The 57,671-nt window shown below is 39.2% G+C and carries 47 protein-coding genes and 3 pseudogenes (1 of these 50 only partly in view); 25 read left to right on the top strand and 25 right to left on the bottom strand.

The window, feature by feature from the left end; all coding sequences use genetic code 11:
* Nucleotides 1-542: 542 nt before the first annotated feature.
* From BM084_RS04885 to BM084_RS04875, 3 genes are read left to right on the top strand one after another with little or no spacing between them, the layout of a single operon-like run.
* Nucleotides 543-3,545 carry a SusC/RagA family TonB-linked outer membrane protein gene (locus BM084_RS04885; protein WP_093303270.1) on the top strand — a complete coding sequence of 1,001 codons (3,003 nt, stop codon included), beginning with the start codon at nucleotides 543-545 and terminating at the stop codon, nucleotides 3,543-3,545.
* Between the two features lie 11 nt (nucleotides 3,546-3,556).
* Nucleotides 3,557-4,948, top strand: coding sequence for a RagB/SusD family nutrient uptake outer membrane protein (locus BM084_RS04880; protein WP_093303267.1), 1,392 nt, complete (start codon nucleotides 3,557-3,559; stop codon nucleotides 4,946-4,948).
* On the top strand, nucleotides 4,935-7,808 hold the full coding sequence (locus BM084_RS04875; protein ID WP_093303265.1) for a M16 family metallopeptidase: 2,874 nt from the start codon (nucleotides 4,935-4,937) through the stop codon (nucleotides 7,806-7,808). The genes BM084_RS04880 and BM084_RS04875 overlap by 14 nt, the downstream gene beginning before the upstream one ends.
* A gap of 76 nt (nucleotides 7,809-7,884) precedes the next feature.
* Here BM084_RS04875 and BM084_RS04870 read toward each other — a convergent pair whose 3' ends face one another.
* The 4 genes from BM084_RS04870 to BM084_RS04860 form a co-directional block, all read right to left on the bottom strand.
* A complete protein-coding gene (locus tag BM084_RS04870; RefSeq protein ID WP_093303262.1) occupies nucleotides 7,885-8,160 on the bottom strand; it encodes a DUF6520 family protein in 276 nt (91 codons plus the stop codon).
* Between the two features lie 87 nt (nucleotides 8,161-8,247).
* On the bottom strand, nucleotides 8,248-8,712 hold the full coding sequence (locus BM084_RS19010) for a MauE/DoxX family redox-associated membrane protein (protein WP_143083621.1): 465 nt from the start codon (nucleotides 8,710-8,712) through the stop codon (nucleotides 8,248-8,250).
* Between the two features lie 76 nt (nucleotides 8,713-8,788).
* The gene (locus BM084_RS04865) at nucleotides 8,789-9,658 is read right to left on the bottom strand and encodes a helix-turn-helix domain-containing protein (protein WP_093303260.1); all 870 of its coding nucleotides are present in this window, start codon (nucleotides 9,656-9,658) and stop codon (nucleotides 8,789-8,791) included.
* Nucleotides 9,659-9,660: 2 nt separating this feature from the next.
* Nucleotides 9,661-10,044, bottom strand: coding sequence for a DUF7793 family protein (locus BM084_RS04860; RefSeq protein ID WP_093303257.1), 384 nt, complete (start codon nucleotides 10,042-10,044; stop codon nucleotides 9,661-9,663).
* A gap of 237 nt (nucleotides 10,045-10,281) precedes the next feature.
* On the opposite strand from BM084_RS04860, the gene BM084_RS04855 reads away from it, so the two are divergent.
* From BM084_RS04855 to BM084_RS04785, 14 genes are all read left to right on the top strand, one after another.
* Nucleotides 10,282-12,705, top strand: coding sequence for a bifunctional aminotransferase class I/II-fold pyridoxal phosphate-dependent enzyme/GNAT family N-acetyltransferase (locus BM084_RS04855; protein ID WP_093303255.1), 2,424 nt, complete (start codon nucleotides 10,282-10,284; stop codon nucleotides 12,703-12,705).
* A 109-nt stretch (nucleotides 12,706-12,814) separates the two neighbouring features.
* Nucleotides 12,815-13,645, top strand: a complete 831-nt coding sequence (locus tag BM084_RS04850) for an RteC domain-containing protein (protein WP_093303252.1) — start codon at nucleotides 12,815-12,817, stop codon at nucleotides 13,643-13,645.
* Nucleotides 13,646-14,045: 400 nt separating this feature from the next.
* The gene (locus BM084_RS04845; protein ID WP_394333640.1) at nucleotides 14,046-14,354 is read left to right on the top strand and encodes a helix-turn-helix domain-containing protein; all 309 of its coding nucleotides are present in this window, start codon (nucleotides 14,046-14,048) and stop codon (nucleotides 14,352-14,354) included.
* A gap of 11 nt (nucleotides 14,355-14,365) precedes the next feature.
* On the top strand, nucleotides 14,366-15,073 hold the full coding sequence (locus BM084_RS04840; RefSeq protein WP_093303250.1) for a hypothetical protein: 708 nt from the start codon (nucleotides 14,366-14,368) through the stop codon (nucleotides 15,071-15,073).
* Entirely contained in the window at nucleotides 15,057-15,710 is a 654-nt protein-coding gene (locus tag BM084_RS04835; RefSeq protein ID WP_093303247.1) for a P-loop NTPase family protein, read from the top strand. Before BM084_RS04840 ends, BM084_RS04835 begins: the two co-directional genes overlap by 17 nt.
* A 3-nt stretch (nucleotides 15,711-15,713) precedes the next feature.
* Entirely contained in the window at nucleotides 15,714-16,841 is a 1,128-nt protein-coding gene (locus BM084_RS04830) for an endonuclease/exonuclease/phosphatase family protein (RefSeq protein WP_093303244.1), read from the top strand.
* Nucleotides 16,842-16,968: 127 nt separating this feature from the next.
* Nucleotides 16,969-17,256: a hypothetical protein gene (locus tag BM084_RS04825; RefSeq protein ID WP_079712052.1), complete on the top strand. Its 288-nt coding sequence runs from the start codon at nucleotides 16,969-16,971 to the stop codon at nucleotides 17,254-17,256.
* Nucleotides 17,257-17,526: 270 nt separating this feature from the next.
* Nucleotides 17,527-19,938: a TraG family conjugative transposon ATPase gene (locus tag BM084_RS04815; protein ID WP_093303238.1), complete on the top strand. Its 2,412-nt coding sequence runs from the start codon at nucleotides 17,527-17,529 to the stop codon at nucleotides 19,936-19,938.
* Nucleotides 19,935-20,519 carry a conjugal transfer protein gene (locus BM084_RS04810; RefSeq protein ID WP_245764334.1) on the top strand — a complete coding sequence of 195 codons (585 nt, stop codon included), beginning with the start codon at nucleotides 19,935-19,937 and terminating at the stop codon, nucleotides 20,517-20,519. Before BM084_RS04815 ends, BM084_RS04810 begins: the two co-directional genes overlap by 4 nt.
* Before the next feature lie 5 nt (nucleotides 20,520-20,524).
* Nucleotides 20,525-21,349 (top strand): hypothetical protein, encoded by an 825-nt coding sequence (locus tag BM084_RS04805; RefSeq protein ID WP_093303236.1) that lies wholly within the window; start codon nucleotides 20,525-20,527, stop codon nucleotides 21,347-21,349.
* An 11-nt stretch (nucleotides 21,350-21,360) separates the two neighbouring features.
* Nucleotides 21,361-21,975 carry a conjugal transfer protein TraK gene (locus BM084_RS04800; protein ID WP_093303233.1) on the top strand — a complete coding sequence of 205 codons (615 nt, stop codon included), beginning with the start codon at nucleotides 21,361-21,363 and terminating at the stop codon, nucleotides 21,973-21,975.
* A complete protein-coding gene (gene traM, locus BM084_RS04795; RefSeq protein ID WP_093303231.1) occupies nucleotides 21,965-22,882 on the top strand; it encodes a conjugative transposon protein TraM in 918 nt (305 codons plus the stop codon). Before BM084_RS04800 ends, traM begins: the two co-directional genes overlap by 11 nt.
* Nucleotides 22,879-23,673, top strand: coding sequence for a DUF4138 domain-containing protein (locus tag BM084_RS04790; protein WP_093303227.1), 795 nt, complete (start codon nucleotides 22,879-22,881; stop codon nucleotides 23,671-23,673). The genes traM and BM084_RS04790 overlap by 4 nt, the downstream gene beginning before the upstream one ends.
* A gap of 26 nt (nucleotides 23,674-23,699) precedes the next feature.
* Nucleotides 23,700-24,101, top strand: a complete 402-nt coding sequence (locus tag BM084_RS04785) for a hypothetical protein (RefSeq protein WP_093303225.1) — start codon at nucleotides 23,700-23,702, stop codon at nucleotides 24,099-24,101.
* 108 nt (nucleotides 24,102-24,209) lie between these two features.
* Here the strand turns inward: BM084_RS04785 and BM084_RS04780 are convergent, their stop codons facing one another.
* The 5 genes from BM084_RS04780 to BM084_RS04760 all read right to left on the bottom strand — a co-directional run bounded on the left by BM084_RS04780 (nucleotide 24,210) and on the right by BM084_RS04760 (nucleotide 29,003).
* Nucleotides 24,210-25,784, bottom strand: a complete 1,575-nt coding sequence (locus BM084_RS04780) for a type IV secretory system conjugative DNA transfer family protein (RefSeq protein WP_093303222.1) — start codon at nucleotides 25,782-25,784, stop codon at nucleotides 24,210-24,212.
* A gap of 12 nt (nucleotides 25,785-25,796) precedes the next feature.
* On the bottom strand, nucleotides 25,797-26,807 hold the full coding sequence (mobB, locus tag BM084_RS04775) for a MobB family relaxase (RefSeq protein WP_093303220.1): 1,011 nt from the start codon (nucleotides 26,805-26,807) through the stop codon (nucleotides 25,797-25,799).
* Complete coding sequence (locus BM084_RS04770) at nucleotides 26,791-27,330, bottom strand: BfmA/BtgA family mobilization protein (RefSeq protein ID WP_093303217.1); 540 nt, start codon at nucleotides 27,328-27,330, stop codon at nucleotides 26,791-26,793. Before BM084_RS04770 ends, mobB begins: the two co-directional genes overlap by 17 nt.
* An 800-nt stretch (nucleotides 27,331-28,130) precedes the next feature.
* The gene (locus BM084_RS04765; protein WP_093303215.1) at nucleotides 28,131-28,580 is read right to left on the bottom strand and encodes a JAB domain-containing protein; all 450 of its coding nucleotides are present in this window, start codon (nucleotides 28,578-28,580) and stop codon (nucleotides 28,131-28,133) included.
* A 75-nt stretch (nucleotides 28,581-28,655) separates the two neighbouring features.
* Entirely contained in the window at nucleotides 28,656-29,003 is a 348-nt protein-coding gene (locus BM084_RS04760; RefSeq protein WP_093303310.1) for a single-stranded DNA-binding protein, read from the bottom strand.
* Nucleotides 29,004-29,438: 435 nt separating this feature from the next.
* Between BM084_RS04760 and BM084_RS04755 the strand changes: the two are divergent.
* The 8 genes and pseudogenes from BM084_RS04755 to BM084_RS19505 all read left to right on the top strand — a co-directional run.
* Nucleotides 29,439-29,588: pseudogene (locus BM084_RS04755) on the top strand (hypothetical protein); the annotation flags it as partial.
* Nucleotides 29,589-29,909: 321 nt separating this feature from the next.
* Nucleotides 29,910-30,428: pseudogene (locus BM084_RS19685) on the top strand (PfkB family carbohydrate kinase); the annotation flags it as partial.
* Entirely contained in the window at nucleotides 30,426-30,839 is a 414-nt protein-coding gene (locus BM084_RS19680; protein ID WP_394333643.1) for a PfkB family carbohydrate kinase, read from the top strand. The pseudogene BM084_RS19685 and the gene BM084_RS19680, both read left to right, overlap by 3 nt.
* Nucleotides 30,840-31,068: 229 nt before the next feature.
* Entirely contained in the window at nucleotides 31,069-31,518 is a 450-nt protein-coding gene (locus BM084_RS04745) for a beta/alpha barrel domain-containing protein (protein ID WP_317040645.1), read from the top strand.
* Between the two features lie 206 nt (nucleotides 31,519-31,724).
* Nucleotides 31,725-32,590, top strand: a pseudogene (locus BM084_RS19130) (DUF1593 domain-containing protein); the annotation flags it as partial.
* Nucleotides 32,582-33,127, top strand: a complete 546-nt coding sequence (locus tag BM084_RS19675) for a hypothetical protein (protein ID WP_394333642.1) — start codon at nucleotides 32,582-32,584, stop codon at nucleotides 33,125-33,127. The pseudogene BM084_RS19130 and the gene BM084_RS19675, both read left to right, overlap by 9 nt.
* 343 nt (nucleotides 33,128-33,470) lie before the next feature.
* On the top strand, nucleotides 33,471-33,938 hold the full coding sequence (locus BM084_RS04735) for a RidA family protein (protein ID WP_093303208.1): 468 nt from the start codon (nucleotides 33,471-33,473) through the stop codon (nucleotides 33,936-33,938).
* Nucleotides 33,939-33,945: 7 nt separating this feature from the next.
* A complete protein-coding gene (locus tag BM084_RS19505; protein WP_262506668.1) occupies nucleotides 33,946-34,104 on the top strand; it encodes a PhzF family phenazine biosynthesis protein in 159 nt (52 codons plus the stop codon).
* A gap of 131 nt (nucleotides 34,105-34,235) precedes the next feature.
* Here the strand turns inward: BM084_RS19505 and BM084_RS19120 are convergent, their stop codons facing one another.
* The 16 genes from BM084_RS19120 to BM084_RS04650 form a co-directional block, all read right to left on the bottom strand.
* Nucleotides 34,236-34,406, bottom strand: coding sequence for a hypothetical protein (locus BM084_RS19120; RefSeq protein WP_177195660.1), 171 nt, complete (start codon nucleotides 34,404-34,406; stop codon nucleotides 34,236-34,238).
* 93 nt (nucleotides 34,407-34,499) lie between these two features.
* Complete coding sequence (locus BM084_RS04725) at nucleotides 34,500-36,083, bottom strand: solute:sodium symporter family transporter (RefSeq protein WP_093303203.1); 1,584 nt, start codon at nucleotides 36,081-36,083, stop codon at nucleotides 34,500-34,502.
* A gap of 832 nt (nucleotides 36,084-36,915) precedes the next feature.
* Nucleotides 36,916-39,480, bottom strand: coding sequence for a glycoside hydrolase family 2 protein (locus BM084_RS04715; RefSeq protein ID WP_093303195.1), 2,565 nt, complete (start codon nucleotides 39,478-39,480; stop codon nucleotides 36,916-36,918).
* Nucleotides 39,481-39,525: 45 nt separating this feature from the next.
* A complete protein-coding gene (locus tag BM084_RS04710) occupies nucleotides 39,526-40,485 on the bottom strand; it encodes a LamG domain-containing protein (RefSeq protein WP_245764333.1) in 960 nt (319 codons plus the stop codon).
* A 90-nt stretch (nucleotides 40,486-40,575) separates the two neighbouring features.
* Nucleotides 40,576-41,772 carry a LamG domain-containing protein gene (locus BM084_RS04705; protein ID WP_143083620.1) on the bottom strand — a complete coding sequence of 399 codons (1,197 nt, stop codon included), beginning with the start codon at nucleotides 41,770-41,772 and terminating at the stop codon, nucleotides 40,576-40,578.
* Nucleotides 41,773-41,791: 19 nt separating this feature from the next.
* Nucleotides 41,792-42,829 carry an L-rhamnose/proton symporter RhaT gene (locus tag BM084_RS04700; protein WP_093303187.1) on the bottom strand — a complete coding sequence of 346 codons (1,038 nt, stop codon included), beginning with the start codon at nucleotides 42,827-42,829 and terminating at the stop codon, nucleotides 41,792-41,794.
* Nucleotides 42,830-42,861: 32 nt separating this feature from the next.
* Nucleotides 42,862-43,908, bottom strand: coding sequence for an aldose epimerase family protein (locus tag BM084_RS04695; RefSeq protein ID WP_218152230.1), 1,047 nt, complete (start codon nucleotides 43,906-43,908; stop codon nucleotides 42,862-42,864).
* A 5-nt stretch (nucleotides 43,909-43,913) separates the two neighbouring features.
* Complete coding sequence (locus BM084_RS04690) at nucleotides 43,914-45,011, bottom strand: mandelate racemase/muconate lactonizing enzyme family protein (RefSeq protein ID WP_093303182.1); 1,098 nt, start codon at nucleotides 45,009-45,011, stop codon at nucleotides 43,914-43,916.
* On the bottom strand, nucleotides 45,008-46,465 hold the full coding sequence (gene aldA / locus BM084_RS04685) for an aldehyde dehydrogenase (protein WP_093303179.1): 1,458 nt from the start codon (nucleotides 46,463-46,465) through the stop codon (nucleotides 45,008-45,010). Before aldA ends, BM084_RS04690 begins: the two co-directional genes overlap by 4 nt.
* Nucleotides 46,452-47,879, bottom strand: coding sequence for a sulfatase (locus BM084_RS04680; protein ID WP_093303177.1), 1,428 nt, complete (start codon nucleotides 47,877-47,879; stop codon nucleotides 46,452-46,454). Before BM084_RS04680 ends, aldA begins: the two co-directional genes overlap by 14 nt.
* A 17-nt stretch (nucleotides 47,880-47,896) precedes the next feature.
* The gene (locus BM084_RS04675; protein WP_093303174.1) at nucleotides 47,897-48,667 is read right to left on the bottom strand and encodes an SDR family oxidoreductase; all 771 of its coding nucleotides are present in this window, start codon (nucleotides 48,665-48,667) and stop codon (nucleotides 47,897-47,899) included.
* Nucleotides 48,668-48,728: 61 nt separating this feature from the next.
* Nucleotides 48,729-49,763, bottom strand: coding sequence for a zinc-dependent alcohol dehydrogenase (locus tag BM084_RS04670; protein WP_093303171.1), 1,035 nt, complete (start codon nucleotides 49,761-49,763; stop codon nucleotides 48,729-48,731).
* A gap of 15 nt (nucleotides 49,764-49,778) precedes the next feature.
* Nucleotides 49,779-51,011, bottom strand: coding sequence for a glycoside hydrolase family 117 protein (locus BM084_RS04665; RefSeq protein ID WP_093303168.1), 1,233 nt, complete (start codon nucleotides 51,009-51,011; stop codon nucleotides 49,779-49,781).
* Nucleotides 51,012-51,016: 5 nt separating this feature from the next.
* Nucleotides 51,017-53,560: a glycoside hydrolase family 2 TIM barrel-domain containing protein gene (locus tag BM084_RS04660; RefSeq protein WP_093303165.1), complete on the bottom strand. Its 2,544-nt coding sequence runs from the start codon at nucleotides 53,558-53,560 to the stop codon at nucleotides 51,017-51,019.
* A 473-nt stretch (nucleotides 53,561-54,033) separates the two neighbouring features.
* Nucleotides 54,034-55,788 carry a RagB/SusD family nutrient uptake outer membrane protein gene (locus BM084_RS04655; protein ID WP_177195659.1) on the bottom strand — a complete coding sequence of 585 codons (1,755 nt, stop codon included), beginning with the start codon at nucleotides 55,786-55,788 and terminating at the stop codon, nucleotides 54,034-54,036.
* Nucleotides 55,789-55,804: 16 nt separating this feature from the next.
* Nucleotides 55,805-57,671, bottom strand: partial view of a SusC/RagA family TonB-linked outer membrane protein gene (locus tag BM084_RS04650; RefSeq protein ID WP_093303162.1) — the 3' portion only. The gene runs 1,307 nt beyond the window's last position; the window shows 1,867 of its 3,174 coding nt (coding positions 1,308-3,174); the start codon falls outside the window, past its right edge; its stop codon occupies nucleotides 55,805-55,807.

Below are 57,671 nucleotides of genomic sequence, written 5' to 3'. Positions count from 1 at the left end.
TAGTTTTCAAAGTAATCTTCTACAATTTAAAAGCTATAAGTCTCGCTTTTTTTGCCCCTAAATTATAATAGGCCAAAGTGGCCGGAAGTAGCTATTACTGTATTCGCTAATTCTTGTTTGCGGGAACAAGAAAATCTCATAAACAATCCCGTGGGTTGCTGTTAGGTGCCCTATTATTACTAACAGCTTTGGGTGGGAAGCCGGCCCCCTAACCCCCGAAGGGGGAATAAAGGGAAGCTTGGTTTGGGAACATTAGTAATAGGTTTACATTTTAGGCTATAGGGAGCCGGAAAAGACCCATAGTCCCCGAAAGAGGGCTTTACGTTATACTTGATTGTTTCAACTGGTTACAGATATAATAGCGTGAAAATTTTACTCCCCTTCGGGGGCGGGGGCTTAAAAAAGAAATTGTATATGAAAAGAAAAGTGAATTGGCCTTAATTAAAGGTGTTAAGCCTACAGCTTTCCCCTAAGATTGGCGTCTGGTGGGGAAAGCCTAAGCTTAAATAAAACAATGTTTCATTTAAATACCACACAAAATTATGAAAAATAATTATTCGCGCCTTAAATGGGTGGCGCTAATTATTCTTGGCGGGATATTCTTCTTCCTGTCCAAAGCTGCACATGCGGCAACCACTAATATTCTTTTCTTTCTACAGCAGGAAGTTACAGGAATAGTTAGTGATGAGAACGGGGTACCTGTCCCAGGGGTTACCGTTACGGTTAAAAATACCAGGAGGGGAGCGGTTACCAAACTGGATGGGCAGTATGAAATTACTGCTCCAGCCAATGGAGCTTTGGTCTTTTCTTATATAGGATTTAAAACTTTTGAGGTAGCAATAGATGGCCGGAGTGAAATCAACATCCAACTGGAGGAGGATATTGCTTCTCTTGGGGAAGTGCAAATTAATGCCGGGTATTACAATACTACCGCACGGAAGCGAACTGGTAATATTGCCAGGGTTTCTGGAGAAGAAATAGAAATGCAGCCAATCGTTAGTCCACTGGAAGCCTTGCAAGGCAGAATGGCAGGGGTAGAGATACAGCAACGTAGTGGTGTGCCCGGCAGTGCCCCAATTATACGGATAAGAGGGCAAAATAGCTTACGTAACAGTAGGGACGACAATGGTAATCTTCCTCTATATATTATAGATGGTGTACCGGTAAACTCAAGTCCTTTAGGTGGATCAAGTCTAAATGGTACTACGGGGATAGATCCTTTGAATACCCTTAATCTATCCAATATTGAAAGTATAGAAGTGCTAAAAGATGCTGATGCCACAGCTATTTACGGGTCTAGGGGAGCAAATGGTGTTATACTTATTTCTACTAAGTCGGGAAAATCTTTTGAACAAAAAACCCAGGTAGAGGCTCGTTTGTATTCAGGTGTGGGTGAAGTATCAAATAAAATGGAACTACTGAATACCGAACAGTATTTGCAAATAAGGAATCAGGCCTTTGAAAATGATGGCTTGGAGCCTAACCAAAATAATGCTTATGATTTGTTGGTTTGGGACAATTATCTTTACACTGATTGGCAGGAAGAATTATATGGGGGAACGGCTGAGATTACAGATTTAAATTTATCGGTTTCAGGTGGGAATGCCACTACATCTTTTCGAATTGGGGGATCTTATCATGAGGAAGGCACAGTGTTTCCGGGAGATTTTAAATATAGTAAAGTTACCGGCGGGCTTAACCTTAATCATAGATCCAAGAATGAAAAATTACAATTGAACCTTTCTTTAAATTATGGGGTAGATAATAATAATTTATTCGGATCCGATAGTTTTATTTCTGATGCCCTTACTTTGCCACCTAATGCTCCGCGTCTCTATAATGATGACGGAAGCTTAAACTGGGAAGACCTCACCTGGGATAATCCGCTTGCTAATCTGCAAAATTCAAGTAATGATCAGGTAAATAATCTGGTCACTAGTCTGGGTATTTCTTACGAAATATTAGAGGGCCTGACGTTTAAAACCAATGCAGGATATACTAACCTTTACAGAAATCAAAAAGGAATTACTAAAAAGGAATCGTTTAGACCGGATATTCGGGATAGCAGGGAACATAGTTCATCGGAACGTACCAATATAAGAAAGTCATGGATTATTGAACCCCAGTTAACCTATAGTGCAAAAATAGGTGCTGGAAATTTGGAAGCTTTGGTGGGGATGACCTTTCAGGAAAGTGAAAATGATAACTTAAGGATTTCCGGGGATGGTTATGTATCAGAGTCTTTAATTGGAAATTTGGAAGCGGCAGAGTCTGTCGAAGTTACTGAGTATATAAATATTATGTATAAGTATACTGCGTTATTCGCCAGACTAGGCTACAACTGGAAAGAAAAATACTTCGTTAATCTCACTGGTAGAAGGGATGGTTCTTCCCGCTTTGCTCCTAATAAACGATTTGCCAATTTTGCCGCTTTAGGAACTGCCTGGATATTTTCAGAAGAATCCGTAGTTAAAGAGAATATTCCTTTTTTAAGTTTTGGGAAGCTACGGGGAAGTTATGGTACCACCGGTAGTGATCAAATTCCGGACTATGGTTTTCTGGATGCTTATGAAGCTACACCGGGACCGGGAGGACTGTATCCCACTCAGCTTACCAACCCTAATTTTTCCTGGGAAGAAAATAAAAAACTGGAAGCTGCGCTGGAACTTGGTTTTTTAAAGGATAGAATTAACCTGGGGGTAAGTTGGTATCGTAACCGGTCTTCCAATCAATTGGTAGGATTCCCACTCCCGTCAACCACAGGATTTCCTAGCATTCAGGCCAATCTTCCGGCAACGGTTCAGAATACGGGGTGGGAAGTGGAATTTTCTTCATTAAATATAAGCACTAAGGATTTCAGGTGGCAGACATCATTTAATTTTACTCTACCAGAAACTAAGCTTGTAGAATTTCCCAATATCTCGCAGACCTCTTATGAGAATGTTTACAGAGTAGGATATCCTCTAAACATTGCTTTGCTCTATAATTATGAAGGAATCGATCCTGAAACAGGTCTTTATCAGGTTCAGGATATTAACGGGGATGGTAATTTTAGCTATGAAGACCGGACTGTTATTGAAGAGCTAGGTCGGCAGTACTACGGTGGAATTTCTAATAATTTATCCTACAAAAATTTTTCTCTGCAGTTTTTATGGCAGTTTGTAAAGCAAACTGGATATGACGAATATTTTTCTGCTCCTGGTTTTATATCAAATCAGCCTGAAAATGTTTTTCAAGGCATAGCGGATGGTGAATTGCAGCAAGCTTCACAGAACTTTACGGCCGCGATTCCTTATTCCTTTGCCAGAAATAGTGTTCATTTTATCTCAGACGCTTCTTTTTTGCGCTTAAAAACCTTGGGATTTAGTTATAAGATTCCGGAAGAACTCCTTCAGAATTGGAAAATAGAGGGCTTTAGATTGTTTCTAAATGCTCAGAACCTTTTGACCTTTACTGAGTATAATGGTTTAAATCCGGAGTATCCCGGAGGGGGATCATTGCCTTCTTTACGAACTGTTACAGGAGGTCTGCAAATTAATTTTTAAAAATTACGACAATGTTACGAAATATATATATTAGACAACTTTTCATTTTGTTGGTTATTCTTATCAATACCTCCTGTGAGGATTTTGTGGAAATTGAAACTCCAAAACATAAAATAGTAAGTGCAACGGTTTTTGCAGAAGATGAAACTGCAATTAGTGCGATGACTGGTATTTATAATGAATTATTTAATGCCGATTTTTCTGGAGGCTGGAGATCTTCCGTAAGCGTATTGTCAGGTCTTTCCTCTGATGTGCTTGAGCCGGTTAACTCTAATAGTGTTAGCAACGCTGAATTTAATCAAAATGAAATTTCACCGAACAATGATTATAACTTTAACTTATGGTCCAGTACCTTCAATATTATTTACATGACAAATGCCCTTTTGGAAGGCTTGAGCAATTCGGAAGGCGTATCTGAAGAAGTCAGCCTTCGATTAGAGGGGGAGGCTAGCTTTATCCGGGCATTTTCTTATTTCTATTTAGTGAACTTATATGGAGATGTTCCCATCATACTTTCAACAGATTATGAACAAAATTCCCTAGTAACTAGAAATAATCGTGAAGCCGTTTATGAGTTAATTATTGAGGATTTGGAAGCTTCCATAGTTTTTTTAGATAGCCATACCGAATCAGAAGACCGGACCAGGGTAAATAAGTTTGTAGCTACCGCCATGTTAGCCAGGGTTTACCTTTTTATGGAGGACTGGGAAAAAGCTGAAATTTTAAGTAATCAGGTTCTTGCAGAGACTTCTAAATATGAAATTCTCGAGAATCTGGATGAAGTCTTTTTGCCAAATAGTAAGGAAGCCATTTGGCAAATTTCTCCTATAGGTGGAAATGTACTAACCAACACTAATGAAGGTTCGGTTTATATAGGTACTTCCCGTTCTTCCATTAAGCTGAGTGATCAGTTTGTATCCTCTTTCAGTTTAGAAGATAAAAGGCTCGATCAATGGGTAGGCTTTTATAGTGATACCAACAGGGCTTTTCATTTTCCTTTTAAATATAAGGACAGGTCCAGTACAAATAATATCACCGAATATTCCATGGTTTTACGATTGGCGGAACAATTTTTTATTAGAGCAGAAGCAAGGGCCAGAACGGGTAACCTTTCTGGAGCGATTGCTGATTTGGATGAAATACGGAGTCGGTCGAACCTGGAAACTATTTCAGAGTCAAATCCCGGAATTGGTCAGGAGCAGCTACTTGAATTAATCCAGGAGGAAAGAAAAAAGGAACTTTTTTCAGAATGGGGTCATCGCTGGTTGGATTTAAAACGTACCAACAGGGCTTCCGAGATCCTGTCACCTTTCACTAGCTGGGAAGATACAGATGTACTTTATCCTATTCCTGAAGAAGACCGAATGAAAAACCCAAATCTTACGCAAAATGATGGTTATTAAAAACAGTGGATTGATGGGAGACAAAAAATATTATTTGTTTGGGTTGTTTTTTTTATGGCTTTGGAGTGCCTTATGCCAACAACAACCTAATAACCCTTATAATGATAATTTAGCCCTTGATCCTGCCATAAGGTACGGTAAACTGGATAATGGTTTTACGTATTATCTTCAAAATAATGATTCTCGATCAAATAGTATAGAGCTTCGTATGGTGGTTAAGGCAGGAATGTATCATGAGGATAAAGACCAATTAGAATATGCTCACCTCCTGGAGCATATAGGAGCTACAGGGACAAAACATTTTCCACTAATAAAGGAGTATTTTGGGACCTCAGGGCGTTATATCCACGCGGGCACTAGGAATCATCATACCTATTATTTTGCAAGAATTCCATCTGGTGATAAAGAGGTTCTAGATTCGGGCTTGCAAGTTTTGAGGGATTGGGCTCAGGATATTAGCTTTGAAAACGAGTCAATTAATGTGGAGCGAGAGGCGGTATTAGCAGAAATGAGAGTGAATGATCCTTATAAAGAATGGTTATCCACTGTCATTAAAGAAGAAATATTAAAAAATACCGGAGTGCCCATACGAGAACAAAAAGCTTCAGTAAAAAATATAAAAGATTTTGATAAAAATGCTTTTTTGGGATTTTATAAAGATTGGTATCGACCTGATCTGGAAGCTGCTATTGTTGTTGGTGATATCAACGTAGATAGTGTAGAATTGGATATTAAACGTTTGTTTTCAGACTTAAAAACCCCAAATAATCCTAAAAATGCCAGTAAACAATTGGAGAAATGGAAGATTAAGCATAAGGGTGAAAATCAGTACGCGACTATACGGGATACAGTCAGTTTTAATTCTCGGGTTTATGTTATCGGTAAGTTTTTAGATAGAAAAAAAAATCCAAAAAATCCTTCTGATTATAAAGCTATGCTCTTGCAAGAGCTTTATGAATTAATGATCACCCCTAAAGTAAAACAGCTGGAGCAACAATTTGATCCTCCTTTTTCGCAATTTTTTATGAAGTATGGTTCAACTAAAATTGAAGGTCAGCTAAATTATGATCAGATGAGAGTTGATTTTGAAAATGATGAACCAAAGCAGATTAAAGAGCAATTCTTTAAAGCTTTAGTAGCAAGAAAACAAATTCATATGGGATTTACCAATTCTGAACTAGATAAAGCAAAGAAGGAGATTCTAAAAAATTATTCTAAGAAAAAAAATAGTAATTCAAGTTTGGTTACAAAATACATGTATCATTTTGTTCGTGGTGCTGCTGCACCTGATCCTCAGAAGGAATTAAAGCTGATATCCAGACTTCTTGATGATATAGATCTTAAAGAAATTAAGGCTTTTATTGAAGATAAGGGTGATTTAAAGAAAAATATGAACTTTTTATTTTTTAAGGGAAAAGAAAATACTATTCCTAATTACAATATTTTTAAGCAATGGGTGAATGAGGTGGATAGCATGAAAATAGAGCCATTACCGCCTGTTGAACCACCTTTAGAATCACTTGAAAAGGAAGTTCAAATTCCGGGGGTTGAGTATGCTGTTATTGAGGAAGTATCTGAAAATATACTAGGAGTTTCTAAAATTGTTCTGAAAAATGGAATAAAATTATTGCTTAAACCTACCAAACCTAAGTCTGATCGCTATTGCAATTCAATAGTAATAAATGCCTTTCGACCCAATACGGTTTCTTTAGAAAATAGGGAAGAGTATCTGTCAGCCAAAGTGTTACCAGAGGTTCTCAAATTTACCGGAGCCGGCTCCCTTACAAAATTTGAATTGGAGAATTTTAAACAAAATAAAGATCTTCGTTTAAATTTTGAGCTAGGTAGAGATTACCAGAAAATTTATGCCCGGAGCAAAGAAGTGTATCTCGATGAGCTGTTAAACCTACTTTATCTTTACTTGGAAAAACCGCGTATCGATAAGGATGGATTTATAGCATGGAAAACGAATCAGGAGGAAATATTAATGAAGGATGGCCTAGGTAGAGGAAATTCGAACTTTTATATGGATATGATTCTGGCCCTTTGGTATCCGGAAGTGCCAAACTTAAAGATTCGAGATCTTAACGATCTAACTACAAAGAAAGTATTTAAAGCGCATAATCGGTGGTTCTCTGATTTAAGCGATTATACGTTTATTATCACAGGAGATTTCGATAGCGATGATTTGGCTGAGCGAGTAGTTCAAAAACTGGCTGGATTTCCTGTTGAAACCAAGAAGTCTTCAAAGGAAAGATCCAATATCAAATTTCCTTTAAAGAAAATGGATAAGACCATAAGACTTAAAAATATTGACCAGGCCTATGTACGCCTTTATTTTCCTATTACAGCTTCAAGGGACATTAAAACTCAGATTGAACTTAAATTATTATCCCAGGCTTTAAATGAAAGAATTTTCGATAGATTGCGAGAAGGGTGCTACTCTCCAGCTGCTGGTGGAGAATGGATGGATATAGAAAAGGATGTCTATTCCTACAATATACGTTTTGATAGTGAACTTGGGAATGAGGATAAACTAATCCATATGGCTTTGGAGGAATTCCGAAAACTTAGAAAAGACGGGGTCGATAAAGAATGGTTAGAAAAGACTAGAAGAGACGAAAAAGCTACCTATGGGACCTCCCTTGATTATTTTGGTCTTTTTCCCTTTTGGCCAGAATATATTCAGAGAAAGATAAGTATCGGTGAGGATATTGAAAAGGATGTACTACAATATAAAACGGTATTAGAGCATTTTATAAGTCTGGAGGATGTAAATACTGCTGCTAAAAAATATTTGAATGAGAAAAACGTTCAGAAATTTATAATTCTACCAGCGGAGTACTCTGATATTAAATAAAATATTATTTCAATAAATTAGCAAAACTGTAAATTTAAAACACCGGGAATAACCCGGTGTTCTTCTTTATGAAATACTATTCTGATATCTCAACAGGAATAAGGGACGCACTTGATAGCGGTTCCATTTGGTTGTTATCTGTAGGATAAACAGTATAGACTGTGTTTGGATCGGAACTATAATAGGCCTTACAGGTATTTACCCCTTCTTCACAATCTACATTCACTTGCTCCCACCCCTCATCGGTTTCAATAAAACCGATGGCAGCAGAATAGTTGGTGTCCGCGGTTGCAAATGCCATTCCTATGGCACATATAACCGCAATTAACGGTAAAAAAACTTTACTTTTCATGATATTAAAATTTAAAGATTAATAATAAAATTCCCGTTTTTTAATTCAGGTGCCGGTGCACCCTACAATTGTTGCAACAAAATTTTTTTATATTTTATCTGTTATCTCTGCCTTGTTTTTCAGCTTGTTATTTTTCATCAGGTATAGGCCAAGTAATCCAATTGCTATGCAGCCCAGGTTGAAATATAGATGCTGGTGCCAGGATAGAAGGGAGATGATTCCTCCACAGGAACAAGGGGTATAGGGGCTTAAAAATAATATTCCAAGAATATATATGGTAAACAGACTTAACAATCCTATAGCTGCATTCATCCCTAATAATTTCTTTTTAGGGTATAGTAGGAGTGAGCCGACAATAAGTTCCAGGATAGGAACTCCTATACTGAGAAAGTTGGATAATAACCTGCTGTTAATTAATGGGTTGTTGTATAGGTTATCATAGAAACTGTTATAATCAAACAACTTCGTGGAACCTGTATATATGAACAATATAGCCAGGAAGAACCTGATGATTTCTGAAAGCCGATATTTTTGGTGATAGGTGAAAAACATTTTGTTTTGTTTAATACCTTAAAATTCAGCATTTTAATTTGATTTTTTTAGGGGAAAGTTTTAACATGCACATCAATCATCGCGAATCCGAAGGATTTACGCCAAAATGTTTTTTGAATGCCCTTGAAAAATGTGAAAGGCTTCCAAAACCACATAGGGTCGCTATGTTTGAAAGTTTAGTATCAGTATCCAAAACGAGATCCCGTGCTTTCTCCAGCCTTTTTTCCCTATGAAAACTAGCAATTGTCTTTCCATGTATAGCCTTAAATCCTCTAATTAGGACGGTAGAATTAGTTTCTAGGTCTCTCGCGATTTCTGGAATAGGTTTTAATGGAGAGTCAAGATTATCCATAAGGTAATGATAAAGCCTGTCGATAATCTTTTTATTCTTTGAGATGTCAAATTGTCTTTTCGGATGCTGTGCCTTTTTGAGCAACTTCTCCTTAGTCCATTCATTCTTGGAGATTGTCTTAACCGCAGATAAAATAAAAACATCTGAATTATTATTTTCAAATTTGGTGATCCTGGAATCCATGGTTAAAAAAAGATCGTCGTTTAACCTATAATTTAATTTGACAGATTGGTCAAAGGAGGTTGAATTTATAATTCCCTGAACTTTATTCAGAGATTCTTCATCGAGTATACTTTCCAGATTGTGTAACTGGTTTTTATCAAAAAGGCCGTTAGATCCAGTATTGTAATCCTTAATTTGATAATTTTCTTCTACCATAAGAATTATATGGTTCAGATAGCTGAGATCATATTCCGGTATCTTAGATGGTACTTTTAGTTTTAATACCCCTGCAAGCATATTTAATAAGACACCAATCGTTGATAACTTGCTTCGTAATTTATTTACCTTGATACGCTTGTCATATTCATCATTAGCCAGTGCGGTAATTAGATGGGTGATCTGGTCGAAGAGTTTGTCATTAGGATAGTACATAATTAGTTTTTTACAGGATAATGGGATAAAAACGCCAGGGCTTTTAACTTGTCTTCAAAAACCTCAGTGTCAACTTTTGGAATGCTTGTGGAGAGGTAAAACTGGGCGGTAGATTTAGTATGGGGATATTGAACTAGAAGAGCTACAGCTGTGGCTTGTACCGATCCCTCTTTTGCTAAGTAATCCATAGCTTCTTTATCTGCCTGGATTACCTTTCGCAAATCGCATAAAATGGGATACTCTTTATTATTTTGAATGGACAGGCGAAGTTTTAAAAGATTTTTGGCAATATCCAAGCTAAGGTTTTCCAATGGGGCATAAACAAAGTAGAGGATATCATTTTCTATCCAAACCTCTGCAAAATTATTTTGTGCCCTTTTAATCAAAATAATAATTGTTACTATAGAATACTGTAATTTAGTAAATTACATTTGATAAAAATGAAAATTTATTGATCCAACAGATCATTTTGAGGCAGTTTGAATCAAAATATACGCTGTTATTTGACTCTCCTGACTTTTATTTTACTCTAAGTGGCATTTTTTCAGTTTTCAAAGAATAAATTTCCGGGTCTTAAAAAAGTTTCATTAGCTTAAGGTATTCATAATAAATACTTTGGGGCAATGGCAAAAATTAAGCATAATAATTTTCTTGATACTGTTGATGAGGTTATCACAAACGCTAAGGAAGCCGGAGTAGTTCATCTCCACGCAGAAGGAAGAAAATTGAACGGTCGTAAAATTACAATTAACGGAAAATCTTCTTACCATTTCGGTACTACCGGTTACCTTGGACTCGAGCAGGATGAGCGTTTAAAAGCGGCTGCTATCGATGCCATCCGGCAATATGGAACTCAATTTCCTTTATCGAAAACTTATATTTCGCATCCACTCTATGCGCCGCTGGAAGAAAAACTTTTCCAAATGTACCAGCACCCTATACTCATCACAAAAAATAGTACACTTGGCCATTTAGCTGTGATTCCTACAGCTGTGAGAGACAATGATGCGGTGATTTTGGATCATCAGGTGCACTGGAGTGTCCAAAGCGCTACTGAAATTTTAAAATCTCGTGGAATTCCGGTTAGAATGATCAGGCATAGTAATATGGATATGTTGGAACATTATATCAAGGAATATAGTAATAAAGCAGATAAGATTTGGTATATGGCAGATGGAGTTTACTCCATGTATGGAGACTATGCGCCTTTAAATGACCTTATGGCACTGGCAAGAAAATATCCTCAACTCCACCTATATATAGACGATGTCCATGGGATGAGCTGGAAAGGTAAGCACGGCTCCGGTTATGTAATGTCGGAGCTTAGGGAACTTCCCCAGAATATTCTTTTATTCGGAACCTTGAGTAAAACTTTCGGTGCCAGTGGAGCGGTGCTTGTTTGTCCCGATGAAAAACTGCATAAAAAAATTAAAAATTTCGGAGGACCCCTAACATTTTCAGCTCAGTTAGAACCGGCTTCGGTAGCAGCGGCAACTGCTTCCGCAGATATTCATTTATCCCCTGAAATATATGAATTGCAGGCGGATTTGGAGGGTAAAATAAGATACTTTAACCAATTACTGGAGTCATCGGATTTACCTTTGATACATAGAAATTCCTCTCCTGTATTTTACATTGGTACTGGTCTTCCGGCTACGGGTTATAATTTTGTAAATAAAATGATGAATGCGGGTTTCTTTGTAAACCTTGGCCTGTTCCCTGCCGTTCCAGTTAAAAACACCGGTGTCCGAATCACTATTTCCAGGCATAATGAATTAGGGGATATAAAAGCCCTGGTTGATGCAATGGATTATCATTTTTCAAAAGCCCTCGAGCAAACTCATACGGACCTACCCAGTATCTATAAGGCTTTCGGAATGCCGAATCCAGGCTTACCGAATGAGAAATTTGCAGAAAAAACCAATACCAACCTCCACTTAACATATACCAAATCCATTAAAGAATTAGATAAGAAATCCTGGAACAAGTGTTTCTTGGGGAAAGGTACTTTTGATTGGGATGGTCTTAGCTTTTTGGAGCATGTATTCAGCAATAACAATTTGCCGGAACATAACTGGAATTTTCATTATATACTGATCAAAGACAACAGGGATAAAATTATTCTAGCAGCCCATATGACTAGCGCCTTATTAAAAAATGATATGCTTTCCAATGCAGCTACATCGAAGGCTATTGAGGATGTAAGGAAGCAGGATCCTTATTATATGACGGATATCGTGCTGTCGATGGGATCGGTATTCTCTGAAGGGGATCATTTATACGTTGATATGGGCCATTCCCAGCTAGTGAATACGATGCGTTTATTTCTGGAACAACTCGAAGAAATAAAACAGCAGGTAAAGGCCAAGCTTATAATTCTAAGGGATTTCAATAAAAATAATGACTTAAACAGCTTTTTTTACGAGCAGGGTTTCATAGCCATTGATATGCCTGACTCCTGTGAAATTTCCAGTATCCACTGGAGTAATGAAGAACAATATATATCCACACTCAGCAAACGCTCCAGGAAGCATTTCAGAAAGGATGTCAAAGCATTTGAAAATTATTTTAAAACCAGGATCGTATGCTTACCCACTTCCGAAGAAATTGACAAATATTATGAGTTATTTGAAGAGGTTTGGAGTCACAATTTAGGAATTAATACCTTTAAATTTCCTAAAAAGCTATTTTCGGAAATGGCTAAAAGTCCGAAGTGGGATTTTTTAGTATTATATCTCAGACCAAACAGAACCAACGCATCGGAAAAGGTCGTAGGCGTGATGTTCGTTACGCGATCCGGGAATACTTTTATACCCTCTCTTGTAGGGATGGATTATAAGTATAATGAAGAATTTAATATCTATCGCCAGCTTTTATACCAGACAATCAAAACGGCCGGAATTTTAAAATTCGAAAAAATTAATTTTGGCTTTAGCGCCAGTTTTGAAAAAAAGAAATTAGGAGCCTCTTTAACTCCTAAAATAGCCTATATCCAGGCAGACGATAACTTTAGTCTGGAAGCTTTAGATTGGTTAAGAAAAGAATAGTTACCCCAGCCCCTGTGTATATTTTGTTTTTTAAGATCCTACCATTTAAAAATACATATTGAAAATAGCACAACAACGGCATTATTTGTTATCCTTAAATACGAAACTGATGTTCGAGAAGGCAATGTCAATTTTTACGGATGAGGTAGAACGGATTATCAATTCGCAGGAGGATACTCTTAAAAAAGCGGAATTGGGAATCCGCCTCTCCAATCGTACCCTCTCTGAACTACAGCGAATGGTAGAAAAGGAAGATTTTGAGGATCTTGCGGAAGAGATCAATTTTTTTAGAAATATCAAACCCATACCGATGAGTTACCTGATTTATTTTACGGAAGTCAGGACTTGTGAGTTGAGTATTCCCAAGCTAGGTACACAACCAAAGATCCGGTTTTTGGAAAAGGAGGCTAAAAAAATCAATAAGTTTTTCTCTAAGAATAAAGACTTTGCGAATTATATGGAGCAATCGCGCAGATATATGGATCCTGAGTTTTTTACGCGTAATAAACTGGATGATTTTCCTTTTGCGCCGACCATAAATTACTACCAGTACCCCGAATTCTCGACCTCGCACGATATGCTTTGGGCTATGATCCAGGCAATGTATAAGTTTATACATTACATAAGAGAGAAACTGCATAAGCTGCAACCCGGAAATAAGGCACTTTTTCTGGAGCGTAAGCCAAAGTTGCTTAAATGGACGGGATCTAAAGCATCTTTAGTGGAAATCATCTATGCTTTACACGCTGATGGGGTTTTAAATAACGGCACGGCCGATATCAGTACTATTATTTCTGCTTTCCAGGATATTTTCAATATAAGCCTGGACAACAAATACAAAACCTATTATGAGCTTAAATCGCGCAAGGAGAAAGCAAAATACCTTCATCAACTTATTCTGAAATTGGAAAACAGAATGCGTGAAGACGATGGAGAGTAAATACTAATTGCCTGGAATCTATCCATAGAAATACCATACAACCTTCCCCTGATTACTTGACCTAAGCTAATCGGGGTATTTTTTTTGAGTTTAAAATATTCTTTGGAATTAAAACCAGAAAAAAGTCTGTAAAGTATCCTACCATCTAATGTTAATTTTTATCGTAATTACGATAGTCATTACGTTTAATCTTACCACTACTATAGCGACTTAAAAAAGCGTTTTCACATGGATTTTATCTATATAAAACAGCCGAAATAATCGCAAAAAGCGCTTTTAATTTAAAATGTTAAATTTTCTCGTAACTACGTCTGTCATTGTGAAATAAAACCTGAAGATCCTTTCAAATTTGTGATTACGAAAGTCAAACCAGTAGCCCCCATCTTTTAAAAAAATAATAATGAAGGGTGGGGGTTTTACACAAAACGTAATTACTATGGAAATAAGTATTATCACTACCGAGGACCTGTCCCTATTTAAAAAAGATTTGTTGAGCGAGATCAGGGAACTAATGCAGCAACAAGACAGTCCGCCGGTTAAGAAGTACCTCAGATCCAGCGAGGTCATTAAATTATTAAAAATCAGTCCTGGTACGCTCCATAACCTCCGTGAGAATGGAACCCTACCCTATAGTAAGTTAGGGGGACTTATATTTTATGAAGCTGACAAAATCGCAAGGATACTGGAGGAAGGAAAAGTGAGTAACTAGTTTTGGAAGCTATGAATTATATCCGGCTACTTACCGTTGTTACCGAGAAATTTAAGGATGATGATCGGCTCAATGCAACCCATATCAGTATTTATTATGCACTTTTTCAGTATTGGAACCTGTTCCGGTTTAGAAAACAGTTTTTCGTACAACGAGAGGAGATTATGCAGGCCTCCAAGGTTGGTTCTTTAACGACTTACCATCGTTGTATCCGGGAACTCAGCAAATGGAATTACATCACGTACCTCCCTTCAAAAAATCCCTTAAAGGGCAGCCAGGTTGTGATGTCCATTTTTTGGAGTAGTCGTAAACAAGTAATGGATGAGCTGGAAACTAGTGATAAACAACTGATAAATGAGTTTGAATCCAGTGATGGACAAGTCGGGGTTAAGTCTGATACCAGTAATGAACAAGCGCTGGTATATGAAACAAACAATAGTAAACCTACTAAAGAAACAAAACATACCAGAGGTAGGCCTCACGCAGAGGAAGTAGTTCATTTTTTTAAAGAACAAAAATGGTCCGTTCAAGAAGCCTTAAAATTTTATCATCACTACGAGGCCAATGGATGGAAGGTTGGCGGAAATATTCCGGTGCAAAATTGGAAATCCCTTGCTCAAAGTTGGGTGCTCAAAGCTGAGGAGTTTAAAAATAGCACGCGTAAAGAAACTGATCATCTAAAAACCACAAAAAATAAAGATTATGGTCAACCCTTGTGAGATTATTGAAGGCGGTGTAAGCTATCATATCGGAAAAATTAAAGGCAAAAAAGTCTGTTACGATTTCCAGAAAATGTTGGAGTATTTGGAGATCAAGGGGAAGCTTTTATTCAGGGAATTTAAAATTTATCCCGAAGATGAAGCGTTGCTTTTTAAACTCTGTAATTATATCATCGCCGATGTGGAACAATGTGAGAAGTTTAAAATTGATCCCGGAAAAGGTCTGCTTCTCAGCGGTCCGGTGGGATGCGGGAAGACCAGTGTACTAAAATTGCTTCGCCACCTGGTCCCGCACCAAAAATCTTACCAGGTGATTCCCAGCCGCAATATTGTTTTTTCTTTCAATCATTTGGGATATAAGACCATTGAAGACTATGGAAATGCCGGATACCTGTGTATGGATGATCTGGGGGTGGAACCTATGGGAAGATATTATGGGCGGGATTGTAATGTGGTAGGGGAAATTTTGCTCTCCAGGTATGAACTTTTCCTAAACCATAAGGTCAGGACCCACGCCAGTACCAACCTCAATGCCGAGGAATTGGAGGAGCGCTATGGCAACCGGGTACGTAGCCGTATGCGCAAATTATTTAACCTGGTCGCTTTTGATAAGAATTCGGCCGATAAACGCAAATAAATTATGAGAATAGCAAGTTATAATATCCAGAACCTGTTTTTCAGGGATGAGGCACTTTTTGGAACCGGGCACAGTAAAAATTTTATGGACTGGCTGGATGAGTTTGAGGCCATATTAAGGAAAGGTTTAAGGCTTAACGAGGATTATCGGAGGCTTAGAGAATTATCTTTTCTAATGGGACTTAGTAAGGAACACCCGCAAAAATACCTGGTGCTTAGAAACCATGGAGGTATTTTACACGGAAAAATAGTTGCCTCTCCCCGCACTTTGGAAAAAGATTTCAAGGCCGGTCATAGCTGGATCAAAATGACCAGCCAGATGATTCCACGAGAATCGGTCATCCATAAAGCAAGGGTGATCAGCGAGATTAACCCTGATGTCCTTCTATTGCAGGAGGTAGAGGATCGCGCCAGCCTGATCAGCTTTAGAGATAAGTACCTGGCTGATTTTAATTACCGGGATTGTTACTACTTTGAAGGGAATTCCAACCAGGGTTTAGGTTTTGGAATATTATTAAGGAAAGGCTACAGTCTTTCGGTATGCCGCAGTTATTGCAACAAGGAAGATTCAGAAGGGAAACCGCTTTTTGATACCGGCTTGCAAATACTATGGCTAAGGGATCCAAAAGATCAGCTTTTTAGGATACTTCAAACCAATCTCTCAGGGCTTGGGAAAGGGGAGAAGGCTGATCAAAAAAGAAGGAATCAATTAGGCTTTATCAGTAAGGTCTGGGAAGAGCAACTGGAGATGTTCCACGATCTTTTAATATGTTGCGGGAGTTTAGGCCGACCATCTTTTTGTGAATCCCTCTCCGAACTGATGACAAAAAAGGAAATCCGAAATATCCTAAAAAGCGGATGTTTAAAGGCGGACCGGGATTACGGAAAGGCCTCCTCTTATTTCAGCCTGGGTGCGTATCAGAAAGGGATCAATCTCCGGGAAACACAATACTTTTTATATAATAACACACCTTCGGCTGAGCTTTTAAGCTGCGGTCTTAACCGTAGGGGCATCTGGTCAGGGAGAACGCATAACTGGTATTGTTATCCTGATATAAATAGCGAAAAGGCCCAGGCTGGTATGCATCCTCTGCTGTGGGCAGACTTTTTGTTAACGCCCGGTAACAAATAAATAATTTTACAACACGCTGACTTTTAATAATATAAAAATCAGGAAATTGAAGGTTAAAGTGTTGTATTTCAAATTGTTGTAATAGTGATAAGATTTAGTTTTCCAATGAACTTAAAACTTATCTTTTATGAAAAACGCTTTCTACCCCAGCCTTTTTTTGTCCCTTTTCAGTCTCCCGATGTTCGCACAGATCGGAGGGATCGAACAATCCGTTGCGGATATTTCGGATACCATCAGGGCGGTGTTCCCCATCATCCTGGGTGTTATTTTCCTGGTAGGTTTTCTATTTAATGCCGGGCATTTCTTTGGAGAAAATGCAGACCTTAAAAAAGGCATTACCAGGGTACTTGTTTTTGTACTTATCGCAGGAGCGGTAGTTGGAATTTTTACTTACCTCATAGGTATTGTAGTCTAATGAAAAGCTACGCGGTGTACCGGAATATCCGCAAGAATGCAGTGATCTTTGGGTTGGCTGTTAGCAGCTTTGCGATCCAGATGGGTTCTGTGATCGCATCACTGCTCCTGATCATTTTCGCTTTTAAGCTCCTTTTACTGTTAGGACTTTTGGTGTGGAATTTCGGGTTGTATATCACCTTACTTCGGATAAACAGTTTTCCATTTACTCAGGTAAGCGCAAGGCTACCTTCACTTATTTCGAATAAACAAACAGGATTAAGCAGGTATTATGAATATTAATTTACAGGATTATTACCCGATAATTGACCAGCAGGAACACTTGATCTTTCTGGCCAACGGAAATATTGCTTTGGGTTACGAGCTGGAGCTTCCCGAGATCTTTTCCCTTTCAGAAAAAGCTTATGAAAAATTGCACAGCACTTGGTTTCAGGCGCTAAAAACGCTTCCGGTAGGCAGTGTTGTCCATAAGCAGGATATCTATCTAAAAAAGGAATTCGAATCAAAGGGAATAGCGGGGAATACCTTTCTCTCAAAAGCAACCAAAAAGCATTTTCAGGGCAGAGCATTATTAGAGCATCAAAGCTATATATTTTTTACCTGGCCATTTCAAAAATCTTTTTCGCGTCCCCGGATGGCCAATCCATTTGTAAAGGTTCCAAAAAAGCTACCTGGTGAAATGAATACTGAAACCCGGCAATTTATGGCAGCTGTAAGCGATTCTGTTGGCTATTTGAATAATACCGCCAACATAAGCCTAAAGCCCATTTCAAAAGAAATGGCAATTAGCATTACTAACCAGTATTTCAATGGCTTTTGTTCAGGCAGTGACACTGATATAAGATTAAAAGACGGAGAGCTTCGCATAGGTAACCAAAGGCTTGGGATACTAGCCATAAATCACGAATCCTGTTTTGGCGAAGGAGTACAAACCAGCAAACCACATTCCCGTTTTACTTCAGATGAGATCAGTTTTCATAAAGGATTTTTGGATGATTTTGGTTTAGAATTATATGAAGATCATATTGTCAACCAGGTGTTGTTTTTGGATGAGCGTTCTCGTTGGATCGCCATCTTAAATAAAAAACGTGAAGAGCTTTTAAAGAGTGTGAATTTTGGTATTCAAAATATGATCTTTCTATCACAAATCGAGGAAACCCTCGAGACTATTGGTAAAGACGAGCAGTCCCGAATCGTAAGGGGACAGGTAAACATTTTATTTTCCGGTAAAGATCAAAAAGAACTAAGTCAAATAAGTTCCAGGATCAAAAGTGGTTTTAAGGAATTGGATATAAAACCTTATGAACCTGCCGGGTCTTTATTATACCAGTATTTTTTAAATAGTTATTTCGGACATAGTCCGGCATTTTCCAATGAGGATCTCTACGTGACCGATCTAAGGCATGCTTTATGCTTATGGATCAATAATACCGGGTATCGCAGTGACCGGGAAGGTGTTCTTTTTAATGAGCGCTTATTCAATACCCCGGTACTTAAGGATGTCTGGGATAGTGATAAAAAACGAATCAAAGCCAGGAATTTTGCCATTTTCGCACCTACAGGAGAGGGAAAATCTTTTCTGGCCAATAATATTTTACGTCAGTTTTTTGAAGGAGGTACGCGTTTGGTTATCATCGACCTTGGTGGATCCTATTCGAAATTCGCAAAACTCTACCCGAAGGATCATATCATCCTTCGTTATGAGCATGGAAAGAACTTAGGAATAAATCCTTTTTATATAGCAAAACCAGATGACCTGAGCCCGGAGCGGATTGAAGACCTGTGTAGTTTTTTGATGGAGCTCTATGCTTCGGGACTCAAGGTCGCCAAAGAGGCGCAAGTGGCCATAAAAAAGATTCTTCGCTTTTATTATGAGCAGGAATCTGGCCCATATTCATTAGAAGGATTTTACCGGTTTGTGGCTACAAACCAGGAAACTTTTGAGTCCAGCCTTGGCATTGGTAAAGATTACTTTGATGCTGTTCAGTTCCTACACATTATGTCAGAATATGTCGGCAGCGGGATGTATGGTTTCCTATTTGAGTCCAGGGAAGACCAGGCCTATAAATTGGAGGACAAACGTCTGATCATCTTTGAACTTGATGAGGTAAGGGACAATAGGGAAATTCTTTCGGTGATGCTTAAACTGATCAAATCGGCGGTACAGCGTACGATTTGGAAAAACCCTGGAGAACGAGGCATTATTCTTTTCGACGAGTTTGCCAAGCAACTTAAGTTCGACAATGTTTTGGAAAGTGTGGAATTCTATTACCAGGCTATTCGCAAGCAGGAGGGGGCTATAGGAATTATCTTACAGTCGATAAATCAACTTCCGGAAAATGCTACGGCAGCCAGTATTCTTGAAAATACCCAGGTTATTTATAGCCTTCATAATGAAAAAGGGTATAAGGATCTTGTTCGCAGGCTTAACCTTAGTGCCCACGATTTGAACCAGCTCCATTCCATCCGTAACGATTTAAAAGGCAAGCGCAAGTATACCGAGATCTTTATCAAGATTGGGAGAGAGTCCAATATTTTCCGGTTGGAGGTGCCCCCGGAAGTATACGCTGCCTACCTCACCGATGGAAGAGAGAATCAGGCTATTCTAGAAATTTATGAAAGGACAAAAAATATGGAAGTAGCCATATTAGAATTTTTAACCACTAAAACAGAAAAATCATGAACAGAAAGAAATTTAAAATTTTGATTATAGCCCTGGGCTTTACCTTTTTTTCATCAGGCCACATTGTGGCCCAGGGGATGCCGGTCTATGATAATACCAATTTTTTGGCCCTTGGGCAATCCCTTATCGAATCGGCTAAACAGACCTCGGAACTTTTAAAAACTGCCCGGTTTTTAAAAGAACAAAAAGAGCGGATAGAAAAGGTAAACGCAGTGATCAAACAACTCAGGACCGTCCGAGAGATCGTGGAAAATAACCAAAGCTTATACGAAACCGTTAGGAGTGACTTAAGAGCCATTATTTCCTCACCATATATCAGCCCGGAGGAAGTGGACCGTATTAGCGAGTCTTTTAACAGCCTTATGGAAAATGCCCTGGAGGACCTGGATTTTATGCAGCAATTACTCACTAGTGATATGCTGAATATGGACGATGCACAACGTTTGGACGTACTGGAGAGCCAGCGGATGCGATCCCGTGAGGTTATCCGGGAGATCGGTTTAAAAAAACAACGTTATGAGATCCTTATTGAGTTCAGGCGTATCAAGGAGGAAATTAACCGGCGACAAGCTCAATATTAAGAATCATGGATCTGGGTCTGGAATATGTAAATGCGGTATTTACTACCATTAAAGATGCTGAGTTCTCTCAGTATACCATTACGGGAATGAAGGCACTTGCGGTATTCCTTTTTCTGGTAAATATTATAAAGAAATACCACGAAGGAGCTGTGGCCAGGGACGGATATACCTGGGGACTAAGTCCTTCGGAGCTTATCAAAAATTTTATGGTGGTACTGTTGGTTATTTTTTCCGACCAGATCCTGGCTGTATTTGATGGTATTCTGGTAGGTATCGAATCTGATTTTAGGGACACAGCACCAGCTCTTATCCCGTTACAATTGCAAGATATAGAGATAGACCGGGATGTCGGTTTACTTGAGGCCGGGAGCAAAGCTTTAAGCTTGCTTTTTGAATACCTGGTGACCCCGTTTTATGCCTTAAAAATGATCGCCTTTATTTTAGGCTTATTTCTCTGGATTATGGACCTGTTTATTTATCCATTATTTCTGGCGGAACGTTTTTTTATCCTGGGCCTGATGCAGGTATTTTTTCCACTGGTGATCAGTTTATCCGTCTTTGAGAAATTTAGGGAGATGGGTTACCGTTTTTTCAAACTTTATGCGGCGGTGTATATGATCGTACCGGCTTTCTTTTTGGTCAATATTTTTATCAACCAACTCTACCGGGCTATCAATACGGTATTCTGGCCTGGTCTAATAGGCAGTAATGGGGAAGATAGCATTCTGGCCCCGGTCATCCAATTAGGCTCGGTAGCCTTTATCGTATTATTAAAATTCAAGCTTTACCACAGGGCTATTAGTTTCACGTTTCGAATATTTTCCACTTAAATACTATTCTTATGAAAACACCATATACCCATATTTACAAAGTCCTGCGGCTTAACCGTTTTATAGTACTTAGCGTTTTGCTGATGGCTTTTTGCAGTAGTATGATCTCCCTGTACCAGGTTCGTCAGGTACAGCAGAATTTTTTGAATAAGACTTTTGCCATTAGCCCCGAGGGCGGTGTACTTCCCCTGGAACTGGTAAGTCAAAAAGACCAGTTAGCGGTGGAGGTCAAATCTCATTTAGATCAGTTCCACAGATATTTTTATGATCTCAATACCAGTAATTATAAAGAAAACATCGCAAAAGCCTTATGGCTTGGTAACAGTTCCGTAGACCAGGTGTATCGTCAGAAAAAGGCGGATGGGGTTTACAATCGTTTATTGCAGTATTCCCTGGTACAAAGGGTGACTAAAATTGAATCTACGGTGAACCTAGGGGAAGAACCTTATTCATTCGAAGTAACGACCTGGTTCGAGATCAATCGGGGGAGTTCCACTGAAAAATACCAATTAGTTACCAGTGGAGAGCTGATAAGGGTAGACCGTAGTTTTCCAAATAATCCGCACGGGCTGCTGATCACCAATTTTTTTGAAAACCAATTAATAAAACAACCTGATGAACATTGATAGAAAAAAAGCAGTTTTTATAGGGGTAGTGGTATTACTAACCTGCATTATTGTGGCTTACGGCTTTTGGGGGATGGAGACTAATGAGAAGGTAGGAGACGAGAAAATTAGCAACCCCGGGATACCTGAATTAAGTGGGGAGTCTGAGGAGTACCATAGTCGTCTGGAAGCTGTGGAGGGACTTCGCGAGGAGCGTGACCGGGTTGCGCCAAGTTTATATCCTGATAAGAACTTAGAGAGCTCCGGTGAATATGATCCTTATCTGGAGGAAGAGGAAAAAAACAGGTTAATGGATAGTATTTTAAAAAGTGGTCCGGAGCCTGAGGAGTATTATTTTGAACCTGTAGTATCCTCCGTAAAGGAAAAAGATACAGCAGGTATTAGCCTTGTCAATAAATCAACCAATCCACCTGATCATATTCCCGGACAGGGGCATCTGGAATTCTTTTTTGTTTCAAAAGACCAGGTAAGCCAGCCCCTTGAGAAAAGTCTTGAGAGTTTTCGGGTTAGTGTAAACGGAGACCAGGTCATACGAAAGGACGAGCGTTTAGAACTTAGAATCATTGACCCAATAAAGATTGGAAAAGACAGCCTTGCTTCTAATAGCCTTATTTATGCCAGGGCTGGATTTAGAGCCAATCGTTTATTACTTGAAATAACAGGAAATTCCATTCCGGGAGGGAAATTGGTTGCCTTTGATTTTTCTGATGGCCTGGAAGGAATTTATATAGAAAACTCCTTTAGGAGTCAGGTAACCACTGAGGTACTGGATGATGTTATCCAGGATATCAATATTTCGGGGGTTCCCCAGGTACGGGGATTGAAAAGCATTTTTCAGCGGGATAACCGTAATATTAAAGTCAAAGTTTTGCATCAACATCAATTAATTTTAAAACCGGCATTATGAAAAATCCAGTACTATTATATTTATTGTCAATGCTACCCGGGCTTCTCATAGCCCAATCGAAAATGATATACTGTAATGACTTTCAAAATACAGTAGTCATAAGCCCGGAACCTATTGTTCAGGCCGTTACGGGTTCAGATCATTTTGTTTTCACCTATGACAAAACAAAACCCGATATTTTGGGTTTGTTACAGGGGAACCCCGGGCACCAGAGTAATTTGATCTTAAGGACATCTGGCGGAAATATTTATATATATACCTTAAAATACAGTGATAGTCTAAGCGATTATTCCTTTCAAATAAAGAGAGAAGACAGGATCAGATTAAGTGATTCAATTGTTACAGATTCAAAACCGTTTTCTAAAAAAATAATAGAAGTCAGGGATAGAAAGGAAACATATTATCAGAAACTATCAGCTTATTTCGCTTCGAAGACTAAAAAGCGCTTAGCCGTAAAACGAAAAGCAGGGATGCGCATAGAGGTTTTAGCAGTGCATCATCATCGGGATGAAGTGTTTATTACTTACCGAATAAAAAACCGGTCGAGGATCAGTTTCGAGATTGGGGATTTAGCACTTTTTAGGGTACAAGGCAAAAAAGCAAGAAGGAGTTCATTTCAAAAAATTCGGTTAGAACCAGTTTACAAGGAAGAAGTTCCTAAAGCGGTAGCGGTCGGAGAGGAGCGGAAGTTTAGCGTTGTTTATTCAAAATTCAGTTTAGGAGAACATCAGGGACTTCATGTGGAACTAAATGAAGCGCGCGGATCAAGGTTTTTTAAGTTATTTTTCTAACTTGGAATAATTAATAATCTCTTATTGTGAAAAGAAATAGACTTGTGGCTCCTATTCTTTGGGTAATAGCGCTCGCATTATTAGGAGCGCTACTTAGCAACTTTTTTCATCAGGAAGAACCGATTGATTTACGGAAACAAAGTCTCCATGGAAAAATAAATAAATCTTCCTTTCATAGAGGGTTTATTAAAGTGAATGATAACATTTGGATTTCCCAAAATACTCCTGAAGTTTCGATAGTAGACGGGCAAAAAACCGGCCGTCTGATCGATGAGATTTATCCCCCTTACCGGTTAAAAAAGCAGGCAGGTGATTCCATCATTCTCCTGGAAAAAGATGAGGATAGCCTTTACTTTAGGGTATTAGGTGAGGATAGTATTAATGATCCGACTTTTTCACAACTATACAGACGTTGGTTTAAACATTAAAAAAGGATAATCGAATAACTTATTAAAGCACACCTAACGAGTATACAACTCGTTGATTAAATTCTGCAAAATTAGTTTAATAGTAAGTTACAAACTAATTTTCTACGGCTATTTTTTTGCAGCATTCAAAAGCTCTTCCACCTCGGTATAAATACTAGCAAATCGGGCATCCAATTCATTTTTGGAAAAATGTTTAAATTTTCCGGGCAGTGCCTTTTGAATTTTCGGATATTTAAACCGGACTTTTTTCTCCTTTCCATCCGCATATGCGACAAATTCCCCGGGTTTAAGTCTAAAGAAAAGGTCTGCCCGTAGTTTGGAAACTTCTCTCTTGGTTTTAGTTATCCGGGTATCAAAGTTAAGGCCTTCCCCTTTACTGATACTGACGGTATCGCGTTTAACCAGTTCAAAAAATTTCTCATAATAGGCAGCGGTTACCGGGTCGTTGACTTTGCCGAAGAACTGGTAGGAAAGGTTCGCCAGGATTGCTTTGCTTGCTTTCTCACCATAGAGTAGATCATTTTGCACTTTATCCTGGAGGATATACAGGGTAGCGATATCATAACTTCTCAGGGTGGCCGGTACCCGGTGCATATGCAGGAGACGGATGGTTGGAGCTTCTTCCATTAAGATGAAGGCACTTTTTCGATCTCTTACACTCATCTGTTTGATGACGGTATGCAGTATCATTGCGATTACCGGGGAATAAGCCGATTCGTTTTTCGGGTTATTCACAATAGTTACCACAGCTGGATTTTTCGGGTTATTTAGATCCAGGGAGATGTCGTGACCGGAGAGGCAAAAGAATATTTTTCGGGTGGTAATCCTTTTAAAAGCATTGGCCAGAGTACCTTTTACCGCTGCCGTTTGCCGCTCCGAATCAATTCCACTAATAAAAGCATCAGCCATAGCCCTGGAAGTGATATCCGAACTTAAAAATTCAATGAGCTGATCACTATTCATTCTTTGATAAAGTGCTATAAGATGGGGTAGGGTACAAAGTTTGGGGTGATGGGTTTTAAGGTTCCAGATCATTCCACATATGATTCCTTCAACGGCATCATTAAAGAAGCGGGTAGTACCACTGGCATATTGCTCTTTTTGTTCGAGCAGGTTTTCCATGAGTACCCGGGCAATTTCATTAACACTCTCTTCATCGGGAAGGTATTGGGGTGCGATGGGGTTTACTTTGTGGTATACAGGATCAAAGGAGATAATCTTGAATGGGAGATCGGAATTTTTGAAAAGGGGGTAGGCTAGTTCGGTGAGTTCAAAATTTTTATAGTCGTGAATGATCCCACAAAAATTGTTTCGGGACAGGTGTTTTAAAAAATTATAGACCACACTTTCGGTCTTTCCACTTCCGGCGGCGCCAGTTATCGAAACTCCCCGTTTAAGATTTTGGATAGAGAAGCTATCTGATTCCAGCGCAAATTTTACACGGTATTTTGAAGCAATGGTGTTATTGGACTGGAAACCATACATAAGCAGGAGGATAAATATCAGGGGAAGGCTGGCGCACATGATAATGATATATCCTGCTTCGGGATATAGCAAAAACAAGGAATAGGTACAAACGGCTAAAATACCAAAGCACTGATAAAAGCTTAACTGCTTGAGGCGGTTTAAAAGTGCGAATCCACCGGCGATTATAGCATAGGCAATAAGGAAATAAAGTATCATATGTTTATAGATTTAATAACCGATAGAGCTGGATTTCAAACCGAGTTCTATAGCTTTTTGAAACTGTTTTACGGCAAATCGGATCCGGGCATCCGGAATTTTAGAAACCCCGGTATTTAGTATTCCCATCGCCACTTTCCGCTCGTTGGTTGGCAGCTTGAGAATCATGGAATAGTACTTTTGCGGTGATTGCAGGTATGTTTTTCGGGCGTTGTATTGTTCCACAAAATTCCGCTTATAATTAAATTGTTGATCGAAGGTTTTCTCTGCCTTTTCAAAGAAGCGATCCCTGTCAAACCCCCGCTTTACGATCTTTCCGTGTAGGGACACTTCGGAAGCTTTATACTTACTCCCTGGGGAAAGGCTAACAGTATTGGATTGATCTTTTCGGCTCACAATAAGGTGGAGGTGGGTTTGATTCCCCTGTTTAGGCGTTCCTTCATCAATGAGTTTCCCTTCAATTTTATGAGGAGCTTCCTTTTGCAGCGCTAATATTTCTTTTCTAATATTATGAGGGTGGCCGGTAATTTCACCACGTTGCACTTTTCGCAACTCATTCTTTAACTGCGCTATCTTATTGTTAAAGGGCGCATTTTCCCGGACTTCTTTATCACGTTCTTTATAAGTTCGGGAGAATTCCATTTTTGCATAATATTTTATATCGGAAACCTGAACTGGTCTGCCATTAATTTCCCGGTTAAAGGAAGCGGCATAATCCTTCATCACTTCCCTGGTGTATACTTTTAGTTTTTCCGGATCATTTTTGATGTGTTGCAATTCCTTTTGGGAGGGATTAATGGTCAGGGAATAGTATCGGGGTTCGGTAGTCTTCAGCTTTGCAGTATTCCCATCAATCTCTTTGATGACCTTATCGCGTGTAATTTTCTCCTGGGTTTGATTAAAAAAGTATTCCTGTGCCTCCGGCAGGCGGTCCGTATTTTCCTTTTCCAGGTAGTCTACAAAATCGGCTACGCTACTGGAGAAGGCAGGGCCTATTTTCTGTGGGCTAATCGTGATATACATGATATTTATATTTAAGGGATTTTAGCTCATCATATTCCATATTGACTTTCAGGTAAGGATTTCCGAAAGTAGGTTTCACCAATTCTATATTTTTAAGGACCTCCTTAAGATCTTTTTTTTCAGGTGGGGCTTCAGGTAATTGTTGTATGATAGGTTTATGGGCTAGGGTATTTTGCAGTGCCTGTTCAAAAGAGGGAGGGAGTTTCCTTTTAGCTTTTTCTGGGAGGCTTTCAAATAGAGCGGCAAGCATGGCCTGGGTAGGTTTTGTTTGGGTACTTTCAATAGCCCGTACTATAGCGATAGAAGCATTGATTCTTTTCTCCAGATGATGTTCCAGAGATTTCATATTGGGGCCTAGATGTTGGGTAGGAGAGAGCCTGTTAGTCTCAAAAAAGTCCAGCATCAAATCCAGACTGGCCGATTGTCTAAGACCTAATTCTTTAGTGAATTTTCGAAATCGTCTGGCCACCGAAATTTTAATACTAAGGTTTTTAAAGGATTCTTTTTTGGTTTGTTTTTTCATTTTTCCGTGAAAAAATTGTGAGGATTACTGGGCTTAGAAAATTTTTCCGTGAAAAAAGATCTATCCAGGTTCAAACTCCAATAAAATTTAACTTCAATTGATATCAAATAATGGCAATCCATACGGAAAATAAGGACATAACATCGCAGCGCGTGTTATCCTCTTGCTGTCCTTTTTCGTCCCGGGGGCGGGACGATTTTTTCGGTTGAAATGCAGCAATAATTGAATAATTAGAAAAGCCCGAAAATTGGACTTTAAGTTTTATACTTTGAAATAGGATCAACGAAAGTCAGAAATAGGATCCTAGGGTTGGTCTAAATTTTAAAAATTTAGGTTTTATAAATATAAAAAAAATGTTTCAAGTAAAGCACTGTAAACTAATAATTTAAGGGGGGTGTTTCCGCTGTAATCAATTAGTATCAAGGAACGTCAATTAGCACTTAATATTTTATTTGAATGATTTAAAACCCTGTATTAGATATCAAATAAGATTGTGAGGTTAAAGAGATGAAGTGAAAAATGACCTCCCGGTATGTTAAAATTTATCTTTTAGGAAGCCTAGGTATGTTTTTGACCGCCAGGTTTTATTAGTGAGGGTGAAAATTAGAAAGCATTTAAAAAAATGCTTTGGAGTTGGTAAGATCTCCTAGATTACTGATTAAACAAAAAGTTTAAGTTAATATAAAATCCGTCGTTCCCACATGTGAAAAACCTGTTTTAATCAGTTTAAGATAACTAATATTGAATAAAAAAGCCCTTTTCAACGGAAAAGAGCTTTAAGTGGGTTAAGATAACGGACATTACAGGATACCATTATCTGCAAAGCTGAAGTAATTACCATCTGGACTTATAATAATATGATCCAGAACTTTAACATCAAAAAATGCTGCCGCATTTTTAATTTTCCTGGTAAGGCTTTTATCTGCTTCACTTGGTCTAAGGGTTCCGCTGGGATGATTGTGCAATAAAATTATGGCCGTGGTTAAGGACTTTAATACTACTGCGAATAAGATCCGAACATCCACCAGGGTCCCGGTAATACCTCCGTTAGAAACTTCATAGATTCCTTTAATCTTATTAGCATTATTGAGCAGTATAATTTTAAAAGTTTCCTGTAATTCAATATTATTTTTATTCCATTGCTCAAATGCTAACTCGGCCGCACATCTGGAACTGGTTATTTTTGGAAGCAAATTTGTTTTTAAACTTCCACTGTAGCTTATCGCTATTTCATTAACTTTGGATTTCATTATTAGCTTATTTAAAGGGTTAATAATTAAAAGAGGGCGCAACTTTGGAGATGGGCGCCCTCTTAGTTTTAAAAATTACAGTTCTGCATTTTCCTTGTTCCCAAGGAAAAGAATTTCATTAACCAAAACTTCGGTAACATATCGTTTCTCCCCGCTTTGGGTTTCGTAGGATCTGGAAGTCAGTTTGCCACGAATGGCTACCTCTTTTCCTTTATCCACATATTTCTCGATAAGCTCTGCCTGTTTTCCCCAGGCCACTAAGTTGTGCCAGTCGGTTTGTTGAATTTTCTCACCTTTCTTGTGATAGTATTCATTGGTAGCCAGTGAGAAACTGCTTACTTTTTTACCATTCTCGAAGTTTTTGGTCTCAGGGGCATTCCCCACATTTCCGATTAACTGTACTTGGTTTCTTAGATTACTCATAATTAAAAGATTTAGATACCTACCTTTAAGAGCAGGTTGATTAAACATTGATTTACTTATTATATCCGGAGCGTTTTCCTTTTTTGATTTTTTTACTTGGCTTCCGGGTATGTTGTTTTGAAATGATTTCATAAGTGTTATTTTTTGATTTACTTCCTATAGCGCCGTTTGCTGTTACCTTTTTGATGCTGATACATTTTCAATAATTAGAATTAGGGAAGATTTATAAAAAGGAGGGAGGAGCCCGACTGGCTTATGCAATCTGGACTAACTTCTAATTATTGGTATTTTGCATTACAAAAAAGGTAGGGACAGCAACGGCCGGGAAGTAAATGAGAACGCTGAAATTGAAAAACAACCGGAAGCGAAGTAAATGCAGGAATGAAATTTTTATTTAGCGTACTTCGTTACCGATTTCGAAATTTAGTAGATTTCTCAATAATTCGCGGTGAAAGGACCATTGAAGAAACAGGAGAAGAGATTTTAGAATATATTATAAAAGTGGCCAGTGGTGAAGTAGTATCTAAAGCTGACCATTTAAATCAGGACGATTTAATACCTTGGAAAAGGGGGGTGTCACTTTAAACTGAGATTCATTCTGCTGGCAATGGAGGTGATGAAAAATAGCTAAAATTATTCAATGAACTAAGTGGGTTAAAATGAAGCATAGACTGTTTGGGGAATATTAATTGTATTCTTGGAGTAATGCAAATTAAATAGATCAGCCAGATGCTTTTTTTAATGCCACCCCATACTTTCGAACATCTTACTCGCCGAAAATAGTGGCTAAACGGTGTATTTTATAAATTATAACTTATGAGAAGTATTATAGGCTTTGGAGAAATGTTGTTGAGACTATCTACACCGGAACATTTACGTTTTTCATAGGCTAACTCCTATGAGGCATCGTATAGTGGAGCGGAATTTAATACTCTGGCTTCCCTACAGAAATGGGGACTTCCAACCCAGTTTATAACCAAAGTGCCCGCCAATGATTTCGGTAATAAAGCTATTTCTGAAATTTCAAGATATCAGGTTGGCAATAAACATATCTGCAGGGGTGGGGCGCGTCTTGGTATCTATTTTCTGAAAAATGGAAGTGCGATCAGACATAGTAAAGTAATCTATGACAGGACCGGAAGTTCTATAGCCACCATTAAGGAAAAGGAGATTAATTGGGAGGATATTTTTGCTGAAGCATCTTGGTTTCACTGGTCTGGAATTACTCCCGGAATATCGAAGGAAGCATCCAGGGAATGTTTGCTGGCGTGTCAAGCTGCCAGAAAGATGAATATAAAAATTTCCTGTGACCTTAATTACCGATCTAAATTGTGGAAATGTGGGAAAGAGCCCTGTGAGGTATTTCCTGAATTGTTAGCCCATTCCAATGTCATTCTTGGAGATCTCGCCACCCTTTATAACATGCTGGGCAAAGAAGAAATAGCGCCCAATTATGAAAATTGTTATAGCTTAAACCAGTATTATAAGGAGATCGTTAAGGTTTGCCCTAATTTAGAATTTCTGCCAACTACCTTGCGTTATTCTGAAAGTGCTTCCCACCAAAAAATTGGGGGGGTTATGTACGCAAAAGGAAACATCATTAAATCTGAGGTAAAGGAGGTTTTTCCTGTAGTTGATCGATTGGGAACAGGAGATGCGTTTATGGCCGGGATTATATACGGTTTAATTGAAAATTTAGATCACCAGGAAGTTCTGGATTTTGCCGTGGCTGCAAGCCTTTATAAGCATACTATAGCGGGGGACGTAAATGTAGCTTCACTGGAAGAGGTCCATGCAATAATGAAAGGAGATCTTTCAGCATTAATTAAAAGATAAATTATGTCCAAGCTTACCAGAATTGAATTATATGAGCTTATGAAAAGTACGGGACTGGTTCCACTTTTTAGTCATTCAAATATTGATATAGCAAAAGATTTAATCAGTGCCTGTTACAAAGGAGGGGCTAGAGTTATGGAATTTACATCCCGCAATGAGAATGCACCAGAGGTGTTTGAAGAATTAGCCCTCTTAGTAAACCGGGAATTCCCCCGAAATGGCCTTGGGGGTGGGTTCAGTAACCGATGGTGGCTCAGCATCGTTTTATATTCAGCTGGGTGCAGATTTTGTGGTAACACCGGTATTTAGAAAGGATATTGCCAATGTTTGTAACAGAAGAAATATAGCCTATTTTCCTGGTTGTGGTTCTCTTTCCGAAATTGCCGGTGCAGAAGAATATGGTTATGAAATCATAAAATTATTTCCGGGTGCTATTTATGGTCCCGAATTTATAAAATTGTTTAGAGCACCACAACCCTGGACGAGTATTATGCCTACGGGAGGAGTGTCCCCTACATTGGAAAGTCTCACGAGCTGGTTCAATGCCGGAAGTACTTGTGTTGGTATAGAGTCTAAATTATTTGTTAAGAATGATAAAGGAAAATTTGACCTTTTAAAGATAGAAAGAACTACAAAAGAATGTTTGGCTATAATAAAGAGTTTAAAGAATAAGTTTTAGTATTGCGGACTTTCTAAGTAATGTGCGGAAAAAAAAGCGGTAAAAATGGGTTTTTGGAAGGTATAGTATGAATTATATTGAGGTTACTTGGGAGTGTCTTAATAACCATTTTTCGGGTACCATATAAGCTATTATATAACTTCAAATATTACTAAATTGAAAAAAACTATTAGCTTTCTAATATGAAAATAATTTAAAATCAAGACATGAATTTTAAAAATTTCGCTATAGTTGCTTTAAGCTTAATTCTAACACAAGCCTACTCGCAAAAAGAACCAGAAAAGACAAACTTAAAACCGCGACTTGTAGTATTAACCGATATTGCACCCAATGATATTGAGCCGGATGATATGGAGTCTATGATTAGGTTATTGGTTCACGCTGACCAATTTGAGGTAGAGGCACTCATTGCTACAACGGGATGGAGTAATACAGGGGATAATGATCGTATTGACCTAATCCATTATGCACTAGATGCTTACGAAAAGGATTTGCCCAATCTAATGAAGAGGTCAAACCAGAAAGAATTTGCAAAAGATGAATCAAAACAAGAAATAGGCTACTGGCCTTCTTTAGATTATTTACGGTCGAAAACTGTATTGGGTAGCACAAAAATGGGCATGAAATTCATTGGTGATGAAAATGATTCAGAAGGTAGCAATTTGATTATTAATATGGCCGATGAGGATGATAAACGTCCAATCTGGATTTCAGTCTGGGGTGGCGGTAATACTTTTGCACAAGCGATTTGGCGTGTACAACAGGAGCGGCCCCTAAAGAGCTAAAGAATTTCTTACGCAAATTTCGCATCTATACCATCACCGATCAGGACAGGCCATGGTCAAAAGGCGACACGATTAACTACGCCAATAGTTCCCATCAATGGATGCGAAAATTTGGTGAAGATCTGAAGTTATTATGGGATGAATGCGCCTGGAAACACCAAAATGAAACCGGGGTTGAAAATTGGGATGAATACGCGCTTAATATCCAGAATCATGGCAAGCTTGGCACCTTGTACCCAAAATATAAATGGGGAGTTGAAGGGGATACACCGGCTTTTATGCATTTAATTCCCAATGGGTTGTCTAATCCCGACATACCAACACAGGTAAGCTGGAGTGGTTATTTTGAAAATAGTATAGGACGCGATAGTCTTACGAATTCCTACACTAACTATACAGGCAAAGCTTATGACATTTGCACAAAATATTTTGAATATTTTTATCCTGCAAATTTTAACAATTTCGCCGCACGCATGGACTGGGCCAAAAATGGAAAAGGTAACCGCAACCCATTAGTCATTATAAATGGAGATCAAGGAATTAACCCCATAAAAATAGTTGGTAAAGCAGGAGAAAAGATCGTGCTTGATACGTCTAAATCGTCAGATCCTGATGGCGACCAACTAAAATATAAATGGTGGATAATACCCGAAGCTGGAACTTATTCTGGAAATATTAAAATTTCAAAAAGTGAATCAAATACTACAAAATTATCTATACCCACTGATGCCGCTGGTAAGAATATTCACGTTATATGTGAAGTGACCGATAATGGTGTTCATAACCTCACTAGTTACCGTAGGATAATTTTAAAACCAGAATAACTTATTATTTGCCTGTATTTTTAATTTTGAATGATGGAAGTTTAATTCAAAGATAAGAAAGTAGGATAGAATACAATCCGTTATGGTGGCGATGGTCGAAATGCAAATTCATTTACCGAATTGCTGCCTAAGGAATTTGGTTGATTTCTTGAGCTAATTTCCAAACTAAAAGCTGAATAATAATTTGGAATACTTCAAATAGTAAAACATAAACTCATATTCTTAGGTTGGCACCAATTTCGCTATATTATGAATTGTTATTTTATGGACTATAAAGCGACCAAATTTTTTAATACTTAAGTTTTAATATTACAAGGAAAATTTAACCAAAAAGATTTAAAAGATGGAGAATAGCCCAGAACAAAAGTTAGAAGAACTGTACATTACGTTAAACGAAGTTTCACAGCCAGTTGCAAGCTATGTCAATTGTGTCAGAACTGGTAATTTGTTATATCTTTCAGGAAAAGGTCCCATTAAAAAAGACAAAACCTATGTAACTGGAAAGGTAGGAAAAGACCTTACCACAGCCCAGGGAAATGAAGCGGCGCGTTTAGTGGCCATAGACCATATTGCTGTTTTGAAAGATGAAATAGGCGACTTGAGTAAAGTGAAAAAAATTGTCAAAGCCTTTGGTATGGTAAATTGCACGGAAGAATTTGTAGACCAGGCAAAAGTGATCAACGGGTATAGTGATCTAATGCATGAGGTTTTTGGGGAAAAGGGGAGACACGCCAGAAGTGCAGTAAGTATGCACGCTTTGCCCTTAAATTTTGCCGTAGAAGTTGAAGTGATTGTTGAAATTGAAGATTAAAAGACAGATGAGTATAAAAGCATATATTATTGATGCATTTACAACTGAACTTTTCAAGAGAAATCAAGCAGCTGTTTGCTTACTTGAACAGGAACTTAGCGAGAAAACTATGCTTGCTATTGATTTTGACTTACTTCTTATAGTGCCCTCACATTACCTTTTTTGATGCCTATTATTCGTACAACAGCTGGGATTGGTAAAGCGTATAAAAAGAGCAGGCAAAGCCGAAGCGGCTTTATGCCGCTGTCCACGATCGAATGTTGTTTTTTCGCATTATAAAAAAGAGAATGAGAGGGACTAGTTGTATGGTGAGTCAATAAAAATTCCGAAGAGATACCCCATCCAGAGCATTAGCGCAAATTGCATAAAAGCTTCCTTTGGGGGCATAGGTGAGGAAGTTACTATTTGCAATATTAGCTGACCGCCACGATGCTGAACCCCGTAGACCTTTCCCGCGTGAGTAGCCATTGAAGTAGTTTAAAATTAGTAGATTTCACAGGTATTAATACCAGTGGGGTCTTTTTGTGACGAATGTTATTTCAAGTCAAATTGTATCCCGTCTTAGCTAAAATGGTAATAAATATAAACGACTATAATCGTGATGACAACACTACTTAGTTTAACATACCTATAGGGCGTTATGTCCACTTTGTTGGTATAGCTTAATTTAAATTTGGATTTTCTGGGGTATAAGTGTCCAATAAATAACATTAATCCCACATTTATAAAAAAAATAACAGCCTGGATATGTAGAAAATGCGGCAAGCCTGATGTATCGAGAATAAAATATTTTAAAAATAAATAGAATAAATAAAGGATGACCCCCGATAGGATTCCCACTTTAGCCGCTATGGCAGGTACTTTCTTTGTAAAGTATCCCACCACTATTATAGATAGGATGGGTATGGTGTAACAACCGTTAACTTCCTGGAGATATCCAAATAGGCCTTGCGGGGCTTTGGCAATCATTGGTGCGATTACCATGGAAGCGACGGCTAGGAATATGCCAAAATATTTTCCATTTTTAATTATTGCATTTTCTGATGCATTTGGGGATATATATGGTTTGTAAATATCGATGCTGAATAAGGTTATGGAACTGTTGAGCGCACTATTAAATGAACTTAGAATTGCACCAAAAAGAACGGCAGCGAAAAATCCCAGAAGATAAGGAGGAAGGACCTTATTGACCAGCATCGGATAAGCCTGGTCCGGGGTGACCAGATCTGGGCCAAAAATATAGAACGCGATAATTCCAGGTAAAACAACTATGAGAGGCCCTAATATTTTAACAAAAGCAGCCAGCAATAAACCTTTTTGTCCTTCTTTTAAGTTCTTCGCACCTAATGCCCGTTGAATAATTGCCTGGTTTGTTCCCCAGTAAAATAACTGGACTAACATGAGACCGGTGAAAATAGTACTAAATGGGACAGAACTTTTTTCATCACCCACAGCATGAAACTTTTCTGGTACTTCATTAAGTAATAGTTCCATACCTCCAAAAACTGATCCATTCCCAATATAAATAAGTCCGAAAACAGGTATCATGAGCCCCCCAATCAATAAGCCTACAGCGTTTAAGGTGTCAGAAACCGCTACGGCTTTTAATCCTCCAAAGATGGCATATAACGAACCTATAATCCCAATAGTCCATACGCATATCCATAACGCTATTTCAGGAGAAACATCAAGTAATTCAGGTACATTGAACATCGTACTAATAGCCAGGGATCCGGAATACAGGACAATAGGCAGTAAGATTAAAATATACCCGAGGAGGAACAGTCCGGAAGTGATGGTTTTGGTAGCATTATCATATCTCTCAGCTAGAAATTCTGGAAGGGTTGTAATACCACCTTTTAAATATTTTGGTAATAGATAGATTGCGGTAATTACCATGGCAATGGCAGCCAGTGTTTCCCATGCCATAACTAAAATTCCTTCTGAATAAGCCTGGCCGTTAAGGCCAACAATTTGCTCTGTTGATAAATTTGTTAAAAGCAGGGATCCTGCAATTACACCGGCAGTCAAAGACCTGCCGCCCAGGAAGTAACCATCATTTGTATTTTCGTTAGTTTTTAAAGTTGCTACATATGATACAATAGCAACAAACAGGGTAAAGCCAATGAAGGTAAAAATAACCATTTTGGTGTATAATTTAGAGAGTTCGTTTTGAATAATTTATCATTTCCATATTTAATTGCCAGTAATCAAGGATCGGGTCTAAAGAATTTATTTTCGCTGGCGTAAAGTGAACGAGCATAACTTTCGGAAGTTGTAAAAATTCTGAAAACCATTCGCTTAGCATTCTGGAGAATTCTTTCCTATCATTTAAAAGAATGTATTTACAAACAGTCACTTTCAGGTTTATTTCTAGAGAGTTTCTAAAAGATTCTACAAATTAATTAAAGCTAATACTTTTGTATGGTAAACAGGTATAGCTGTCTGTTTTTCAAAAAGGAAGATATTTTCAAGAATTTTCGATTTTTAGCTATAATATAAATGTCTCTGGCAGTCTGAATTTATGAAGGCCGGGTTAAATTCTGTAAGCTTATAAAGTCTTTTTTCTAATTTGTTAATGCATGGTGTTACCGTTTCGCCTAGGGGTAATACCATTGATTGAAAACTAGATCTGGTTTATAGTTAGTAGAAAGTTTCTCTTTGTAATTTTCTTCAATCTGAGCATCCGTAGAAATTTTTATTTCCACAATCTGATAATCCCTTTTTTCAGCTTTAGCTAGAAGCTTATAGACTTTTGTGCCTTCGCGGCCCCAAGAGGGGCAAACGTATTTTATATTCATCAATATCTAATTATAATATTTTTTCATAAAGTTCTGTAATTGAATAAAATATAGACAGGTTGTGCAGTAAATTCGTGAACTTCTTTCCTGTAATTTCTACCCAAGAATATTTTTTCAACAAAAGAAAAAAGTCCTTAGCTCTATAAGGTTTTTATCTGTAGGATTTCCCCCAATATTTAATTCTCATCATTTGATTGTTCAAATCCCCTGGCTCTGGGCGTTTGCGTGCCACTTTCGTAATCTTTGCCGTTTTCTCTGGTCAATTCATCAAAAAAGAAATAATAAGATCCATATCCTCCGTGGCCCCTCTCATTTTCCTGTTCCAGGCGTTCTTTTTTCCATTCGTTGAAGCGTTCTGTGGCGGTCTGCTGGTCACCAATTAAGAAAAAGTAATCATTATGAGAAATTTGTGTTCCATCTTTGTCCTGTAGTTTCAGGGTAACATAGAATTTCTCTTTTACCTTCCCTAAAACAGCTTCTGAAACTTCAAAGAATTTCTTAGCACTGTTTTTTTCAATTTGAGCTACTTCATAGGATTTTTTGAATAAGGATTTTTGGGAATCATCCTTAATTTCAAAATTGATGGTAGCATTTTTATATTCTTTGTAGAAATCGTTCACTACCCATATACTTCCGGTAAAGACTTCCTCTTTATGCCATCTCCTTTTTTTAAACTCAAAGTTTACCAATAGGGGCTGATATGCTTTTTGCACATGGTAGTAGGAACGTTTTGGTTTTTGATAATTATCTACAATGGCCCATTTCATGTCAGGCCAATACGTGATAAAATGGCATAGGGAAATCCCGCTCAAACTTGGTTTGTCCCTCCGGAAATGTTCTATCCCATTCTTGAAAATAATTCCCTGTGCATCCTGGGTCGCATTTACAAATTCTTCCAGCGATCCTTTCTTCTCATCACCAAAAACATCCCAGTTTTGCATACGCAAACGTGTTAAATCTGCCCAATGGTGCCCCCAACTTAAACCAGGGGGCCATAGTTCATCGTCCGGGATAAACTTTTTTAAACTTTCCACTGAAGGGACCGAGGTAATGGCAAATTCAGGGACAATAGGGAAACCATCTGTTTTTGTTTGCAGCCAGTCTTCGTGCAACCATTCTCCCATATCATAAAAATACCGTAAAGCATGCAGTGCCTCTTTGGGTTTGAACCCGGCTTCCTGTGCAACGTGATCAGTCATTGGGGAATCTGGCACATAGGGGAGTGGCGCGTAATGTTGCAGGGAATCGCCCAACCTTTCCAAAAACCTCCTGCCGGCATGAGGGTCACGGGTACGGAACATCATTTCTTCCCCACCTTCCATCATAATCAAGGAAGGGTGGTTTCTCCTTTCTTTTAATACTTTGACCCCTTCATTAAAAATTTCAGCAATATTTTCTTCCTCCATAGGAATATTCCCTGTTCCCAGGGGAATGATATCCTGCCAAATGGTAATCCCCATTTCATCAGCATATTGATAAAATTCAGGAATTTCCGGGGGGTGCCAGCCAAAAATCCGAATGTTGTTCATATTCATTTCCTTGGCGAGTTTAATTAATTCGTAATACTCTTCCGGGGAAGTTCGACCCACAAAAATATCGGGTGGCCCTCCCCAATTGGCAGAACGGATAAAATGGAACTTGCCATTAATATAGGTGGACCGGGGGAAGGATACGTCCACCCCTTTTTCAAAACCAGGGTTCCATTTAGAAGTCACTTCCCTTATGCCAAATGTGGTTTCGTTAAAATCGTGATTTACCTCCCCTTCTTTCAATGATATTTTAGCTTTATACAGATTGGGCTTTCCCAAATCCCAGGGCCACCACAGCTTGGGATTTTCTAAATGGATATCTTTTTTGACTTTCTGTAAACCGGGTGCTACAGCTTGTGAGAATTCAACATTTATTTCTTCAGAATCAAAATTTTTGCCTTCCAAAGAAACTACAAAGTTCATTTCCCTGGTTTCACTGGTTGTATTTTCAACCGTTAACTCCAATCCAACGTCAGCCGAACCATCTTCGTTGATCTTGTTATTGGCATACACATCATCAAAGCTCACCTTTCCGCTTCGTACCATTTTCACTGGCCGCCAAATCCCCATGGGTGCCAGGTCACGCCAATAATCCCCGAACCACGGTGTTTTTTTACCTGCAACAAAAGCATTTACTTGAGGTGCGGGATCTAATTTTACTATGAGCATATTCTGCCCCTTCAGATAATCATTTTTACTGATCCTCAAATATTCATTTACATTAAATGAAAAACTTGAAAATGCACCTTCATTTTTCCCCAGATAGTGGCCATTCAACCAAACTTCACAACTATAGTCCACCCCTTCAAATACTATGTCTACAACCTGATCTTCAACGCCTTCGGTAACCTGAAATTGATATGCATACCACCATTCGTATTGTTGAACCCATTGCGCCTTAACACTATTCCTTCCAAAATATGGGTCTTCAATAACACCTGCCTTCCAAAGATCTGTATAAACATCCCCAGGAACTTCTGCATTGTTCCATACCAGGGTCTCAATGTCTTCAGGGGGCAATTTGTGCAACCCACGTTTTATACCTTCCCCGGGAAGCATCATTTTCATTCGCCATTTCATTCCGCTGAAATCCCTAACAGACTGACTGTTCTCTTCGTGAGAAAAGGTGGTATTGGGTTGTGCCAGTCCTGTTACACAGCTTAAATGGAAGCAGGTAAACAAGAATAAAACTTTTAGGCATGCACTTTTCATTTTAATATTTTTTAATTGTACTTAATAATTATATTACAAACCGAGCTATTGGGTAGGTTCCAATTTCCAGGTCCTCACCCAATCTACTTTCATGGTATTTATAGAATCATCGAGAAGGTCTTCTTTTTTGGCCAACCCGCCCAGCCAATCGGCATCGAACGTCCAGAGGTCCCAAATGAGATTTAAATCGCGAGTGAAATCCCTCTCGGAAACTACACTCCCGGCAGGTTCCCCATCCAGGTAAAATTGGATATGGGTAGCATCTTTCCACCAAACCCCAACTATATGGTATTCTTCATTCCATTTAATTCCTTTACCCGGATTGGCATTAGAAAGATTGCGGTTGTCAAAGTTGCCTTTTTCCCTGCGGGTATCATCATCTATCACATGGAAGTACTGGGAATTCATCTGCCACGGAAAATCTGGCTGACAGCCACAGGATGGTTTCGAATTATTTTCAATAACATCTATTTCATTCCTATTTGAAATATCCCCATTGTTCAACCAAAAGGTATTGTAGGCTGATATGTGGGCCGTCCTTATACGGCTTTCGGTGTACATGGGATAACTAATCTGCTCTTTGGATTGTACACGGGATGTCTCAAACCATCTTTCAGCACCCTCATCCAAGGTAGCCTTGATCCACAAATTACCATCGGCGACCCCTGAATTTTCTGCTTTCATCTGGACAGGCACGTCATAATTCCATAGAGGTTTGAACCATTTTATCTCATCCCAGCTGTCAAATTCATCAGTCAACCCATCTACTTTTATCCATTGCATATCTTCCGGGGTCGTATCATCTATAGAAACAAATGATGGTAAATCAGGATCCATGTTCTCAAAATCTGCAGTGGTGGGTTCCTTCTCCGGGTCTGTTTCCTCATCTGGATTCTCCCCGCCCTGTTCGTTTTCTTCCGGCTCCTTTTGCACGTTATCATCATCGGTCTGACAACCAGCGCCTAATAGAAATACCATGCAGAGCATCCATAAATGCCAATTCATTGAAATAAGAGTTTTAGTATACATAATTATTTCTTTTTTTTTCAAGCTAATTTTGAGTGCTTTATTTAATCCTATTATAGTTTTTTATTCTTAGACTGGTTTATAAACCCGGACCCAATCTACTTTCATTGTATTTTTGGCCGGGTCGTTCAAGAGGGCATCATTTGGGGTTCTACCGGCTTCCACGTGCCAGTCTTGAGATTCTACATTTATAATGATATCCAATGGTTTTGTAAACCCTTCTTCACCCTGAAATTTGTATGGGTCAATCACGCTTACATTGGAAATACTATCGGCTTCTTGAAGAACTCCATAAGAAAATGTTGGAGACTTGGAATAAAGGTTTTCTTTTTGGAAACCATTGTCATTGAAATCCAGCCTGCCATCGGTCATACTTGGATAGGTATAAAACCATTGATCAGCATTTTTTGTAGCCGAGGCTTTATCATATAAAACGCGCACCAATTCGCCATCTATATAATATTCAAAATGTTTGGGGCCTATCCAATTAACTCCAATTTGTATAAATTTCCTATCTCCTGCATTCCAACTGTAGTCTCCCCAGGAGGTAGATATGTCCTTACGGGTCCACCAGGAATTCTTCCCCCTTGGCTGATAATCCTGAAATGGATCACGAATAAATGAATGGTGACTTAAATGAATAAACTTGGCGAAATAGGAATTGTTACTATCAGCACCCCCATAACATTCCATAATATCTATTTCCTGAGTATCATCAGAGCTCAATAACCAAATATCTGAGGCTAAGGCTATATTAGCAACACTTACACTCGCTTCCACATATACAGGATAAATAATTTGATTGTTGGATGTAATGCATCCGCTGTTTATACCCCCGCTAGGCCTGTCCATTTTATTTGGTGAAGCCGAAATGGGTGCAGCTTCATTTTGCCTGGACCAGCGTGATGCTTTGATTTCCAATTCAGAACCATTAACTGAAACATGGTTATATTTCCAATAGGTGGTGCCTGGCCCATCCCAATTGTTATGATAGAAATTATACCATTTATCATCCCCAAAATTTACTTTTTCTGATGCCTCCTCAAATTTATAATTGAAATCATCTGAAACTTCTTCTTGCAGTTCCCAAACTTTCGAATTTGGTGCTTGGGGGGGTATGGTTATATTTGACCAATCATATACGTTAGAAGAAGATGACGACTCGTGCAGTGAGGTGTCGTTTGTGGCAGAAGATGAACAGCCAACAAATAAATTGCTGGTCGCACTTAAAAATATCAATGATAAACCTAGCTTTTTGAAATCCATAATTTTACGCTTTAGATTATTAAACGCCAGATTCTGCCATTCCATTACCTATAGCGATAATAACGATTCCCACGATCATTAATGCCAAACCAGCATAGAGATAGGCTTTGGCTTTTTTGGAAGCCTGCACCCATTCTCTGGTGATCAAACCTGTGACAATGGCGGTCGCCACACTGGCGGTATTGAAAATTGCGTACCCCACGGTGTTACCGGCATCCCCAAGTTTATAAGCAGCGTATGCGAAAAGGGCAGAGGCCGCATAATGAAAAACTGCCATAATAAGGATAAGGAAGAAGTTTTTCGAAAAATGCGGAGTTTTAAAATTATCCCATGCTTTTTTCTTTGATAATTGCCATATAAAATAAGTGGTCATGGCAATCCCGCCCGAGATGAAAATTGGGAACATGACCGCTACAGCTGTTATCCAGTTGGCATTTCCCGCACTGGTCGATGCTTCGTGCAAATAAGGACGGCCTACCGCATTGGCATAACTAAAACCTGTAGCTAAGAGTCCGCCTGTCACAGCGATCAAAATCCCTTTGGCCATGGAACCTCTAATAACATTTGCTGAGGTATCGCCCTGTGTGTTATCAAGTTCATTCCGTTCCCTTATCAGGCCGGCTTTGGCATTTAAGATTACCCCAAACAACACCACCAGGATACCTAGCAGGATGAGGATAAGGGAATTTTCAGGGGGCAATCCATCAACCAGGAAGGGGAGTACCGATCCAATAAGGATAATGGTCCCAATAAATATGGAAAAGCCAAGGGAAAGTCCAATATGGTTAATGGCTTTCCCCCACATCATCACCCCGGTACCCCAAAGGAAACTTGCCAGTGCCATTTTTAACAGGATATCTGTGGGCATATTTCCAAAAATATCCTGAAACCCATCTATCAAACTGATTGAAGTGATTATTGGCACCACGAACATGGTCAATAGAAAAAACAAACTCCAGGTATTCTCATATTTGAAGTCTTTGGTAAATTTTTCCGGCATTGCATACAAACCCAGGATGAGGCCTGCGAATATTGCCCATATAATTCCTACAATCATAATAATAAGTTTTTAGTATTAATATTTATGGCTTACCAACCAAATTTAAATATGGTGGTACTTTTAAATTCTTCACCAGCACTGGTAATGAATTTTGGTGAATTTTGGATGTTGGGCCCGTTGGGATACCGGTGGGTCTCACAACAAAACCCGCGATATTTGCCAAATTCCTGCCCGTTTTCCCTTTGCAATTCGTTAGAGGTGTACTTCCCTGTATAAAAGAGCATTCCGGGCTCTTTGGTAGCAACCCCTAAAGACCTGCCACTTTTTTTACAATGGAATTCGGCAACTTTGTCCGAGAGGAAGTTTTCCTTATCAAAAATATAATAGTGCTCAAAGCCATCGTTCATTTTCCCGTGTACCTCGCCAATTTTTTTGGGCTCCCTTAGGTCATCAGGACGTCCTTCAAGCGGTTGGATTTTACCGGTGGCCGCGCCCGTTCCATCTAAAACAAGCTTTTTGCCTGCCTTGATCTGTGCGGTATGGTTTTCTACGGAAGAACTAAAAGCGTTCAGGTTAAAGTAGGTATGGTTGGTCAAAGACAAAGGGGTGTCCTGGTCTGGTACTGCGGAATATTCTATGGAAAGTTCATTACTGTCATTCAAGATAAATTGAACACTCACTTTAACATTCCCGGGGAAACCTTCTTCCAGGTCTTCGCTTAGAATTTCCATGGAAATACCGGTAGCACCCTTCAAATTTAATGTTTCGGCTTTCCATATTTTTTTATCGAAACCAATATTCCCACCATGCAGGTTATTTTCCCCGGCATTTTTTGCCAGGGTATATTCCTTGCCGTGAAGCTGGAATTTTGCATCCTTGATCTGCGAACAATAGCGCCCTACCGTGCTTCCAAAGTAAGGCGCGTTCTTTTTATATTCTTCAGAAAAGTAAGCTTCAAAATTGTTAAATCCACAAACGATATTCTCTATATTCCCTTTGGAATCCGGGACTTTGATCGAAGTGATTGTAGCCCCGTAGTTCATGATATTCACGCTAATACCATTTTTGTTTTGTAAGGTATATAGATGAATAGTTTCACCGTTCATTGTTCCAAAAATTTCTGAATGCATACTCATAATGATTATGTTTTTTGTTCATATGGCCCTAGCTTGTCCCAGTCGAAAATCACGCCTACTCCCGGATAATCGGGTGCTACAGCCCTGTAATTCTCCACCACCAGGGGTCGTTTGGTATATTGATCTATTGGGAAACTATGTACTTCCAACCAACCGGCGTTGGGTTGGGCAGACACCAAACTTACATGTAGTTCCTGCATCCCATGGGAGCAGGCAGGTATATTGTGTTCATTGGCCAGGTTTGCCGCGGCCAGCCATCCAGTGATCCCCCCGCAGTTAGAGGCATCTGGCTGGATATAAGAGAGTTTTGCCTGTTCCATGGCATATTCAAATTCATGAATGGTATGCAAGTTTTCCCCCATGGCCAATGGGAAACCGGTGGCGTCCACAATTTCTCCATACCCCTTGTAATTGTCTGGGATGGTAGGTTCTTCAAACCAGGTAATATCATATTTCTTAAAGCCTTCAATAGCTTTTATAGCTTCATCTACCGTCATCGAATAATTGGCATCTACCATAAAAGTGATCTCAGGGCCTATATATTCCCGAACGGCTTTGATACGCTCCAGGTCCTCTTCGAGTTTTTCACGACCAATTTTAATTTTTACCGCATTAAAGCCCCGTTCCAGGTAATTTTTCATATTGGCCAATAATTTTTCTATGGGGAACATCAAATCTATCCCACCACAATAGGCCTTACAGGAATTGGCGTGGCCACCTGCCATTTTCCAGAGTGGTTTTTCTGCTTTTTTACATCGGATATCCCACAGCGCAATATCCACGGCTGAAATGGCAAAAGAGGCAATTCCACCCCGGCCCACATAATGGATATGCCATTCCAAAAAATCGTAGATCCCGGCTATATCTTCCCCATCCTTGCCAAGTAAAGCTTCTGTGAAATCATGCTCGATCATGGCTTTTATGGCAAAACCGCCTTTTCCCCCGGTGTAGGTATAGCCGGTGCCTTCGCTACCATCTTCCAAAGTGACCGTAACGGTTACCAGTTCAAAATGATAATGGTCACCATGTTTGGCATCGGCCATTACTTCGGGTAGCGGAACTGTAAAAAGACGTGTTTTTATTTCTGATATTTTTGTACTCATTTGGCTTTATATTTTACGTAAAAGGTTTTCTTTTCAAGGTATTGTTCAAATCCATATTTACCATCTTCGCCTCCGGTGCCACTTAATTTATAACCATTGTGGAAGCCCTGATGCTGTTCGCCATGACCCCGGTTAACATAAATTTCTCCATATTCCAACTCCTCATTACACCTCATAATGTTGTTCATATCATTCGTATAAACCATGGCAGCTAAGCCATATTCACAATCGTTAGCGTATTTTATTGCCTCATCAAGACTATTGAATTTTATAATCGGTAATATTGGACCAAAAGATTCTTCGTGTACTATGGTCATATCCTGGGATACATTGGTTAAAATAGTAGGTTCAAACCAATAGCCTTTTTTAAACTGTTCCCCTTCCGGCTTCTTCCCACCATATTCTAGGGTAGCTCCTTCTTTAACGGAAGTTTCCACGAGTTCTTCCATGTGTTTCAATTCACCTGAATTCACTTTGGGTCCCATATCGCTATCTGGATCCATTGGATCGCCTACTTTTATAGCTTTTACTTTATTCATGAATTTTTCCATAAATTCATCATAGATTTTTTCATGTAAATACAGTCGTTCATTGCAGGTGCATACCTGCCCGCAATTGTCGAATCTTGAATGTAGTGCGCCCTCAACAGCCTCATCGATATCTGCATCTTCGAGTACAATAAAAGGAGCCTTTCCTCCCAATTCCAGTTGCACAGGTATTAATCTTTTGGAAGCCCTTTTGGCAATTTCCTGACCTACCGGAGTACTACCTGTCATAGTTACCATTTTGGTGATGGGATTTTCAACTAGGGCGTTACCTACAGTCCTTCCGGGGCCGGTAATAATATTTAAAACCCCTTTAGGGATCCCGGCTTTATTAGCCAGGTTTCCCAATTCCAGAGTAGCCAATGGCGTTTCAGAAGTGGGCTTTATCACCATGGTATTTCCTGCAATAAGAGCGGGACCTATTTTACGTCCTGCCAGAGCAAGAGGGAAATTCCATGCAGTTATAGCCACGACCACACCCCGGGGAATTTTCTGTATCCATATTTGCTCATTAGGGTTATCTGACGGTAGGATATCCCCTTCTATACGACGGGCCCATTCACAAGCATATTCTATAAAGGAAGCGGTAACTCCTACTTCCATCTTGGCTACAGATAGCAGTTTTCCCTGTTCTTTTACCAAAAGTTCAGCCAGAAAATCTGTGTTCTCCTTTATCAATGATGCAAACTGACGTAAGATAGAAGATCTTTCCATAGCAGGAAGCTTCTTCCAGGAAGCTTGAGCATCTTCTGCAGCTTTTAAAGCTTTCTCTGCATCGCCTTGATTCCCATTCTGAATATGGCCTACAATTTCTTCAGTTGCAGGGTTAAGAACTTCTACGGTTTCCTTAGTTTCAGTATTTTTCCATTCGCCATTTATAAATAGCTGATATTCCTTAATTTCTGACATCGTTTTGTGTTTTAATTTCACTTACTTTTCGGTACTGGTCCATTCTTTCTGCTGCTTTTCCTTCGTATAACCTTTTCAATTGCCATAACGGCCTTTCCAGAGTTAACTCCCAGTCAAACAGATTTTTGTAAAGCGATTCCACTTTTTCAGGATACGCTTTGGCCAAATTGTTGACTTCTGAAACATCTTCCTGAAGGTTGTACAGTTCTGCCGGACGATCCGGAAACCGCAATAATTTCCAATCCCCATCTCTAATGGCACCTCTCGATTCCTTCTTCCAATATAAGGTTTGGTGGGGCCGGTCTTTTTTCTCTCCTTTAAGGAATGGGATTAAATTAATGCCATCCAGATCTTCCATATTTTTTATATCCCCGCCGGCTGCAGCGTAAAAAGTGGGTAATAAATCCAGGGTAGTAATTGGAAATTCATAAATCTTAACACTTTTCAGCTCTTTAGGCCAGGATAGTAAAAATGGTACTCTAATGCCACCCTCTAAGTGATTTGCCTTTGTACCACTCAGAGGATCATTGGAAGCTTCGCTCGCATCTGTTGGACCTCCATTATCATTGGTAAATACAACAATGGTATTTTCAGTCAGACCAAGATCTTCCAGTTTTTCCATTACCACACCTATGGCCCGATCCATTGCCAGGTTCATTGCTGCCAGTGTTTTTCTCTTGCCTTGCAATCCTTTAATTTTTTCAAGGTCTTCAGGTTTTGCCTGCATTGGTGTATGGACTGCATTGAAGGATAGGAAAATGAAAAATGGCTGTTCTTTATTTCTATCTATAAATGAAGCAGCTTCTTCAGCCAGGACATCTGTAAGGTATCCCTGATGTTCTTGAAAATTCCCAAATCCTCGCTCCAACTTATTTTCAGGATATTTTATGAGTTCTTTTTCCTCGTAGGGCCAATAACTACGGGCTCCACCGCGAAAACCATAAAATTCATCAAATCCTCGCCTGGTAGGATGGAAACGATCGGCATTCCCCTGGTGCCATTTTCCGAATAGTGCAGTCTTATACCCTCGTTTTTTCAAATAATCGGCCATGGTTGTTTGATCCAAAGGAAGCCCCATGTCATCACCCGTAAGACCGGAATTACTCATATAGCCCGGCACATTGTTCTCTTCAAACCCGAATTTTTGCTGGTATTTGCCCGTTAAAATCCCGGCTCTGGACGGACCACAAACGGCAGCCGATACATATGCCTGGGAAAAACGGATACTCCTACTGGCCAGTTTATCAAGCTCAGGAGTTTTAAAATGATTACTTCCCTGAAATCCAAAATCGGAGTAACCTGCATCATCAGCTAGAATAAACACAATGTTAGGCTTATTTTGGGCGCTGGGTTGTTGCGGTATTCCGCACAAGGGGAATAATATTACTATATATTTTAAAAAAGGGTACATCATCTCTCATGTGCTTAAATTTATCGACCCATCCATCCGCCATCCACAAGCGTGATGCTCCCGTGCATATAAGACGCTGCTTCCGAACACAGGAATACTATGGGACCGGCAAAATCTTCAGGTTCGCCCCATCTTCCGGCCGGGATACGCGCTAAAATGGAGTTTGCGCGGTCGGGGTCGTTCCGTAGTGCCTCGGTATTATCTGTGGCGATATAGCCTGGAGCAATGGCATTTACATTTACACCTTTAGAAGACCATTCGTTCGCAAAGGCCATGGTCAATTGACCTATGGCACCTTTACTGGCAGCATAGCCCGGCACAGTAATCCCACCCTGGTAGGTAAGTAAAGAAGCGGTAAATACAATTTTACCGGAACCCCTCTCAACCATTTGTTTTCCTATTTCCCGGGTAAGGATAAACTGGGCGTTTTGGTTTACTTCTATCACTTTATCCCACATTTCGTCAGGATGCTCAGCAGCAGGTTTTCTTAAAATGGTACCGGCATTGTTTACCAGGATATCTATTACAGGAAAATCTTCATTCACTTCCTTAATAAAGGCATAAAGCGCTTTTCTATTGCTAAAATCACAGGAGTAGCCTTTAAAGTTCCTACCTCGTTTTTTTACTTCTTTTTCTACTTCGCTGCCTTTCGGGTCCAGGGTGGCGCTTACGCCAATAATATCGGCACCGGCTTCGGCCAAGGCGATGGCCATGCCCAAACCAATCCCCCTTTTACTGCCTGTGACTAAAGCTGTTTTTCCGTCTAATTTAAATTTATCCAATACACTCATTTTGTTCTATTTTTTATTTGCTTATCGCTTGTTTTTCAAAATCTTTGTTTTGGGTGGCCTATTAAGCCAGTCTTTCTTCCGGTTGGCATTTTATAAGGTATTTCATGCCTGCAGGGTTGGTGTCGATTTCTTCAAAAACATCCTGGATATCTTCCAGTTTGCTTATTTTCGTGGTAAGCTTGTCAAAAGGGATATTACTAGAGGCAGCAATGCGTATGGCCTCGTCATAATCTTCTTCTTCATATAACCTGGCTCCCAGAAGTTCAATTTCAGACCAGAAGAATTTAAATAGGTCCACCTTTCGCTTCTCGCCCCCGTGAATGGCCACCATAACAATCCTGCCACGGACATTCACCACTTCGGTCATGGCTTCTACACCAGCTGCCGATCCTGAAACTTCAAAAGCACAATCTATCATCCCCCCTTCTGTTAATTCTGAAATCCTTTCCACAAGGTTTTCCTTTGCGGGATTGATCACCGTAAAGCCAAGTTCTGAAAGCATATTCACACGTTTTTCGTTGACTTCTGAAATAATCACGTTGGCATCCTTTTCTTTCAATACATAAGAAATAAGGGTACCAATAGGGCCGCCACCAATAACGAGGCAATTTTCGCCTTTTTTCACCCTTCCGATTTTTACATCGTGGCAGGCCACCGAAAGCGGTTCAATGAAGGCTCCATGTTGTAAAGAAAGTTTTTCCGGTAACTGGTGCAGGGTATAGGCGGGAACCGTCCAGCTTTTCTGAAAAGCCCCTGGCGCGTCTATTCCTATAAACTTCAGATTCTTGCCCACATGGGGAAAACCTTTGTCAAATTTATGCGGCTCACCAAACTTCAAGGGCCTTACGGCTACCTTATCCCCAACTTTTACATGGGTAACGCCTTCGCCTATTTCTGCCACCACGGCAGAGGCTTCATGGCCTATAACCTGGGGCATATCCACGCGCTTGTCCATAGTGCCATGATAAATGTGAACATCTGTACCACAAACGCCACAATAAGCCACATCAAGCCTTACTTCCCCTTTCTTCGGTTTTAATTCCTTGCTTTCACCTGAAATAAATTTTCCTTTCTCTTTATAATATGCTGCTTCCATAATCTAGATTGGTTTTTAATTGTTTTTTGCATTTTCTCCTTTCGCTACATGGACGGTCCTTCTTCTGGAAGAAAACCTCATGATGCTTTGGTAGTCGCTATTGTTGTAAATATGTGATAATCCCCAGCGCAGAATACTGGTCGGGTCTTCTTTATCATCTGTGTTTAGGCTCCTGTTTAGGCCAATGGCATGGGGCGCACCTTTAATAACCGATTTAATCCCAAAATTAATACCGTCTGGAGCCCATTGGATGGTGTTTTTTTCGGGGCCATCTGTAGTGATCAACGAGGCAATACCGCCATTGTGTTTCCATACACAAATTTCGTGACCGCTATTGCTTATGGGATTGTATGCCGATTTTTTATAAGGTCCTTTGGGATTATCAGCCACTGCCACTCCGTGGCGAATCTGTCTACCTCCAAAAGTGATTTCTTCACCCATTTGTTCTCCTTTATAGTAGAGATAGAATTTTCCCTGATACGGAATGATACAAGGATCATGAACTTTATGACTATCAAAATCTCCTTTTTTCTCAACCGTGAACCGGTTTTGTTCTTCACCTTTCCAAATTCCATTATCGGCAGGACTCAGAATAGGTTCTTCACTTTTTGTCCATGGACCATCAGGAGAATTTGACCAAGCTAATCCTACCTGGTTTTTGACTCTTACATTATATGGAGATTTTACAGTTTGATAACACAGGTAATAGGTGCCTTCATGTTCCATGATTTCGGTAGTAAATACCGATCTGTCGTCATACTCACCTTTTTCTCCTCTGGCTACGGCCACACCCTGTTCCTCCCAGGTCCATCCATCTTCTGAGGTGGCATACCAGATATCACAACGGTCCCAGGGAAAAACTTTGTCATTTTCTATATCGCCCCCAAAGCCCTGGGTAGGACCTGTACTTTTGGAGTACCATACATAATATTTGCCATTATGCTTCAACAAGGCACTGGGGTCCCGTCGTACCACACCTTCTTCATAGGCCAAGTCTCCTTTAAGGGGTTGAAGTTCACTAAATTCAATAAACCATTCATTCCCAACCTCCGGCCATTCCAATGCCCTTTTTGAGGCAGCACTGAGGGAATCTGGATTGGTAATCCCAAGACGGTCTATATCTTCCTGGGAGATTTCCATTTGGTTTTTAGTCTTTTCCCCGTCATTTTCCTGATCTACCTTGGAATCACATCCAGCCAGGAATGCCGTGGCCATAAAAAGCTGAAGTATTAAATTATTGTCTTTCATGTTTTTTATTGTGAGATTATTTTTAGTGGTTCTGTTTTTAAGCTTCCCGCCTTTGCTGTTACTGTGATCACAGAAGGTTCTTTTGTAGCCTGGAGCAGGAGTAGGGCCTTGCCCTGATTTGTTTTTAGGCTGTTAGACTGGTAATCCTGTACATTGGTGCCCGAACCATTGTCTACGCCAAGGACTTTTGCCTCGCCTTCTACCGAGAATTCTATGTTTTGTTCTTTGGTTTTTATAGGATTTCCAGCTTTATCCACTATTTGCGCCACCACGTGGGAAACATCATAGGCATTAGCCTGTAAAGTATCATTTTCTGTAGTTAGCTTAATGGCATATGCCTGAGTAGGGGTGACCAGGGATTTCCATATTGTTTTCCCATTTTTTAAACCTTTGCCTGTGATTTCCCCTTTTTCATACGGCACAGCCCATTTATAAATATGGTCCGGGAATTGGCTAAGTTTTTTAACCCCGAGGGACTGTCCGTTCAACAATAATTCAAGTTCCTCTAAATTGGAATAGACTTCTACAATAATGCTGTCATTTACTTTATAATCCCAGTGTTCATTCACATCGTGCCAGAACCATAAGGCATGTTCCCAGGCACCCGGTTTTTTTTCCACCACCTGGTTTGTTGCCCCGTCCCATTTAAAAATGGACTTATCGTTGGTTTGTGTGGCGATATAGATATGCGGCTCCTCACTCCAAAGTGATTTCATCATATGATATGATGGTTTTTTAAAACCTGCAAAATCCAGCAAACCACTTAATGTTCCTTTTACAGGCCAATTCCCATTAGCCTCTCCCATGTAATCTATTCCAGTCCAAAGAAAAGTACCGGAAATAAATGGCCGCTCCAGTACAGCCTTCCACTCGTGCCATTGGGGCAAGTTCTCTGTGCCCATAATGGGCTTGTCTGGATAATTCTCATGACCATAATCGTAAAGAACTCTTCTATAGCTATAGCCTACTACATCCAGAGCATCTGCATATCCGGTTAAATGACTTACCGAGGGTAAAATCAAATTAGCGGTCACTGGTCGTGTAGTATCTAATTCTTTAGTCCATTTAGAAAGTTTTTTTGCCGTTTCAGCCAACACGTATTTACCCTCTTCACTTTCATCAAATCGTTCTTTTATTTGTTGAGGGGTTATAGGAGGAAGCTCCCAGAAATAGTTACCCTGCCAGTTCATATTGAAGTATCCGCTGGCATTACGATATCTCGGATATGTCCATTCAATTTCATTGCCTATGCTCCATTGGAAAATACTGGGATGATTGCGATCCCGTAAAATTGTAGCTCTTAGATCACGGCGAGCCCATTCCTGAAAATGCTCACCATAACCTCTTGTTATATAATCTACAGATCTTTCCTTTTGATTAAAGCGTTTATCTTTTGGGTTGTCCCACTCATCAAAGAATTCTTCCTGCACCAGAAATCCCATTTCATCACACAGGTGTAAAAATTCTTTGGAAGCCGGGTTGTGGGCGGTCCTTATAGCATTCACACCTGCTTCTTTCAGTATTTTGAGTCGGCGTTCCCAAACGCCTTCCGGAACGGCTGCCCCTACCAATCCCGCATCGTGGTGGAGGTTAACCCCTTTGATCTTTAAATTTTTGCCATTAAGGAAAAAGCCTTTATCTGCATCAAACTTAAACTGTCTTATCCCGAAGCGAGTTTCGTATTGGCCAATAAGCTTATTATCTTCTATTATAGATGTTACTGCTATGTAGAGGTAAGGACTCTCAATATCCCATAATTGAGGATTATTGACAATAATTTCTTGATTTAAGGTTATTTCAGATTCTGGTGCAATCCTTTTTGTTGAGGTGGCTTTACCTTTAATTTTACCATCAGCATCCAGCACTTCAGTAATCAATTTAAATTCCTTTCTACGTTGAAAATCATTTTTAATCTGTATTTGTGCATTAACAATTGCCTCTTTATCTGTTATTTCCGGGGTTGTTATAAAAGTGCCCCAGATTGGAACATGTAATTTATTTGTGGTAATCAAGGAAACATTCCTGTAAATACCTGAGCCGGTATACCATCTGCTATCGGCATAGCGCGTTCGATCTACCTTTACCATAATCTCGTTTTCTGAAGCAGAATTTAGATAATCGGTAATATCATAATAGTGCGGAGTATAGCCATAAGGATGAAACCCCAGTTTTGTTCCATTCAGCCAGACTTCGGCATTGTTATAATTCCCGTCGAAATAGATATAGGCTTTCTCATCTTTTCCGATGTCGGTAGAAAATTCTTTTTTATACCAGCCTATACCTCCAGGAAGGTAGCCTGTGGCTCCTTCCCCTTTTATAGAATCAAAGGAAGCCTCCACACTCCAATCATGAGGAAGCTTAACCGGCTTCCAGTTATCAACATTTGCAGTTTTACTGCTATCTGCTGGGTTGCGTAGGGAAAATTCCCAGTCAAAATTAAAATCCTGGACTTCATTTGGAATATTTTTCTCTGAAGCTTGTGCAAAACCTTCAGAGAAAAAAAAGCCAAGACTATAAAAAATAATTACTAAAACTTTACTCTTCAACATCTTTATTTACATTAAATCTATAAGAAATGATCTGTTTGAAATCCATTGTTTTCTCGGATTTCCCATCCGCTTCAAATAAAGTTTTATTTTTCCATTTTACTTGTGGAAGTTACTTGACAAGAACTAGACAGGGAGAATTTTATGATTAAAAAAGGATAACATATGGTTCAAATATCTGAGATTGTTAACGGCAGATTATTATCTCTTATGAATCCGTTTTTTTGAAGCGGCAGTGAGAGAATATCTATGGATTTCTAAATACTTGTGATACTAAAAGAACAGTAAAAAGAAAAGTAGACATCATATTTATCATCACACGCTTGTTTTAATTAGCTAATATCATTTCTAAATTCAGAGGAATGCAATTCCCAAATGAACAGCCTTATCATTCACCAAGATTATCTACAAAGTTCATATAAGGCTGTAAATCTGAAAAAAAGGTCATCTATACAGGGATTAGAAATATGTTCAACCTAATAAGCCGGATCTTGTGTTAATACCCCATTTTGTAAATCAATTTGTACTTGAGGAATTGGCCAATGGTCATCTTGTTCGGCATTAAAAACCGCACCATTTAGCCATGGTAATCTTCCATTTTCAAGTTCTTTACTTAAATAAGTATTTAATGTTGACTCAGCAGTCCCCCAACGGACCAGATCATAAAATCGCATTCCTTCAAGTGCAAATTCGAGACGCATCTCGAACCGCACCGCTTTTCTCGCATATTCCTGACTAGGGAACGATGGATATAAGCTTAATTTGTAATTGGCAGCAGGTTTTGTTGGATCAACTTCTATTTGATCATCAGAACCAAACTTAGTATTGGTAACCTTACCCATCACAACATCATCTGCAGCTCTCTGACGGATTTGATTCACTAAAGAAAGAGCAGTAGCTAAATCGTTTTCTTCCACAGCAACTTCTGCTCTCCACATCAGTACATGACCTAGTCTTAGTACCCGAAAATTATTTCCATTGACACCTGAAGCCCAATAACTAGATTGGGTTGAAATTTCACCCAAATTTTCTTTATAGAACATGATTTTTTTATTCAGGAAAGGCCCCATATTTAATTGATCTTGCATCCAGTCACTACCACTCATAGGCCCCCAGTCTAAAAAGGGGATACCTCGTCTTCCTATAGTCCAATCTACCCGAGGATCTAAGTAATGATCGGTTGGCGTAAAATTCTCTGTATCTAAGATTCCATAGTCTTCCAGAAGTAGGTTGTCTCGAAAATTATCTAGCATAGGAAGACCTTCCTCATTAACCTTGAAAGCATTAAACAAATCAAAGGTAGGGGCACTGTAAGCACAGCAAAGGCCGACATCTGGTCCTCTGGGATATAGAGTTTGATGGTCTATACCCGAATTATCTACACCGGCACCATCGTTTACGGAATACTGAATTTCAAAGATGCTCTCACCATTATTCTGGTGTTCTTCATCAAAATTATTATAAAAGTGCGATTCTAATTGAAACGGACCATTATTGATAATATCATCTAATAATGGTTTAGCTTCAGTGAATTCATTTTGGAACAAGTGTACTCTTGCCATAAATGCTTTAGCGGCCCATTTCGATGCTCTACCTAATTCATCAGGGGCGGGATTCAAATTGGTAATGGAGTATTGAAGATCTGCTTCAATTTCATCCCAAACTTCACGATCATTAGACACAGTAAGAGGATCTACATTTTCAGTGATATAAGGTATTTTCTCAAATTTAATTCTCAACTGAAAATGATACCACGCCCTTAAAAACTTGGCTTCTGCTTCTATTTGTTTTGCTTTTTCTGTTGGCAAGGTTTCACCTGCATTTTCTAGCGCCTTCAATACATCATTGGCACGAGATACACCTTCATAATTTACTCCCCAGGCACCAGTCAACCATTCATTATCCGGTCTAACTTCATATCTTTCAATATCGTTTATTTGAGTCCAACCGCCAGGGTGATCACCGCGGTGTATATCATCGGAAGGCACATCACCCCATACCCAATTTATACCAGAGGCTTCTCCCTGATTACCACTAGGATTTTCACCACTCACATATCCATCAAGAACTGCATAAGTAGCTATAAGCAGCGCTTTTATTCCATCCTCATTAACTAAATTGTTTTCATTAACTGTTCCTTTCGGATTTTTTTCAAGAAAATCCTTATCGCATGCATTCATCATCAACAATATGCAAGTAACGAAACCTAGTTTTTTTATAAAATCTTTCATAATTAATTTTTTAAGGTTAAAATGAAATGTTTAGACCAAACATAAATTGCTTAGATACTGGCCATGTTCCCACGTCAACTCCACGGTCTATTTCCTGTGCCACCCCTCCATCACGTTTGGCTGATATTTCAGGATCTAACCCTGAATAGTTTGTTATGGTAAAGAGATTTGCAGCTAAAGCATAGATGCGTAATTCATTAATGTTAAAGGAGGAAATCAAATTCGTTGGAATGTTATAGCCAAGCTGCAGGTTCTGTAAACGTAAATATGAACCATCCTCTATATATTCAGTGGATGCATTTTGTTCAAACGAAGTACTACTTGAGGCTTTGGGAAAAATGGCATCATTATTATTTTGTAAATAGGGACTTCCCCATGATCTAAATAATCTATCGGGACTATTTGGACCTGAGAATGCACCATAACGGATGAATCTATTGGTATAATTTGCGATGTCATTCCCTACACTTGCATAAAAAGTAGCAGCGAAATCGAAATTTTTAAATTGCAGACCCATTCTCAAACCAGTTGTGAAATCGGGGTGAGGGCTACCTATATAGGTGCGGTCTTCGGGACTTATAACCCCATCTTCATTTACATCTCTTATCTTTAAATTTCCCGGTTCATTATACGTTCCGTTTGTGGGATGCGCCTCTGCTTCTTCTTGGGTTTGAAATATCCCATCCACGATATAACCATAATATTCCGGGAAAGCACGTCCTACCTCAGTTCTTGTGTAAACTTGTTGGCGAACAGGAAAACCTTGAATGAATTCATTTTCATTGTTCGAAAGTTTAGTTACTTCGTTTTTATAAGCGGTAAAAGTACCGGATAAGTTATATTGCAACTCACCATTAAACAAGTTATCCTTAAACCCAAGGCTTATATCTATTCCTTTATTAGTCATGGATCCAATATTAACTGAAGGCGGGGATGCCGATCCAGATACAAGGGGAATGGCTACAGGAAATAGCATATCCTCGGTGTTTTTCTGCCAAAGGTCAACACTTAAATCCAGTCCCTGAAATAAAGTAGCATCAAAAGCAATATTCGTAGAAACTGTAGTTTCCCATTTGGCGTTTGGGTTTCCTATAGAGGCAGATTGGTATCCTTGGGTTATTGAGTTATCGGATCCTCCAATGGCATAGTAGGAATTACCTAGTGACGATGTAAAAGTACTAAAACTATTATAGTTACCAATTTGATCATTACCAGATTCACCCCAGCTGCCTCTTATCTTTAGATAATTTAACCAATTAGAATCCGTTAAAAAATTTTCCTGGGAAACGATCCAGCCCAAAGAAGCCGCCGGAAATACCCCATAGCGATGATTTTCACCAAATCGTGATGAACCATCTCGACGTAATGTGAAGTTAAACAAATACCGGTCGATAAAGGAGTATTGTAGGCGGGTAAAATATGAAAACAGAGACCATTCTGAGCCATTGCCATTATTTAATTGGTTAGAGGCTCCAGCATCCAAAACTAAGAAATCGGGATCTGTAGAAAAATATTCCTGTCTTGAGGCGGATATGAATGAAAAATCACTTTCTATGGCTTCAATTCCTACTAATAGATCTATATCATGATCTTCTGCGAAAGTTTTTTGATAATTTAGAGTATTGGTCCAATTCCAAGTAGTATTGGTCGATCTTCTTTCACCTAATGTTGTGCCACGTGCGCCATTTATATTTTCCCATGCTGGAAAAGAAGGGTTGTAAGAATCATGTAATCGTGCGTTGTAGCCAAAAAGTGTTTTAAATGATAAACCTTCAATAAGCGATATTTGGGCATAAATATTACTTGTTATATCATAAGTTCGATTTCTATTTGAACTGCTTCTATCTAGAAACCCTACCGGATTAGGACCGTCAAACCCTAAA

This window comes from Salegentibacter agarivorans, assembly GCF_900113135.1.
Classification (GTDB): domain Bacteria; phylum Bacteroidota; class Bacteroidia; order Flavobacteriales; family Flavobacteriaceae; genus Salegentibacter; species Salegentibacter agarivorans.
The sequence above is the reverse complement of the archived record's forward strand: the minus strand, read 5'-3'. Positions and strand labels throughout refer to the sequence as shown.

Bases quoted from the DNA above. Each gene is read 5' to 3' on its own strand.
- BM084_RS19505 (WP_262506668.1), top strand. From the start codon at position 33,946: ATGAGTATAAAAGCATATATTATTGATGCATTTACAACTGAACTTTTC.
- BM084_RS04875 (WP_093303265.1), top strand. From the start codon at position 4,935: ATGATGGTTATTAAAAACAGTGGATTGATGGGAGACAAAAAATATTAT.
- BM084_RS04715 (WP_093303195.1), bottom strand. From the start codon at position 39,480: ATGAAAAGTGCATGCCTAAAAGTTTTATTCTTGTTTACCTGCTTCCAT.
- BM084_RS04805 (WP_093303236.1), top strand. From the start codon at position 20,525: ATGGATCTGGGTCTGGAATATGTAAATGCGGTATTTACTACCATTAAA.
- BM084_RS19675 (WP_394333642.1), top strand. From the start codon at position 32,582: ATGCATTTAATTCCCAATGGGTTGTCTAATCCCGACATACCAACACAG.
- BM084_RS04695 (WP_218152230.1), bottom strand. From the start codon at position 43,908: ATGAGTATGCATTCAGAAATTTTTGGAACAATGAACGGTGAAACTATT.
- BM084_RS04825 (WP_079712052.1), top strand. From the start codon at position 16,969: ATGAAAAACGCTTTCTACCCCAGCCTTTTTTTGTCCCTTTTCAGTCTC.
- BM084_RS04735 (WP_093303208.1), top strand. From the start codon at position 33,471: ATGGAGAATAGCCCAGAACAAAAGTTAGAAGAACTGTACATTACGTTA.
- traM (WP_093303231.1), top strand. From the start codon at position 21,965: ATGAACATTGATAGAAAAAAAGCAGTTTTTATAGGGGTAGTGGTATTA.
- BM084_RS04865 (WP_093303260.1), bottom strand. From the start codon at position 9,658: ATGTACTATCCTAATGACAAACTCTTCGACCAGATCACCCATCTAATT.
- BM084_RS04700 (WP_093303187.1), bottom strand. From the start codon at position 42,829: ATGATTGTAGGAATTATATGGGCAATATTCGCAGGCCTCATCCTGGGT.
- BM084_RS04760 (WP_093303310.1), bottom strand. From the start codon at position 29,003: ATGAGTAATCTAAGAAACCAAGTACAGTTAATCGGAAATGTGGGGAAT.
- BM084_RS04870 (WP_093303262.1), bottom strand. From the start codon at position 8,160: ATGAAAAGTAAAGTTTTTTTACCGTTAATTGCGGTTATATGTGCCATA.
- BM084_RS04655 (WP_177195659.1), bottom strand. From the start codon at position 55,788: ATGAAAGATTTTATAAAAAAACTAGGTTTCGTTACTTGCATATTGTTG.
- BM084_RS04725 (WP_093303203.1), bottom strand. From the start codon at position 36,083: ATGGTTATTTTTACCTTCATTGGCTTTACCCTGTTTGTTGCTATTGTA.
- BM084_RS19010 (WP_143083621.1), bottom strand. From the start codon at position 8,712: ATGTTTTTCACCTATCACCAAAAATATCGGCTTTCAGAAATCATCAGG.
- BM084_RS04705 (WP_143083620.1), bottom strand. From the start codon at position 41,772: ATGGATTTCAAAAAGCTAGGTTTATCATTGATATTTTTAAGTGCGACC.
- BM084_RS04810 (WP_245764334.1), top strand. From the start codon at position 19,935: ATGAACAGAAAGAAATTTAAAATTTTGATTATAGCCCTGGGCTTTACC.
- BM084_RS04710 (WP_245764333.1), bottom strand. From the start codon at position 40,485: ATGAATTGGCATTTATGGATGCTCTGCATGGTATTTCTATTAGGCGCT.
- BM084_RS04675 (WP_093303174.1), bottom strand. From the start codon at position 48,667: ATGAGTGTATTGGATAAATTTAAATTAGACGGAAAAACAGCTTTAGTC.
- BM084_RS04830 (WP_093303244.1), top strand. From the start codon at position 15,714: ATGAGAATAGCAAGTTATAATATCCAGAACCTGTTTTTCAGGGATGAG.
- aldA (WP_093303179.1), bottom strand. From the start codon at position 46,465: ATGTCAGAAATTAAGGAATATCAGCTATTTATAAATGGCGAATGGAAA.
- BM084_RS04880 (WP_093303267.1), top strand. From the start codon at position 3,557: ATGTTACGAAATATATATATTAGACAACTTTTCATTTTGTTGGTTATT.
- BM084_RS04850 (WP_093303252.1), top strand. From the start codon at position 12,815: ATGTTCGAGAAGGCAATGTCAATTTTTACGGATGAGGTAGAACGGATT.
- BM084_RS19680 (WP_394333643.1), top strand. From the start codon at position 30,426: ATGCTGGGCAAAGAAGAAATAGCGCCCAATTATGAAAATTGTTATAGC.
- BM084_RS04780 (WP_093303222.1), bottom strand. From the start codon at position 25,784: ATGATACTTTATTTCCTTATTGCCTATGCTATAATCGCCGGTGGATTC.
- BM084_RS04690 (WP_093303182.1), bottom strand. From the start codon at position 45,011: ATGAGTACAAAAATATCAGAAATAAAAACACGTCTTTTTACAGTTCCG.
- BM084_RS19120 (WP_177195660.1), bottom strand. From the start codon at position 34,406: ATGGCTACTCACGCGGGAAAGGTCTACGGGGTTCAGCATCGTGGCGGT.
- BM084_RS04840 (WP_093303250.1), top strand. From the start codon at position 14,366: ATGAATTATATCCGGCTACTTACCGTTGTTACCGAGAAATTTAAGGAT.
- BM084_RS04815 (WP_093303238.1), top strand. From the start codon at position 17,527: ATGAATATTAATTTACAGGATTATTACCCGATAATTGACCAGCAGGAA.
- BM084_RS04765 (WP_093303215.1), bottom strand. From the start codon at position 28,580: ATGAAATCCAAAGTTAATGAAATAGCGATAAGCTACAGTGGAAGTTTA.
- BM084_RS04770 (WP_093303217.1), bottom strand. From the start codon at position 27,330: ATGAAAAAACAAACCAAAAAAGAATCCTTTAAAAACCTTAGTATTAAA.
- BM084_RS04790 (WP_093303227.1), top strand. From the start codon at position 22,879: ATGAAAAATCCAGTACTATTATATTTATTGTCAATGCTACCCGGGCTT.
- mobB (WP_093303220.1), bottom strand. From the start codon at position 26,807: ATGTATATCACGATTAGCCCACAGAAAATAGGCCCTGCCTTCTCCAGT.
- BM084_RS04835 (WP_093303247.1), top strand. From the start codon at position 15,057: ATGGTCAACCCTTGTGAGATTATTGAAGGCGGTGTAAGCTATCATATC.
- BM084_RS04845 (WP_394333640.1), top strand. From the start codon at position 14,046: ATGAAGGGTGGGGGTTTTACACAAAACGTAATTACTATGGAAATAAGT.
- BM084_RS04855 (WP_093303255.1), top strand. From the start codon at position 10,282: ATGGCAAAAATTAAGCATAATAATTTTCTTGATACTGTTGATGAGGTT.
- BM084_RS04660 (WP_093303165.1), bottom strand. From the start codon at position 53,560: ATGTTGAAGAGTAAAGTTTTAGTAATTATTTTTTATAGTCTTGGCTTT.
- BM084_RS04680 (WP_093303177.1), bottom strand. From the start codon at position 47,879: ATGATGTACCCTTTTTTAAAATATATAGTAATATTATTCCCCTTGTGC.
- BM084_RS04665 (WP_093303168.1), bottom strand. From the start codon at position 51,011: ATGAAAGACAATAATTTAATACTTCAGCTTTTTATGGCCACGGCATTC.
- BM084_RS04800 (WP_093303233.1), top strand. From the start codon at position 21,361: ATGAAAACACCATATACCCATATTTACAAAGTCCTGCGGCTTAACCGT.
- BM084_RS04885 (WP_093303270.1), top strand. From the start codon at position 543: ATGAAAAATAATTATTCGCGCCTTAAATGGGTGGCGCTAATTATTCTT.
- BM084_RS04670 (WP_093303171.1), bottom strand. From the start codon at position 49,763: ATGGAAGCAGCATATTATAAAGAGAAAGGAAAATTTATTTCAGGTGAA.